General features: G+C 74.3%; 36 protein-coding genes and 1 pseudogene (2 of these 37 only partly in view). 18 read left to right on the top strand and 19 right to left on the bottom strand.

Annotation, left to right across the window (positions count from 1 at the left end; genetic code table 11):
- Positions 1–80, top strand: partial view of a DUF2000 domain-containing protein gene (locus BKA00_RS14765; RefSeq protein ID WP_185025458.1) — the final stretch only. 331 nt of this gene lie to the left of the window's left edge; 80 of the gene's 411 nt are visible here — the last part of the coding sequence; the start codon falls outside the window, past its left edge; it ends in the stop codon at positions 78–80.
- On the opposite strand, the gene BKA00_RS14760 is transcribed toward BKA00_RS14765, so the two are convergent.
- Positions 55–1,152 (bottom strand): acyl-CoA dehydrogenase family protein, encoded by a 1,098-nt coding sequence (locus tag BKA00_RS14760; protein ID WP_185025457.1) that lies wholly within the window; start codon positions 1,150–1,152, stop codon positions 55–57. The two genes, BKA00_RS14765 and BKA00_RS14760, sit on opposite strands and share 26 nt — an antisense overlap.
- A 92-nt stretch (positions 1,153–1,244) precedes the next feature.
- Positions 1,245–1,487, bottom strand: a complete 243-nt coding sequence (locus tag BKA00_RS14755) for a Rossmann-fold NAD(P)-binding domain-containing protein (protein ID WP_179836019.1) — start codon at positions 1,485–1,487, stop codon at positions 1,245–1,247.
- A gap of 146 nt (positions 1,488–1,633) precedes the next feature.
- Here BKA00_RS14755 and BKA00_RS14750 point away from each other — a divergent pair, with 146 nt between their 5' ends.
- Positions 1,634–2,227 carry a Uma2 family endonuclease gene (locus BKA00_RS14750; protein ID WP_221493158.1) on the top strand — a complete coding sequence of 198 codons (594 nt, stop codon included), beginning with the start codon at positions 1,634–1,636 and terminating at the stop codon, positions 2,225–2,227.
- 89 nt (positions 2,228–2,316) lie between these two features.
- Here the strand turns inward: BKA00_RS14750 and BKA00_RS14745 are convergent, their stop codons facing one another.
- The gene (locus BKA00_RS14745) at positions 2,317–2,784 is read right to left on the bottom strand and encodes a MarR family winged helix-turn-helix transcriptional regulator (protein WP_185025455.1); all 468 of its coding nucleotides are present in this window, start codon (positions 2,782–2,784) and stop codon (positions 2,317–2,319) included.
- 171 nt (positions 2,785–2,955) lie between these two features.
- On the opposite strand from BKA00_RS14745, the gene BKA00_RS14740 reads away from it, so the two are divergent.
- Complete coding sequence (locus tag BKA00_RS14740) at positions 2,956–4,215, top strand: MFS transporter (protein WP_185025453.1); 1,260 nt, start codon at positions 2,956–2,958, stop codon at positions 4,213–4,215.
- Positions 4,216–4,266: 51 nt separating this feature from the next.
- Here BKA00_RS14740 and BKA00_RS14735 read toward each other — a convergent pair whose 3' ends face one another.
- A complete protein-coding gene (locus BKA00_RS14735) occupies positions 4,267–4,572 on the bottom strand; it encodes a TetR/AcrR family transcriptional regulator C-terminal domain-containing protein (RefSeq protein WP_185025451.1) in 306 nt (101 codons plus the stop codon).
- 32 nt (positions 4,573–4,604) lie between these two features.
- Between BKA00_RS14735 and BKA00_RS14730 the strand changes: the two genes are divergently transcribed.
- Positions 4,605–5,054: an NmrA family NAD(P)-binding protein gene (locus tag BKA00_RS14730; RefSeq protein WP_185025450.1), complete on the top strand. Its 450-nt coding sequence runs from the start codon at positions 4,605–4,607 to the stop codon at positions 5,052–5,054.
- Positions 5,055–5,068: 14 nt separating this feature from the next.
- Here the strand turns inward: BKA00_RS14730 and sbnB are convergent, their stop codons facing one another.
- Together sbnB and sbnA are read right to left on the bottom strand one after the other, a co-directional pair.
- On the bottom strand, positions 5,069–6,094 hold the full coding sequence (gene sbnB, locus BKA00_RS14725; protein ID WP_185025448.1) for a 2,3-diaminopropionate biosynthesis protein SbnB: 1,026 nt from the start codon (positions 6,092–6,094) through the stop codon (positions 5,069–5,071).
- A gap of 28 nt (positions 6,095–6,122) precedes the next feature.
- On the bottom strand, positions 6,123–7,088 hold the full coding sequence (sbnA, locus tag BKA00_RS14720) for a 2,3-diaminopropionate biosynthesis protein SbnA (RefSeq protein ID WP_185025445.1): 966 nt from the start codon (positions 7,086–7,088) through the stop codon (positions 6,123–6,125).
- A gap of 236 nt (positions 7,089–7,324) precedes the next feature.
- On the opposite strand from sbnA, the gene BKA00_RS14715 reads away from it, so the two are divergent.
- From BKA00_RS14715 to BKA00_RS14685, 7 genes are all read left to right on the top strand, one after another.
- Positions 7,325–8,881 carry an amino acid adenylation domain-containing protein gene (locus tag BKA00_RS14715; protein ID WP_185025443.1) on the top strand — a complete coding sequence of 519 codons (1,557 nt, stop codon included), beginning with the start codon at positions 7,325–7,327 and terminating at the stop codon, positions 8,879–8,881.
- A 460-nt stretch (positions 8,882–9,341) separates the two neighbouring features.
- On the top strand, positions 9,342–18,836 hold the full coding sequence (locus tag BKA00_RS14710) for a non-ribosomal peptide synthetase (RefSeq protein WP_185025442.1): 9,495 nt from the start codon (positions 9,342–9,344) through the stop codon (positions 18,834–18,836).
- A complete protein-coding gene (locus BKA00_RS14705; protein WP_338072132.1) occupies positions 18,818–26,530 on the top strand; it encodes an amino acid adenylation domain-containing protein in 7,713 nt (2,570 codons plus the stop codon). Before BKA00_RS14710 ends, BKA00_RS14705 begins: the two co-directional genes overlap by 19 nt.
- Positions 26,527–30,480, top strand: coding sequence for a non-ribosomal peptide synthetase (locus BKA00_RS14700; protein ID WP_230299091.1), 3,954 nt, complete (start codon positions 26,527–26,529; stop codon positions 30,478–30,480). The genes BKA00_RS14705 and BKA00_RS14700 overlap by 4 nt, the downstream gene beginning before the upstream one ends.
- A 22-nt stretch (positions 30,481–30,502) precedes the next feature.
- Positions 30,503–30,712 (top strand): MbtH family protein, encoded by a 210-nt coding sequence (locus tag BKA00_RS14695; RefSeq protein WP_185025438.1) that lies wholly within the window; start codon positions 30,503–30,505, stop codon positions 30,710–30,712.
- Positions 30,705–31,361, top strand: coding sequence for a GNAT family N-acetyltransferase (locus BKA00_RS14690; protein WP_230299090.1), 657 nt, complete (start codon positions 30,705–30,707; stop codon positions 31,359–31,361). Before BKA00_RS14695 ends, BKA00_RS14690 begins: the two co-directional genes overlap by 8 nt.
- A complete protein-coding gene (locus BKA00_RS14685) occupies positions 31,358–32,092 on the top strand; it encodes a thioesterase II family protein (protein ID WP_185025436.1) in 735 nt (244 codons plus the stop codon). Before BKA00_RS14690 ends, BKA00_RS14685 begins: the two co-directional genes overlap by 4 nt.
- Positions 32,093–32,170: 78 nt before the next feature.
- Here BKA00_RS14685 and BKA00_RS14680 read toward each other — a convergent pair whose 3' ends face one another.
- Positions 32,171–33,226, bottom strand: a complete 1,056-nt coding sequence (locus BKA00_RS14680) for a S1 family peptidase (RefSeq protein ID WP_230299089.1) — start codon at positions 33,224–33,226, stop codon at positions 32,171–32,173.
- A gap of 346 nt (positions 33,227–33,572) precedes the next feature.
- Between BKA00_RS14680 and BKA00_RS14675 the strand changes: the two genes are divergently transcribed.
- Together BKA00_RS14675 and BKA00_RS14670 are read left to right on the top strand one after the other, a co-directional pair.
- Positions 33,573–34,526, top strand: a complete 954-nt coding sequence (locus BKA00_RS14675) for an ornithine cyclodeaminase family protein (protein ID WP_185025432.1) — start codon at positions 33,573–33,575, stop codon at positions 34,524–34,526.
- A 286-nt stretch (positions 34,527–34,812) separates the two neighbouring features.
- Positions 34,813–35,337, top strand: a pseudogene (locus BKA00_RS14670) (response regulator); the annotation flags it as partial.
- Here the strand turns inward: BKA00_RS14670 and BKA00_RS14665 are convergent.
- From BKA00_RS14665 to lanKC, 4 genes are all read right to left on the bottom strand, one after another.
- A complete protein-coding gene (locus BKA00_RS14665) occupies positions 35,269–37,113 on the bottom strand; it encodes an ATP-binding cassette domain-containing protein (RefSeq protein ID WP_230299088.1) in 1,845 nt (614 codons plus the stop codon). The pseudogene BKA00_RS14670 and the gene BKA00_RS14665 sit on opposite strands and share 69 nt — an antisense overlap.
- On the bottom strand, positions 37,110–38,795 hold the full coding sequence (locus BKA00_RS14660; RefSeq protein WP_185025428.1) for an ATP-binding cassette domain-containing protein: 1,686 nt from the start codon (positions 38,793–38,795) through the stop codon (positions 37,110–37,112). The genes BKA00_RS14665 and BKA00_RS14660 overlap by 4 nt, the downstream gene beginning before the upstream one ends.
- A gap of 61 nt (positions 38,796–38,856) precedes the next feature.
- Entirely contained in the window at positions 38,857–38,964 is a 108-nt protein-coding gene (locus tag BKA00_RS14655) for a SapB/AmfS family lanthipeptide (RefSeq protein ID WP_179847703.1), read from the bottom strand.
- Positions 38,965–38,969: 5 nt separating this feature from the next.
- Positions 38,970–41,543: a class III lanthionine synthetase LanKC gene (lanKC, locus tag BKA00_RS14650; protein ID WP_185025419.1), complete on the bottom strand. Its 2,574-nt coding sequence runs from the start codon at positions 41,541–41,543 to the stop codon at positions 38,970–38,972.
- 224 nt (positions 41,544–41,767) lie between these two features.
- Between lanKC and BKA00_RS14645 the strand changes: the two genes are divergently transcribed.
- Positions 41,768–42,559, top strand: coding sequence for an SDR family oxidoreductase (locus BKA00_RS14645; protein WP_185025418.1), 792 nt, complete (start codon positions 41,768–41,770; stop codon positions 42,557–42,559).
- Complete coding sequence (locus BKA00_RS38930) at positions 42,556–43,620, top strand: NAD(P)H-dependent amine dehydrogenase family protein (RefSeq protein WP_185025416.1); 1,065 nt, start codon at positions 42,556–42,558, stop codon at positions 43,618–43,620. Before BKA00_RS14645 ends, BKA00_RS38930 begins: the two co-directional genes overlap by 4 nt.
- A gap of 62 nt (positions 43,621–43,682) precedes the next feature.
- On the opposite strand, the gene BKA00_RS14635 is transcribed toward BKA00_RS38930, so the two are convergent.
- The 3 genes from BKA00_RS14635 to BKA00_RS14625 form a co-directional block, all read right to left on the bottom strand.
- Complete coding sequence (locus tag BKA00_RS14635) at positions 43,683–44,513, bottom strand: nitroreductase/quinone reductase family protein (RefSeq protein ID WP_221493157.1); 831 nt, start codon at positions 44,511–44,513, stop codon at positions 43,683–43,685.
- Between the two features lie 299 nt (positions 44,514–44,812).
- Positions 44,813–47,764, bottom strand: coding sequence for a helix-turn-helix transcriptional regulator (locus BKA00_RS39855; protein WP_185025413.1), 2,952 nt, complete (start codon positions 47,762–47,764; stop codon positions 44,813–44,815).
- 100 nt (positions 47,765–47,864) lie between these two features.
- The gene (locus tag BKA00_RS14625) at positions 47,865–49,121 is read right to left on the bottom strand and encodes a glycosyltransferase (protein WP_185025412.1); all 1,257 of its coding nucleotides are present in this window, start codon (positions 49,119–49,121) and stop codon (positions 47,865–47,867) included.
- A 224-nt stretch (positions 49,122–49,345) separates the two neighbouring features.
- On the opposite strand from BKA00_RS14625, the gene BKA00_RS14620 reads away from it, so the two are divergent.
- A complete protein-coding gene (locus tag BKA00_RS14620; protein ID WP_185025411.1) occupies positions 49,346–49,801 on the top strand; it encodes a peroxiredoxin in 456 nt (151 codons plus the stop codon).
- A 17-nt stretch (positions 49,802–49,818) separates the two neighbouring features.
- Here BKA00_RS14620 and BKA00_RS14615 read toward each other — a convergent pair whose 3' ends face one another.
- Positions 49,819–51,444, bottom strand: coding sequence for a CocE/NonD family hydrolase (locus BKA00_RS14615; protein WP_185034220.1), 1,626 nt, complete (start codon positions 51,442–51,444; stop codon positions 49,819–49,821).
- 182 nt (positions 51,445–51,626) lie between these two features.
- Here BKA00_RS14615 and BKA00_RS14610 point away from each other — a divergent pair, with 182 nt between their 5' ends.
- A complete protein-coding gene (locus BKA00_RS14610; RefSeq protein WP_185025410.1) occupies positions 51,627–52,688 on the top strand; it encodes a mechanosensitive ion channel family protein in 1,062 nt (353 codons plus the stop codon).
- Here the strand turns inward: BKA00_RS14610 and BKA00_RS14605 are convergent.
- The gene (locus tag BKA00_RS14605) at positions 52,678–53,919 is read right to left on the bottom strand and encodes an alpha/beta hydrolase family protein (protein WP_185025409.1); all 1,242 of its coding nucleotides are present in this window, start codon (positions 53,917–53,919) and stop codon (positions 52,678–52,680) included. The two genes, BKA00_RS14610 and BKA00_RS14605, sit on opposite strands and share 11 nt — an antisense overlap.
- 69 nt (positions 53,920–53,988) lie before the next feature.
- Positions 53,989–54,603, bottom strand: coding sequence for a TetR-like C-terminal domain-containing protein (locus tag BKA00_RS14600; protein WP_221493156.1), 615 nt, complete (start codon positions 54,601–54,603; stop codon positions 53,989–53,991).
- Between the two features lie 107 nt (positions 54,604–54,710).
- Between BKA00_RS14600 and BKA00_RS14595 the strand changes: the two genes are divergently transcribed.
- On the top strand, positions 54,711–56,141 hold the full coding sequence (locus BKA00_RS14595; RefSeq protein ID WP_230299087.1) for an MFS transporter: 1,431 nt from the start codon (positions 54,711–54,713) through the stop codon (positions 56,139–56,141).
- Positions 56,142–56,145: 4 nt separating this feature from the next.
- On the opposite strand, the gene BKA00_RS40430 is transcribed toward BKA00_RS14595, so the two are convergent.
- Positions 56,146–56,994 (bottom strand): ATP-binding protein, encoded by an 849-nt coding sequence (locus BKA00_RS40430; RefSeq protein ID WP_338072130.1) that lies wholly within the window; start codon positions 56,992–56,994, stop codon positions 56,146–56,148.
- Positions 56,995–57,057: 63 nt separating this feature from the next.
- Positions 57,058–57,671, bottom strand: the 3' portion of a protein-coding gene (locus BKA00_RS14580) for a lysophospholipid acyltransferase family protein (protein ID WP_221493155.1). It continues 76 nt past the right edge of the window; only the last 614 of its 690 coding nucleotides appear in the window; the start codon falls outside the window, past its right edge — the gene reads right to left on this strand; it ends in the stop codon at positions 57,058–57,060.

Genomic DNA, 57,671 nt, shown 5'->3' with positions numbered 1-57,671 from the left:
TGCCCCTGGTCGGGTTCGCCGTCCACGGCCCGAGGAACGGCGTGGACAAGGTGCTCAAGGGGCTGCGGCTGCACCCGTGAGCCCGGCGAGTGCGGCCAGGCGCTCGCGGTGCCGGTCCGGCGACCCGAACAGCTCGCGGGACGACTGCGCCCGCTTGAAGTACAGGTGCGCGTCGTGCTCCCACGTGAACCCGATGCCGCCGTGCAGCTGGATCGCCTCGCCCGCCGTGTGGAAGAAGGCCTCCGAGCAGTACGCCTGGGCGAGCGCGGCCGCGGCCGGCAGCTCGCCCGGGCTCTCGTCGGCGGCGGCCGCCGCGTTCAGCACGGCCGACCGCGCCGACTCCACCATCACGAACATGTCGGCGCACCGGTGCTTGACCGCCTGGAACGACCCGATCGGCCGCCCGAACTGGTGCCGCACCTTCGCGTACTCGACCGTCATGTCCAGGGTGCGCTGCGCACCGCCGAGCTGCTCGGCCGCCAGCGCCACCGCCGCGACGTCCAGGGCCCGCGCCAGCGCCTCCGGCCCGCCGACCCTGCGCGCGGCGGCCCCGTCCAGCTCGATCCGCGCCAGCCTCCGCGTCTGGTCGAGCGTCGGGAGGACCTGCCGGACGAGACCCGCCGCGTCCTCGACGGCGTACACCCCGACCCCGTCCCCGCCTCTGGCCGCCACGAGGACCAGGTCGGCGACGCGCCCGTCCAGGACGAAGTTCTTCGCCCCCCGCAGCACTCCGTCCTCGAACGTCGCCCGCACCGAGGCGGGGTCCCAGGACCCGCCGTCCTCGGCCACCGCGAGCGTCCCGATCACCGACCCGTCCGCGAGGCCGGCCAGCAGGTCGTGCCCGCCCTCCCCGGCCCCCAGCGCCGCCGCGGCCGTGATCGTCGCGAGGAAGGGGGAGCACACGACGGCCCGCCCCATCTCCTCGAACACCACGGCCAGCTCCCGCACGCCGAACCCGGCCCCGCCGTGCTCCTCGGCGATCGCGAGGCCCTGCAGCCCGAGCTGCTCCGCCATCAGCCGCCACACACCGGGGTCGTGGCCCTCGGCCGTCTCCATCAGCCGCCGCACCTCGGCGGCGGGGGACCGGTCGGCGAAGAAGCGCCGCAGCGCGTCCCGCAGCTCCCGCTGTTCCTCGGTGACGACGAGCTTCATCGGGCGTCCTCCCACACGTGTCCCAGGCCTACCGGGTCATCGTGCCGTGCGCCCGCCCCCCGCCTCGGGGCCCTTCCCATCCACCGGGACGGTCAGGGCGCCCAGTCGTGCGGCCCGAGCACGTAGCCCTTGCTCGTCGAGTGCAGATGGTTGATCGACACGAGGTGGCCGAGCGCGGCCCACAGATCCTCCTCGGGCGCGTCCACGAGCGCCCCGATCGTCTCGAAGTCCGCCGCCCCGCGCTCCTTGTCGATCTCCGCCACGGTCTCGTACACGACCAGCTCGAAGTCCGACAGCTCCTGCACGTCCCCACGCGGAACATCTCGCTCATCCATAGGCAGACCGTGCCCACTCGCGCCCGTTCTAAGTCCCGCGCGACGCGCGGCGCCGTACGCTGGGACTGTCGAGCTCGGCAACTACGATCTGTATGCGGAAGGTGGCGCTCTGCTCATAGACTCGTTCGCGAGGAAAGGAGCAGGGCATGACTGTGATGGTTCAAGAGCCTCTGTCGCACGAAGACGCGGACGTCGTCCTGGAAGGTTTCCTCGCCCTCGACACCCCGGAGGGCTTCCGAGCCGAGCTGATCGACGGAGAGATCGTCGTGACCCCACCCCCCCTTGGCGACCACGAGCGATGCATTGGCAAGATCATCCGCCAGGTCATCCGGTACAGCGCCATCGAGTTCGAGTGTTCCGGCAACAAGGGCCTCACGGTGCCCGGCGTTGAGGGGCAACCCGACAACCGCGTAATTCCGGACATCACATTCATATCCATAGAGAAGGACCCCTTTCAGGGGGCTGCCTCGTGGATGCCCGTGGAAGGTGACGACGCGATCGTCATGGTGGTCGAGGTGACGTCCAGTAAGCCGAAGCGGGACCGAGAGGCGAAGCGGATCGGCTACGCCCGGGCGGGAGTCCCGTTCTACCTGCTGGTAGACCGCGAGGAAGACAGGGTGAGCCTGTTCAGTGGGCCGGACGGCGGGGACTACGGGCACATGGACCAGGTGCCGTTCGGCAAGCCGCTGCCGCTGCCGGAGCCGTTCGAGATCGAGCTGGACACCTCCGAGTTCGGCTGAGTCGAGGGCGGCGGCGACCGCGGGCCACCCGGCCGCGGTCGCCGCGCCGTCTCTGCGCCTTCCGCGGCGCCGCCGCATGCGGCGGCAGGTCAGGCGGGCTGGACGCCGTCCTGCAGTTGCAGCACGGCATGGACCAGGGGCGCGAGCGCGGGCTCGGCGGCTGCCTGGTCGAGGGCCTCGCGCAGAGCCGTGTTGTGGGTGGGGCGGGCCTCCTCCAGCAGGCGCAGGCCGTCGTCGGTGACGTCGGTGTAGATGCCGCGGCGGTCGGTGGGGCACAGGTAGCGGGAGAGCAGCCCGCGGTCCTCCAACCGGGTCACCAGCCGCGTGGTGGCGCTCTGGCTGAGGACGACCGAGTCGGCGACCTGCCGCATCTGCAGGTGTCCGCCCTCGCCGTCGTGCTGGCGGCTCAGCACGTCCAGCAGTGAGTACTCGCGTGCGCTCAACCGGTGCCCGGCCTGGAGCGCGCGTTCGACCCTGCTCTCGATACGGCCGTGCAGCAGCGAGAGCGCCGACCAGCTGTGCGCCAGTGCGGTCATCGCCGGGTCGGTGGCGGTCATGAGCGGCTCCCTCGGTCGCGTCGTGCGGGCGGACGCGCCGGCAGGGCGCCCACCGCCGTGTCACGGACCTCACTATACCCGCGCTTGCCATTAGCCCGCGTATGCAATTATTGTCTACGCTCTTAGAGCGCTTGCACAACCTAGTCCGGAACCTCGGGAGGACCGCTCACCATGCCGCTCGCACTGCTGGCCCTGGCCATCGGGGCCTTCGGAATCGGCACCACGGAGTTCGTGATCATGGGGCTGCTGCCCCAGGTCGGCGCGGACCTCGGCGTGTCCGTGCCGACAGCCGGCCTCCTGGTCACCGGCTACGCCCTCGGCGTCGTGGCCGGCGCGCCGATCATGACCGTCCTCGGCACCAGGATCTCTCGCAAGAACATGCTCATGCTGCTCATGGGCCTGTTCATCCTCGGCAACCTCATCTCCGCCGCCGCCCCGGTCTTCGCCGTCATGCTGACCGGCCGGGTGGTGGCCTCGCTGGCCCACGGCGCCTTCTTCGGCATCGGCTCCGTCGTCGCCGCCGAACTCGTCGCGCCGGACAAGAAGGCCGGCGCCATCTCCATGATGTTCACCGGCCTGACCGTGGCCAACGTCGTCGGCGTGCCCCTGGGAACGTTCGTGGGCCAGAGCGCGGGCTGGCGCGTGACCTTCCTGATCGTCGCGGCCCTCGGCGTGCTCGGCCTGGCCGGCGTCGCCAGGCTCGTACCGGACGTGCCCAAGCCGGAAGGGGTACGGCTGCGGCACGAGGTGGCCGCCTTCAGGAACACCCAGGTCGTCCTGGCCATGGCCATGACGGTCCTCGGCTTCGGAGGCGTGTTCGCCGCGATCACCTACATCGCGCCGATGATGACCGAGGTCGGCGGCTTCGCGGAGTCCTCCGTCACCTGGCTGCTGGTGGTCTTCGGGCTGGGCATGGTGGCCGGGAACCTCATCGGCGGCCGTTTCGCGGACCGCAGGCTCATGCCGATGCTCTACACCGCCCTGGGCGGCCTGGCGGTGGTCCTGCTGCTGTTCACCTTCCTGGCCTCCGGCAAGGCCGCGTCGGTCGTGGCCGTCTTCCTCATCGGCCTTCTCGGCTTCGCCACCGTCCCGCCGCTGCAGAAGCGCGTCCTGGACCACGCCCACGGCGCGCCGACGCTCGCCTCCGCGGCCAACATCGGCGCCTTCAACCTGGGCAACGCCCTGGCCGCCTGGTTCGGCGGCCTGGTGATCTCCGCGGGCCTCGGCTACGCGGCGCCCAACGCCGTCGGGGCCGCCCTGGCCGCCGCCGCTCTGGTGCTGGCCGTCATCTCACACCGGCTCGAACTGCGCCAAGCCCGCACCGCCGCGGCCTCCGCCCCGGCGAACCCCGGCCCCGACGCGGCCTCCGACCGCGGCCCCACTCCCGCCGAAGGCTCCCCCCTGGGCGCCAGGGCCGACATCGGCCTCTGACCGCGTGCTTCGTCTCGCCGAAGACCTCGGCTCCGGCCGGACGGCCGGCGCCTAGCCTCCCCGCAGGGCCGCCGACGCCAGCCGGCGGAGCGCGGGAAGATCCACGGCCTCGGACAGGACCTCCTCGCCGGGGTCGTCCCTGCTCGGGGCCTCGACGTTGAGGAGCGTGCGGAACAGGCGCGGGAGCACCGTCCGGGCGAGCAGGTCCTCGGCGAGGGCCGCGGCGTCCGGGACGTCGTGCTCTGCCAGGTAGCCGGTGAGGCGCTCCTGGGTGGTGGCGAAGATGGCGTCGAAGTAGGCGCTGGAGCTGCCGGGCAGGCGCTCGGCTTCGGCGATGCAGAGCCGGCACGCCCGCACCTACCTTCCGGGCGCTGGCCGCGGCCGGTTTCATGGACAACGTGCTCCGGCAGGCCGCGACGATCAAGGAGCGGGGCCTGTTCTTCGACGTGATCTCCCCCGACCGCGAGCTGCGCCTCGTCGCCACGCGGGACATCGCGGCCGTCGCCGCCCGCCTGCTGCTCGACCCCACGTGGACCGGCCAGGAGGAGATTCCCCTGCTGGGCCCCGAGAACCTGTCCTACGACGACATGGCCGCCGTCATCTCCGAGAGTCTCGGGACCTCTGTCCGGTACGAGCAGATCTCCGCCGAGGCCCTCGCGGACCGGCTCACCGCCCGAGGCATGTCCGGCGCCATGGTCCAGAGCATGCTCGACATGCTGGCGGCCAAGGAGAACGGCCTGGACGACGCGATCGTCCGCACGCCCCGGCACGCGGTCGACACCCCGACCACCTTCCGGCAGTGGTGCGACGAAGTCCTCAACCCCGCGGTGCACGCCTGACGGGACCGCCGCCGTCAGCCGTAGCGCTTCATCTCGTGGAAGAAGCCGGGGACGGTGTTCAGCGCGCCCGACGACGCGACCTGGTCGTAGACGTACTTCGCCACGGCCAGGTCGAGGACGCCGAGGCCGAACGGGGAGAACACCACCGGCTTGTCGGCGGGCGGGGTCGTCGTGCCCGTCAGGACGTCGTACAGGGTCCCGGCGACGAAGTCGCGGTGGCCGACCCGCTGCTCGGCCAGGTGCGGGGACGTGTTCGCCTTCATGCAGTGCTCGACGTCGTCCACGACGTTGTACGACGACAGGATGATCTCAGAGGAGAGGTCGCGCAGCGACACGTGCAGGACGAGGGGGTTGTGCGCGAACCAGCCCGGGTCGGTGACGTGCGGCTCGCCCGCGACGGTCGCGAAGACGACCAGGTCGGACGAGCGGATCAGCGACTCGGCCGAGTCGTGGATCGTGGTCTCGCCCTTGTCGGCGCGCTCCAGGTAGCCCTGGAAGCCCTCGGCGTGCTCGCGCGACAGGTCGTGGACGCCGAGCTCGTCGAAGTCGAAGCCGTTGCCCGCCAGATAGGTGTGGATGTAGCGGGCGATGAGGCCGGCGCCGACGAAGCCGACCCGGCGGGGGCGCGGGCCGCGGCGGTCGGCGAGGGCCGCGGCGGCCAGCGCGGCGGACGCGGCGGTGCGGGCGGCGGAGATGATGGAGCTCTCCAGGCACGCGAACGGGTAGCCCGTCTCGGCGTCGTTGAGGATCAGCACGGCCGACGCGCGCGGGATGCCGTCCGCGACGTTGCCGGGGAAGCTGGAGATCCACTTGATTCCGTGCACGCCGACGGAGCCCTTGACCGAGGCGGGCAGGGCGATGATCCGGTCGGACGGGCGGTCGGGGAAGCGCAGGAAGTAGGAGTCGGGGTTGACCGTCAGGCCCTCGCCGTGCAGCCGGTAGGCCGCCTCGACCATCCGCGTGACCTCCGCCTCGCGTCCGGCGACGGCCTCGTGGACCTGGGCGCCGGAGACCACGGCGAACGTTGGGGCCTGCGTCATGGGCGGAACTCCGTATTCCTGTAGATGATCAGTCGCCGAGGATAGCGGCGGGGTCGCCGAAGTGTTCGCGCAGCCAGTTCTCCTCGTAGATGGAATCGAGGTAGCGTTCGCCGAGGTCGGGGGCGATGGCCACGGCCACGGGGTCCTCGCCGGGGTACTTGGCCTCCAGCCAGCGGGCGGCGCCCGACACGACGGTGCCGGTGGAGCCGCCGAACAGGAACCCTCGCGAGGCCAGCGCGTGGACGGTCCGGATCGTGTCGGTCTCGGGGACGTGCACGACGTCGTCGATGAACGACTCGTCCACCATGTCCGGCTTGCTGCTGGTGCCGAGGCCCGGCACCATCCGGCGCTCGGGGAGGCCGCCGAAGGTGACCGAGCCGACCGCGTCCACCGCCACGACCGTGACGGGCCGGCGGTGCTCGCGGAAGTAGCGGGCGCAGCCCATCAACGTGCCGGTCGTCCCGGCGCCGACGAACAGCACCTCCAGGTCGGGGAACTCGCGGTCGATCGCCGGGGCGGTCCCGCGGTAGTGCGCCAGCCAGTTGTTGCGGTTGGCGTACTGGTTCAGCCACACGTACCCGTCACCGGACGCGCACAGGTTCCGGACGTAGTCGATGCGCCCGCCGAGGTAGCCGCCGTTGGCGTCCCGGTCGGACACCACGCGCACCTCCGCGCCGAGGGCCCGCATGACCCGCATCGACGCCGGGTTGCAGCGCGGGTCGGTGACGCACACGAACCGCAGGCCGCGGCTCGCGGCGATCAGGCTGAGCGCGATCCCGAGGTTGCCCGACGACGACTCCACGATGATCGAGTCGGGGGTGAGCGCGCCGTCGCGCTCGGCCGCCTCCACCATCGCCGCGGCCGCCTTCAGCTTTACCGAACCGGCGAAGTTGAAACCCTCGCATTTGAGGTAGAGCGGGCTTTCGATGACATGCCGAAGATCGACGTAAAGGTCGTCGACGTTGAATTCCTGCGGCGAGGTTATTATCGGCACGCTGCCATCCTGAAATGAAGAAGCAATTCCCTCGTCTTCCCCCGAAGTTCGCCGCGGGCTTCACGCCAGAGCCATGGCGAGGCATCACGGTACCTGCGGGCATCTTGCCGCCGCAACCCCCTGATTACCCACCGGTAGGACAGAATGCGTGGTGCTTCTGCCGAGCCGGACTTAGGCTATGGCGGCCGCTTGTTTTTCTGTTACAGCGGAGAAGTCCTACAACACGGAGAGTAAAGATGAGTGCTCGCGGACCCGCCGTGGACCGGCTGCTGCCCCTGGCCGGGCTGCCCGCCCTGGACGTGCCCGCGGCGCAGGCGGAGCGCGCCCGCGAGCTGGCCGCGCGGCTCGGGATGCTCCGCGAGCGGGACGTCGACCTCGCCGCCCCGGTCATCGCGCGGGTGGAGTGGATCGCCGCCGAACGCGACCGCCCCGCCGTCGCCGACGAGCACCGGACGCTCTCCTACGCCGGGCTGGCCGCCGAGGCGCGCCGGCTCGCCGCGCTGCTGGAGGACGAGGGCGTCCGCCCCGGCGAGGTCGTCGGCGTGGGCGGCGGCCGCTGCGCGGGCGTCATCGCCGCGTTCCTCGCGATCGAGCTGGTCGGCGCCCTGTACGTCCCGGCCGACGAGACCTGGCCCGCCGCCCGCGTCCGCGACGTCCTCGACCGGGCCGGCGCGGCGCTGCTGATCACGGTGGGCTCGCACCGCGAACCGGCGCCGGCGCTGCTGGAGGGGGCGGCGGAGGCGGGCTGCCGCGTCGTCGCCGCCTCCCGGGCGGACGGCCTGGCCCCGTGGGCGGGGGAGCCGCGCCTGCGCGCGCTCGACCAGCCCCGGTACGTGCTGTTCACCTCGGGCTCGACGGGCCGCCCCAAGGGCGCGGTCGTCGAGCACCAGGGCATGCTCAACCACCTCTGGGCGAAGATCATCGACTTGGAGCTGACCGGCGGCGACGTGGTCGCCTTCACCGCCCCGCTGGGGTTCGACATCTCGATCTGGCAGATGCTCTGCCCGCTGCTGCTGGGCGGCCGGGTGGACGTGGTCGGCGACGAGGTGGGCCACGACCCGGTCGCGTTCGCCCGCGCGGTGGACGCGCAGGGCATCACGGTCGTCGAGCTCGTCCCGACCATGGTCAGGCACCTGCTGGACGATCTGGCGGTGTCCGGCGCGGCCCCGGCCGCGGGGGCCGGGGCCCGCCCGCTGGCGGGCCTGCGCTGGATGATCGCCACCGGCGAGGAGCTTCCGGCCGAGCTGTCCCGCCGCTGGCTGGAGGCGGTGCCGCACGCCCGGCTGCTGAACGCCTACGGCCCGACCGAGTGCTCCGACGACGTCACGCACCACACCGTGACGGCCGGCGACCTGGGCCTTCTCCGCCTGCCGATCGGCACTCCGATCGTCAACGCGCGCCTGTACGTGCTGCGGCAGGACGGTGAGGGCGGCGCGGCCGGCGGCACCTGGACGGCGTGCGACGTCGGCGAGACAGGGGAGCTGTTCGTCGGCGGCGTGGTGGTCGGCCGCGGCTATCTCGGTGACGCCGAGCGCACCCGCGAGGCGTTCTACCGGGACCCCTTCGGCGCGTCCCCGACCGGGCGCCTGTACCGGACGGGCGACGCGGTGCGGGTGCTGCCGCCCGGCGCGGGCGGGGAGGACCGCCCCACCCTGCAGTACCTGGGGCGCGTCGACCGCCAGGTCAAGATCGCCGGGGTGCGGATGGAGTTGGGCGAGATCGAGGCGGTGCTGCAGCGCCACCCGGCGGTGCGGGCCGCCGCGGTGGTGGTGCACGAGTACCCGGGCAGGTAGCGGGCCCGCCGTTCACCGAGCGTGACCGGCCTGGCCGGATCCGGTTGTCAACCTTTGTCACCCGGCGAGCGTCCGGCGGGTCCGGAACGGACCTGGCGGCCGATGATTTTGTCACTCCTGTTAGCAATGGGGCCCGGCAACTTCTGCTTTTGAGGGGATTGCGAGGCATGTGACCGGCTGGTTGACTGTGACCTCGCTACTCCTGAGTAGATCGTGGGACGAGGGCGGAAGACGGGCGAGGGCGGAAAGCGGCGGCGCTCCGTATTGGCCGGAACACAGGGCGTTGGCTCCGGGATCGCGCGGGCGATGTGCGTCCCCCGGAGGGAACCCGGGGTGAAAGGGGACGGGGAAACCCGATCATTTCTGTGGTCATTCTCTTTGGATTTCCGCCCGCCGGCGTCCTGCCGGACCCGAAACCGGGCGTGAAGCAAACCCCCTGCGACCGGGAAAGCACCGCTTGATGTCCACCGAGTACGTTCCCCTTTCGGCCGCTCAGCAGAGCGTCTGGTACGCGCAGCAGTTGGCGCCGCGGACACCGATCCACATCGCGCAGTACATCGAGATCGAGGGCCCGGTCGACCACGGGTTGTTCGACCGGGTGGCGCGCATCGCGGCCCACGAGGCGCTGGCGATGAACATCCGGATCGCCGAGCGGGACGGCCTGCCGCACCAGGTGCTCGACCCGGACGCGACGGCGACGATCCCGCTCGTGGACCTGTCCGCCGAGCCCGACCCGGACACGGCCGCGCGGGCGTGGATGCGGGCGGCGATGGCGGAGCCGCTGCCGCTGGACGCCGCGCGCCTGTACTCCACGGCCCTGCTGCGGCTCTCCCCCCGCCTGCACCGCTGGTTCATCCGCGCGCACCACATCATCCAGGACGGCTACTGCGGCCCGCTGATCGCCCATCGCGCCGCGGAGATCTACACGTCGCTGGCGGCGGGGGGCGAGTACGTCCCCGCGGAGGCCGGCGACTACCGCAGGGTCCTCGCCGAGGAGGAGGCCTACCGGGCGTCGGAGAAGTTCGAGCGGGACCGCGCCTACTGGACCGAGCGGTTCGCCGACCGGCCCGTCGCGGTGTCGCTGTCGGAGGAGACGGCCGAGCCGACCGCCGACTACCTGAGCCTGACCTCCGTGGTCCCGCCGGAGCGGACCGCCGAACTGGCGGCCGGCGCGCGCCGGCTCCGCACCGCGACGCCGGGCCTGGCGATCGCGGCGATGGCCGCGTACGTGGCGCGGATGGCCGGCACCGGGGACGTCGTCCTCGGCCTCGCCGTCACCGGCCGCACCACGCAGATCGCGCTGGACACCCCGGCGATGCTGGCGACGGTGCTGCCGCTGCGCGTGTCGGTCCGGGCCGACATGACGGTGGAGGAGCTGGTCCGCGCGGCGACGCGGGCGAGCGCCCGGGCGCTGCGCCATCAGCACTACCGGCGCGAGGACCTGCTGCGGGACCTGAAGCTGCTCGGCGAGCGCCCCCGCCTCTACGGGCCGGTCATCAACATCATGGCGTTCGACTACCGGCTGGACTTCGCGGGCCTCCCGGCGCGCATGCACGCGATCACCACGGGGCCGATCGACGACCTCTCGATCAACATCTACGACAACTTCGACGGGGCGGGCCTGCGCGTCGACTTCGAGGCGCACCCGGACCTGTACGCCGAGGACCGGGTCGCCAAGCACCTGGACCGGTACATCCGGTTCCTGGGCGCGCTCGCCGACGTCGACCCGGCCACGCCGCTGCGCGAGATCGGCCTGCTCGACGACGCGGAGCGGGCCCTCGTGCTGGAGGAGTGGAACGACACGGCGGTCCCCGCCCCGCCCGCCGTCGCCCCTGAGCTGTTCGAGGCGCAGGCCGCGCGCACCCCGGACGCCCCGGCCGTCACCCGCGGCGGCACGACCCTCACCTACCGGGAGCTGAACGAGCGCGCCAACCGCCTCGCGCGCCACCTGATCGCGCGCGGGGCCGGCGCGGAGGACCTCGTCGCCCTGGCGCTGCCGCGCGACGAGAACCTGGTCGTCGCGGCGCTGGCCGTGCTGAAGGCGGGCGCCGCCTACCAGCCGGTCGACCCGGCCTACCCCGCCGACCGCGTCGCCTACATGCTGGAGGACGCCGCCCCCGCCTGCGTCGTCACCACGCGGGACGTGGACCTGCCGCCCGGCGCCGCCCGCGTCGAGCTCGACGCGCTCGCGCTGGACGGGCTCCGCGGCGACGACGTCACCGACGCCGACCGCGTCCGGCCGCTGCGGCCCGGGAACCCGGCGTACGTCATCTACACCTCCGGGTCGACGGGGCGCCCGAAAGGCGTCGTCATCTCCCACGCCAACGTCGTGGACCTGTGCGTCAAGTCGATGGCGAGCTACGGGCCCGCCTCGACGATGGCGCGCGTGCTGTTCTCCACGTCGCTGAACTTCGACGTGTCGGTGTTCGAGTGGCTGCTGCCGCTCACCGTCGGCGGCGAGATCGAGGTCATGCGGGACCTGCTGGAGGTCGCCGAGCGCGGCGGCTGGTCCGGGACGCTGGTCAGCGGCGTGCCGTCGGCCGTGTCGGCGCTGCTGGCGCGCGGCGGCCCGCGGCTGGAGGCGGGGGACGTGGCGCTCGGCGGCGAGGCGCTGCCGCCGCGGCTCCTGCGGGACGTCCGGGCGCTGCTGCCGGAGGCCCGCATCTCCAACATCTACGGTCCCACCGAAGCGACGGTCTTCTCCACCTGGTGGGTCGACGACGGCAACCCCGACGGGGTGGCGCCGATCGGCGGCCCGATGGCCAACACCCGCGCCTACGTGCTGGACGACAGGCTGGCCCCGGTCCCGGTCGGCGTGCCCGGCGAGCTGTATCTCGCGGGTGCGGGGCTGGCTCGCGGATACCTGCGCCGCCCCGGCCTGACCGCGGACCGGTTCGTCGCGTGCCCGTTCGGCGGGCCGGGGGAGCGGATGTACCGGACGGGCGATCTCGTCCGCTGGAACGACGCCGGACACATCGAGTATCTCGGCCGCCTCGACCACCAGGTGAAGGTCCGCGGGTTCCGCATCGAGCCGGGCGAGATCGAGGCGGCGCTGTCCGCGCACCCGGCGGTGACGCAGAGCGTCGTGGTCGCGCGCCGCGACGCGGTCGGCGACACCGTCCTCGCCGGGTACGTCGTCGGCTCCGCGAGCCCGGCCGAGCTGCGGGCGTTCGTCGCCAGGACGCTGCCGGACCACATGGTGCCGTCCGCCGTCGTCGTGCTGGAGGAGATGCCGCTCACCCCGAACGGCAAGCTCGACCGCGCGGCGCTCCCGGAACCGGACTTCGCCGCGTCCCTCACCTCCCGCGGCCCCCGCGACGCCCGCGAGGAGATCCTCTGCGGGATCTTCGCCGGTGTCCTCGGCCTGGAGCGCATCGGTGTCGACGACGGGTTCTTCGACCACGGCGGCGACTCCCTCAAGGCGACCCGCGTCGTGGCCCGCGCCCGCGCCGCACTGGACGTGGAACTGCCCGTGCGGGCCCTGTTCGAGGCCCCGACCGTGGCGGGGCTCGCCGAGTACATCGCCTCCGCCGGGAACGCCGAACGCCCCGCGCTGCGGGCGATGGAGAAGCGTCCCGTCCCGCTGCCGGTGTCCTACGCGCAGGAGCGCCTCTGGTTCCTGAACCGGCTCGAAGGGCTCACCGCCACCTACAACCTGCCGATTCCGCTGCGCCTCACCGGCGCGGTCGATCCCGCGGCGATGCGGGAGGCGCTGCGCGACGTCGTCGCCCGCCACGAGCCGCTGCGCACGCTGTTCGCCGACCCCGAAGGCGAGCCGCACCAGGTGGTCCTCGCGCCGGAGGAGGCCGATCCGCGTCTGACGGTCACCGAGCCGGCGGACCTGCGCGCCGCCCTCTTCGCCGACGCCACCCGCGGCTTCGACCTGGCGAACGAGCCGCCGCTGCGCGCCCACCTGTACCGGCTCGGCGAGGACGAGCACCTGCTCCTCATCGTCCTGCACCACATCGCCGGCGACGGCTGGTCGCTGGCGCCGCTCGCCCGCGACGTCATCACCGCCTACCTGGCCCGCCGCGACGGCGGCGCCCCCGGCTGGGCGCCGCTGCCCGTCCAGTACGCCGACTACGCGCTCTGGCAGCGCGCGCTGCTCGGCGACGAGCGGGACCCGGCGAGCCTCGCCGCCCGCCAGATCGCCTACTGGAAGGACGCCCTCGCCGGGCTGCCCGACCAGATCAGGCTGCCGCACGACCGCCCCCGCCCGGAGCGCGCGTCCTACCGGGGCGGGCAGGTCGCCTTCGAGGTCCCGGCGGAGCTGGCGGACGGGCTGCGCGCCCTCGCCCGCGACCACCAGGTCAGCGTGTTCATGGTGCTGCGGGCCGGGCTCGCCGCGCTGCTCACCCGGCTCGGCGCCGGGACGGACGTGCCGATCGGCTCGCCCGTCGCGGGCCGCACGGACGAGGCGCTGGACGACCTGGTCGGCGTCTTCGTCAACACTCTGGTGCTGCGGACCGACACCTCCGGCGACCCGTCGATGGCCGAGCTGCTCGCCCGCGTCCGGGAGACCGACCTCGCCGCCCACGCCCACCAGGACGTCCCGTTCGAGCGGCTCGTCGAGGTGCTCAACCCGGCGCGGTCGCTGGCGCGGCACCCGCTGTTCCAGGTCATGCTGACCCTGCAGAACAACCCCGAGGCGTCGGTCGAGCTGCCGGGCCTGAACGTCGCCGTCGAGCCGCTGGACGCCGGGGTCGCCAAGTTCGACCTGGAGTTCCTCCTGGAGGACGCACGCGACGGCGCGGGCGGGTACGCGGGGACCCTCGAATACGCCCTCGACCTGTTCGACCGCGAGACGGCCGAGCGCCTCGCCGGCTGGTACCGGCGGACCCTGGAGGCGGCCGTCGCCTCCGGCGGCGCCGTCACCGTCGGCGCCCTCGACCTGCCCGGCGCCCCGCGGGACCTCCCGCGGGCCCCGGAGGCCGCGGCGGGGCCGGGCGAGAAGCGCCTCGTCGCGTACGTCGTCGCCGCGCCCGGCCAGACCCTCGACCCCGAGGAGCTGCGCGCCCACATCCGCGAGAGCCTGCCGGAGTCGATGGTGCCGGCCGCCGTCGTCGTCCTGGAGGAGATGCCGCTCACCCCGAACGGCAAGGTCGACACCGGGGCGCTGCCGAGGCCGGAGCTGACGATCACTCCGGCGACCGCGTACCGCGCCCCGTCGGGCGAGGCGGAGGAGGCCGTCGCCGCGGTCTTCGCCGACCTGCTCGGCGTGGAGCGGGTCGGCGCCGACGACGACTTCTTCGCGCTCGGGGGCAACTCCCTCATCGCGATGCGGGTGGTCAGCCGGGTCCGCCGCGCCCTCGACGCGGAGCTGCCCGTCCGGGCGCTGTTCGAGGCGCCGACCGTCGCCGGCCTCGCCGCCCTGCTCGGGCGCGGCGCCGCCCCCGCGCGTCCCGCGCTGGAGCCGCGCGAACGCCCCGCCGTGGTCCCGCCGTCCCCCGGCCAGCAGCGGCTCTGGTTCCTGAACCGGTTCGAGGGGCCGTCCGCCACCTACAACATGCCGGTGGCGCTGCGCATCCGCGGCCCCCTGGACGTGGACGCGCTCCGCGCCGCCGTCGGCGACCTCGTCGAGCGGCACGAGTCGCTCCGCACGGTCCTGCCCGACAGCGGGGGAGTGCCGCGCCAGCTCGTCCTGGACGCGGCCGCGGCGCGGCCCGAACTGGAGATCGCCGACACCACGGAGGCGGAGCTGCCCGCGCGGCTCGCCATGGCCGCCGGGTACGCCTTCGACATCTCCGCCGAGCCGCCGCTTCGCACCCACCTGTTCCGGGTCGGGCCGCGCGAGCACGTCGTGCTGCTGCTCATGCACCACGTCGGCGGCGACGGCTGGTCGATGGCGCCGCTGGCCCGCGACGTGGTCGTCGCCTATGCGGCGCGGGCGGAGGGCCGTGAGCCGGAGTGGTCGCCGTTGCCCGTGCAGTACGCGGACTACACGCTTTGGCAGCGTGAGTTGTTCGGTTCCGAGGATGATCCGGACAGTTTGATCTCGCGGCAGATCGCGTACTGGCGTGAGGCGCTGGCGGGGCTGCCCGAGGAGTTGCCGCTGCCCGCAGACCGGCCGCGCCCGGCGCAGGCGTCCTACCGGGGCGGGACGGCCCGGTTCCGGCTCGGCGCCGGGGTCCGCGCGGGCCTGCAGAAGATCGCGCAGGAGACCGGCGCCAGCCCGTTCATGGTCGCCCAGGCCGCGTTCGCGGCGCTGCTCACGCGGCTCGGCGCGGGGACGGACGTGCCGGTCGGCTCGCCGATCGCGGGCCGGACCGACGAGGCGCTGGACGACCTGGTCGGCATGTTCGTCAACATGCTCGTCTTCCGCACCGACACCTCGGGGGACCCGTCGTTCCGGGAGCTGGTGGGACGGGTGAAGGAGACCGGCCTCGCCGCCTACGCGCACCAGGACGTCCCGTTCGAGCGCCTCGTGGAGGTGCTGAACCCGCCCCGCCACCTGGCCCGCCACCCGCTGTTCCAGGTCGGGCTGACGTTCCAGAACAACCCGGAGGCGCGGCTGGAGATGCCCGGCTTCAGCGCCGAGCTCGAACCGCTCACCGCCGGGGTGTCCCGCTTCGACCTGCTGATGATCCTCACCGAGCGGGAGGACGGGCTCGACGGCGAGCTGGAGTACGCGCTCGACCTCTACGACCCGGCCACCGCGCGCGGTCTCGTCGAGAGGTTCGAGCGGTACCTGGAGTCGCTGCTCGCCGACCCCGACGCCCCCATCGGCGCCGCCGGCGTCCTGTCGTCGCGGGAGCGCTCGCTCGTCCTCGGCGACTGGGCGGGCGGAACGGCGCGCCCCGCGGAACGGGCCACGATTCCCGCGCTGTTCGAGGCGCAGGCCGCGGTCCGTCCGGACGCGGTGGCGGTGTCGTTCGAGGGTGTGTCGTGGACGTACGGGGAGGTGAACGCGCGGGCGAACCGTCTGGCCCGGCGGCTGGTCGAGCAGGGTGTGGGGCCTGAGCAGTTCGTGGCTTTGGCTCTGCCGCGTTCGGCGGAGCTGGTCGTGGCGATCCTCGCGGTGCTCAAGGCCGGGGCCGCCTATGTCCCGATCGACCCGGACTACCCGGAAGACCGCATCGCCTACATGGTCCAGGACGCCTACCCGGTCCTGACCCTGCGTCCAGAAGACCTCACCGATCTGGACACGGCCGGGTACGACGGCACCGACCTCGGGATCGAGATCTCTCCGGATCACCCCGCGTACGTCATCTACACGTCGGGTTCGACGGGGCGTCCGAAGGGTGTGGTGGTTCCGCATCAGAACGTGGTGCGGTTGCTGCGTTCGACCGAGGAGTGGTTCGAGTTCGGTCCGGGCGATGTGTGGACGCTGTTCCACTCCTACGCCTTCGACTTCTCGGTCTGGGAGCTGTGGGGCTCGCTGCTGTACGGCGGCAGGCTGGTCGTCGTCCCCTACCTGACGTCGCGTTCGCCGGACGACTTCCTCGATCTTCTGGAGAGGGAGCGGGTGACGGTCCTCAACCAGACGCCGTCGGCCTTCTACCAGTTGATGGCGGCCGACAAGCAGAGCCCGGGCAGGGATCTGGCCCTGCGCTACGTCGTCTTCGGCGGCGAGGCACTCGACCTGGGCCGCTTGGAGGACTGGTACTCCCGCCACGACGAGAACGCGCCGGTCCTCGTCAACATGTACGGGATCACCGAGACCACGGTTCACGTCTCGTACGTGGCACTGGACCGCGCCTACGCGGCGACCGCGCCCGGCAGTGTCATCGGCGTCGGTATCCCTGACCTGCGCGTCTATGTTCTGGACGGTCGTCTCCAGCCGGTCCCGCCGGGTGTCGCCGGGGAGCTGTACGTCGCGGGGCCCGGTCTGGCGCGCGGTTATCTGAACCGTCCCGGCCTGTCGGCGGAGCGTTTCGTCGCCGACCCGCACGGCGAGCCCGGCACCCGCATGTACCGGACGGGCGACGTGGGCCGGTGGCTGGCCGGCGGCCGTCTCGAATACCTCGGGCGCGGCGACCGGCAGGTGCAGCTGCGCGGCTTCCGGATCGAGCCGGGCGAGATCGAGTCGGCCCTGGTCCGGCACGAGGCGGTCTCGGACGCCGCTGTGATCGTCCGGGACGACCGGCTCGTCGCCTACGTGGCGGGCAGCGGCGCCGACGCCGCCGAGCTGCGCCGGTTCGTCGGCAGGGAGCTGCCGGACCACATGGTCCCGGCGGCCGTGGTGGAGCTGGACGCGCTGCCGCTGACCTCCAACGGCAAGCTCGACCGCAAGGCGCTGCCCGCCCCCGACTTCGCCGCGAAGGTGTCGTCGCGGGCGCCGCGCACGGAGCAGGAGGAGACGCTCGCGCGCCTGTTCGCCGAGGTCCTCGGGCTGGAGAGGGTCGGGATCGACGACGGGTTCTTCGATCTGGGCGGCGACTCCATCATCGCGATCCAGCTCGTCTCCCGCGCCCGCCAGTCCGGCCTGGTCATCACCCCCCGCGAGGTCTTCCAGCACCAGACCGTCGAAGAACTCGCCGCCGCCGCCCAACCGGTCGGCGAAGGCAAGGAGATCGAGGCCGAGGCGCCGGGCGCCGGGGTCGGACCCGTCCCCCTCACACCGATCATCGCCTGGCTGCGCGACCGGGTGGGCGGCGACGCGTCGCTGATCAGCGGCTTCCACCAGCCGATGCTGCTGCGCACCCCGCCGGGCCTAGGCGCGGAACGGCTGACCGCCGCGCTCCGGACGCTCCTGGACCACCACGACGTCCTGCGCCTCCGCCTGGACGCCGCCGGCGGCCGCTGGCAGCCGGTCGTCCGCCCGCCGGGCTCGGTCGACGCCGCCGACCTCGTCACCCGCGTCGACGTCGCGGGCCTGGACGGCGACAAGGTCCAGGCGGTCATCGCCGAGCAGGCCGCCGCCGCCCGCGACCGCCTCGACCCGGCCGCCGGGACGGTCGCGCAGCTCGTCTGGTTCGACGCGGACCGCGAGCAGGGGCGCCTCCTCGTCGTCCTGCACCACCTGGTCGTGGACGGCGTGACCTGGCGGATCCTGCTGCCCGACCTCGTCACCGCCTGGGCCGGGGGGGAGCTCCAGCCGGTCGGGACGTCCTTCCGCCGCTGGGCGCAGAAGCTCACCGCCGCCGAGCGGGGCGAACGGGACGTGGAGGACTGGCTCGACATCGTCGACGGCCCGCCGCAGAAGCTCGGGGACCGCCCGCTCGACCCGCGCGCGGACATCGCGGCCCGTGCCCGCTCGCTCACCCTCGACCTGCCCGCCGACGTGACCGGGCCGCTGCTCACCGACGTGCCCGCCGCGTTCCACGGGCGCGCCAACGACGTGCTGCTCACCGGCCTCGCCGTCGCCGTCGCCCAGTGGCGCAGGCGCCGCGGCGGGCGCGGCACCGGCGTGCTGGTCGACCTGGAAGGCCACGGCCGCGAGGACTCCGTGCCGGGCGTGGACGTCTCGCGCACCGCCGGCTGGTTCACCTCGATCCACCCCGTCCGGCTGGACGCGGGCGGCGCGACCGGCGGCGCGGCCGTCAAGAAGGTGAAGGAGCAGCTGCGCGCGGTCCCGGACGTCCTCGGCTACGGGCTGCTGCGCCACGTGGACGGCGACGCCGAGCTCGCCGAGGTCCCGCGGGCCCAGATCGCGTTCAACTACCTCGGCCGGGTCGCGGACGGCGGCGACGGCGGCGACTGGACGCTCGCGCCGGAGGAGCTGCCCGCCGGGGAGGACCCCCGCATGCCGATGGCGCACGCCCTGGAGGTCAACTCCGTCACCCGGGACCTGCCGGCGGGCCCGGTGCTGTCGGCCACCTGGACCTGGCCGGGCGGGCTGCTGGACTCCGCCGACGTCCGGGAGCTGGCCGAGGGCTGGTTCGCGGCGCTGCGCGGCCTCGTCGCGGACGTCGCCGGCGGCGCGGACGGCGGGTTCACCCCGTCCGACCTGCTGGTGGAGCTGGACCAGGGCGAGATCGACAAGCTGCAGACCGCGTGGAGGCAGAAGAAGTGAACCGGGGCGACCTCGAGGACATCCTGCCGCTGTCGCCGCTGCAGCAGGGCTTCTTCTTCCACGCCCTCTTCGACGCCGGCGACGGCGACGTCTACACGGCCCAGCTCGTCCTGGACCTGGAGGGCCCTCTCGACACCGCCGCGCTGCGGACCGCCGCGGCGAACCTGCTGCGCCGCCACCCCAACCTGCGCGCCGCGTTCTGGCACGAGGACCTGTCGCGGCCCGTGCAGGTCGTGCCGCGCACCGTCGAGCTGCCATGGGAGGAGGTCACCGCCGCCTCCGGCGCGGAGGCCGACGCCGTCGTGCTGCGGGAGCGGGCGCGCGGCTTCGACATGACCGCGCCGCCGCTGCTGCGGTTCGTCCTCGTCCGCACGGGCCCCGAGCGGCACCGGCTGATCTTCACCAACCACCACATCCTGCTGGACGGCTGGTCCACACCGATCATGGTGACGGAGCTGTTCCTGCTGTACATGCAGGGCGGCCACGACACGGGGATGCCGCGCGTCACCCCCTACAAGAACTACCTGGCCTGGCTCTCCCGGCAGGACCGCGCCGCCGCCGAGGACGCCTGGCGCCGCGCCCTCGACGGCGTGGAGGAGCCCACGCTCGTCGCTCCCGCGGCCGCCGCCCGCGCGCCCGAACGCCCCGAGCGCACGGTCACCGGGCTGGACGAGCGCACCACCCGCCGCCTCACCCGCGCCGCCCGCCGCCACGGCGTCACGCTCAGCACCGTCCTCCAGGGCGCCTGGGGGCTCGTCCTCGGACGGCTCCTCGGCACGGACGACGTGGTGTTCGGCGCGACCGTGTCCGGCCGTCCCCCCGAGCTGCCCGGCATCGAGCAGATGATCGGGCTGTTCATCAACACGCTGCCGGTCCGTGTCCGGTACCGGCTGGACGAGCCGCTCGGCGCGCTGATGGAGCGGCTCCAGGACGAGCAGACCGAACTGCTCGCCCACCACCACCTCGGCCTCACCGACATCCAGCGGGCCGCGGGCCACGGCGGCGCGCTGTTCGACACGATGACGGTGCTGGAGAACTACCCGTTCGACCCGTCCTCGATGGACGCCTCCCTCAACGGCGTCCGCATCGCCGCGGCCGACTCCTACGACGCCACCCACTTCCCCCTGTCGTTCGTCGCCGTCCCGGGCGAGAGCCTCTCGCTCCGCCTGCACTACCGGCCCGACGTCTTCGAGGCGCCCGCCGTCGAGGCGCTGCTCGCGCGCGTCCGCCGCTTCCTGGAGGCGTTCGCCGAGGACGCGGACCAGGCGATCGGCGCGGTGGACCTCGCGGACGACGCCGAACGGGCGGACCTCACCGCGTGGAACGACACCGCCGCCGCCGCTCCCTCCGGCACCCTCCCGGCCCTGTTCGAGGCCCAGGCCGCCCGCACCCCGGACGGGACCGCCCTCGTCTGCGGAGGCGCCCGGCTGACCTACGCCGACCTGAACGCGCGCGCCAACCGCCTCGCCCACGAGCTGATCGCCCGGGGCGTCGGCCCCGAGGACCGCGTCGCGCTCGTCCTGCCGCGCACCCCCGAGATCGTCGTCGCGATCCTCGGCGTCCTGAAGGCGGGCGCCGCGTACGTGCCCGTCGACCCCGAGTACCCGGCCGACCGCGTCGCCTCCACGCTGGACGACTGCCGCCCGGCGCTGACCATCACCGCCGGCGACCTCCCGGACGCCGCCGGGCGGCCCTCCCACGACCCCGCCGACGGGGAGCGGGTCCGCGGCCTCCGGGCGGACAACGCCGCCTACGTCATCTACACCTCGGGCTCCACCGGTCGCCCCAAGGGCGTGACCGTCCCGCACGCGGGCGTGCTCAACTACTTCGAGGCCCACCGCGACGCGTTCATCGACCCGGTGGTCGAGGCCGCGGGCGGCCGCCGGATGCGGTTCGCCCACCTGGCGTCGTTCTCGTTCGACACGTCCTGGATGGGCCTGCTGTGGATGATGTACGGCCACGAGCTGCACCTCATCGACGACGAGACCCGCCGCGACGTGGAGGCCTACACCGCTTACGTGGCGCGCGCGCGAATCGACCTGGTGAACACCACCCCGTCGCACTTCGCCTCGCTCCGCGAGGCGGGCCTGCTGGACGCCGACGGCCGTCACGTGCCCTCGCAGCTCCTGCTCGGCGGCGAGGCGATCAGTGAGAGCCTGTGGACGGAGCTGCGCTCCGTCCCCGGCCTCACCGCGCGCAACTTCTACGGGCCCACCGAGTCGACCGTCGACACCATGAACGCGGTGGTCGCCGCCGGCGACCGCCCGACCGTCGGCGCCCCGCAGAGGGGCACCCGGGCCTACGTGCTCGACCGCGCGCTCCAGCCGGTCCCGGCCGGCCTCCCCGGCGAGCTGTACCTCGCGGGCGCCCAGCTCGCGCGCGGCTACCACGACCGGCCCGGCCTGTCCGCCGAGCGGTTCGTCGCCGACCCGTTCGGCGCGCCCGGCGAGCGCATGTACCGCACCGGAGACCTCGCCCGGTGGCGGCCGGACGGGACGGTCGAGTACGTCGGCCGCGCCGACGACCAGGTGAAGATCCGCGGCTTCCGGGTGGAGCCCGGCGAGATCGAGAACGTCCTCGCCGGATGCCCCGGCGTCGCGCGGGCCGCCGTCGTCGTGCGCGAGGACCGTCCGGGCGACCGGCGCCTCGCCGCCTACCTCGTCGGGTCCGGCGTCGACTCCGCCGCCGTCCGGCGGTACGCCGCCGAGCGGCTGCCCGACCACATGGTCCCCTCGTTCACCGTCCTGGACGCGCTGCCGCTCACCGTGAACGGCAAGCTCGACCGGGCCGCGCTGCCCGCGCCCGACGCGGGCGCCGCCGCGGGCCGCGCGCCGCGCACCCCGCGGGAGGAGATCCTCTGCGGCCTGTTCGCCGAGATCCTCGGCGTGCCGAGGGTCGGCGCGGACGACGGCTTCTTCGACCTCGGCGGCGACTCGCTCACCGCGACGCGCCTCGTCAGCCGGATCCGCTCCGCGCTCGGCGCCGAACTGCCCGTCCGCGCGCTGTTCGAGGCGCCGACTCCGGCGGGCCTGGCCGAACGGCTCGCCGAGGCGGAGGGGGACCCGCGCCCGCCTCTGGCACGGTCCGAGCGTCCGGACGTCGTCCCGCTGTCGTACGCGCAGCAGCGGCTCTGGTTCCTCAACCGGTTCGAGGGCGCCCCCGCGACGTTCAACATGCCGATCGCGCTGCGCCTGGACGGGGACCTCGACCTCGCCGCGCTGCGCGCCGCGCTGGCCGACGTCGCGGCGCGCCACGAGCCGCTCCGCACGATCTTCCCCGACGGGTCGGGGACCGCCCGGCAGCTCGTCCTCGACCCCGCCGACGCCCGCCCCCGCCTCGACGCCGCGGAGGTGGAGGAGAGCGCGCTGCCGGCGGCACTGGCCGCGACGGTCGGGCAGGGCTTCGACCTGTCGGTGGAGCCGCCGCTGCGCGCCCGCCTGTTCGCGCTCGGCGGCGGCACGCACGTCCTCATGCTCGTCCTGCACCACATCGCGGCGGACGGCTGGTCGATGGCGCCGCTGGCCCGCGACGTGGTCGTCGCCTATGCGGCGCGGGCGGAGGGCCGTGAGCCGGAGTGGTCGCCGTTGCCCGTGCAGTACGCGGACTACACGCTTTGGCAGCGTGAGTTGTTCGGTTCCGAGGATGATCCGGACAGTTTGATCTCGCGGCAGATCGCGTACTGGCGTGAGGCGCTGGCGGGGCTGCCCGAGGAGTTGCCGCTGCCCGCAGACCGGCCGCGCCCGGCGCAGGCGTCCTACCGGGGCGGCACGCACGCCTTCGAGCTGGACGCCGAACTCCACGCCGACCTCCTGGCCCTCGCCCGGCAGAGCGGCGCGACCCTCTTCATGGTCATGCAGGCCGCGTTCGCGGCGCTGCTCACGCGGCTCGGCGCGGGGACGGACGTGCCGGTCGGCTCGCCGATCGCGGGCCGGACCGACGAGGCGCTGGACGACCTGGTCGGCATGTTCGTCAACATGCTCGTCTTCCGCACCGACACCTCGGGGGACCCGTCGTTCCGGGAGCTGGTGGGACGGGTGAAGGACACCGACCTCGCCGCCTACGCCCACCAGGACCTGCCCTTCGAGCGGCTCGTCGAGGTGCTCAACCCGCCCCGGTCGATGGCGCGGCATCCGCTGTTCCAGGTCGTCCTGTCGTTCCAGAACAACCCCGAGGCGCGGCTCGAACTGGACGGCCTGACCGGCGGCGCCGAGCCCCTGGCGGCGGGCGCCGCAAAGTACGACCTGTCCCTCTACCTGGAGGAGCGGCACGCCGGCGACGGCGCGCCCGGCGGCATCGAGGCCGGTCTCGAATACGCCCTCGACCTCTTCGACCCCGCCACCGCCGAGGCGATCGCCCGCCGGTTCGAGCGCCTCGTCCGCGAACTGGCCGCCGACCCCGACGCGCCCATCACCACCGCCGAGATCCTCGACCGCGGCGAGCGGCGCACGCTGCTGCGCCGCTGGGCGGGCGGCAAGGACGGCGACGTTCCGCGCACGACGATCCCCGCGCTGTTCGAGGCGCAGGCCGCGGTCCGTCCGGACGCGGTGGCGGTGTCGTTCGAGGGTGTGTCGTGGACGTACGGGGAGGTGAACGCGCGGGCGAACGGTCTGGCCCGGCGGCTGGTCGAGCAGGGTGTGGGGCCTGAGCAGTTCGTGGCTTTGGCTCTGCCGCGCTCGGCCGACCTGGTCGTGGCGATCCTCGCGGTGCTCAAGGCCGGGGCGGCTTACGTTCCGATCGACCCGGACTACCCGGAAGACCGCATCGCCTACATGGTCGAAGACGCCCGTCCTGTCGTGACCCTGCGTCCGGAGGACCTGGAGGGGCTGGACGACCCGGACCTTCCCGCGACCGACCTCGGCGTCGCCATCGACCCCGGCCATCCGGCCTATGTCATCTACACGTCGGGTTCGACGGGGCGTCCGAAGGGTGTGGTGGTTCCGCATCAGAACGTGGTGCGGTTGCTGCGTTCGACCGAGGAGTGGTTCGAGTTCGGTCCGGGCGATGTGTGGACGCTGTTCCACTCCTACGCCTTCGACTTCTCGGTCTGGGAGCTGTGGGGCTCGCTGCTGTACGGCGGCAGGCTGGTCGTCGTCCCCTATCTGACGTCGCGTTCGCCCGAGGACTTCCTCGACCTGCTCGCCGCCGAGAAGGTCACCGTCCTCAACCAGACGCCGTCGGCCTTCTACCAGTTGATGGCGGCCGACAAGCAGAGCCCGGGCAGGGACCTGGCCCTGCGCTACATCGTCTTCGGCGGCGAGGCACTCGACCTGGGCCGTCTGGAGGACTGGTACTCCCGCCACGACGAGAACGCGCCGGTCCTCGTCAACATGTACGGGATCACCGAGACGACCGTGCACGTCTCCCACCTCGCCCTCGACCCCGTGCACGCGGCCACGGCGGCGGGGAGCCTCATCGGCGTCGGTATCCCTGACCTGCGCGTCTATGTTCTGGACGGTCGTCTCCAGCCGGTCCCGCCGGGTGTCGCCGGGGAGCTGTACGTCGCGGGGCCCGGTCTGGCGCGCGGTTATCTGAACCGTCCCGGCCTGTCGGCGGAGCGTTTCGTCGCCGACCCGCACGGCGAGCCCGGCACCCGCATGTACCGGACGGGCGACCTCGGCCGCTGGCGCCCCGACGGGACCCTCGACTACCTCGGCCGGGGCGACCAGCAGGTGCAGCTGCGCGGCTTCCGGATCGAGCCGGGCGAGATCCAGGCCGTCCTGACCAGGCACGAGGACGTCAGCGACGCCGCCGTCGTGGTCCGCGACGACCGCCTCATCGCCTACGTCGTCGCGTCCGGCGCCGACACCGCCGAACTGCGCCGCTTCGCCGCGAGGTTCCTGCCGGACCACATGGTCCCGGCGGCCGTGGTGGAACTGGACGCGCTGCCGCTGACCTCCAACGGCAAGCTCGACCGCAAGGCGCTGCCCGCCCCCGACTTCGCCGCGAAGGTGTCGTCGCGGGCGCCGCGCACGGAGCAGGAGGAGACGCTCGCGCGCCTGTTCGCCGAGGTCCTCGGGCTGGAGAGGGTCGGGATCGACGACGGGTTCTTCGATCTGGGCGGCGACTCCATCATCGCGATCCAGCTCGTCTCCCGCGCCCGCCAGTCCGGCCTGGTCATCACCCCCCGCGAGGTCTTCCAGCACCAGACCGTCGAAGAACTCGCCGCCGCCGCCCAACCGGTCGGCGAGGGCGGAAGGACCGAAGCGGAGGCGCCGGGCGCGGGCATCGGCCGCGTCCCCGCCACCCCGATCATGCGCTGGTTCCAGGAGCTGCACGGCCCCGTCGGCGGCTACAGCCAGCGCATGCTGCTCCAGGTCCCGCCGGGCCTCGGCACGGAGCGGCTGACCGCCGCGCTCCAGACGCTCCTGGACCACCACGACATGCTCCGGCTGCGCGTGACCGGCGACGAGTTCGAGGTCACCGAGCCCGGCACCGTCGACGCCGCGCCCCTCGTCCGCCGCGTGGACGTCGCCGGCCTCGATGCCGCGGACCTGCGCGCCGTGCTCGCCGCCGAGGCCGAGGCCGCCCGCCGCGCCCTCGACCCGGCCGCCGGGACCATGGCGCGGCTCGTCTGGTTCGACGCAGGCCCCGCCGCGTCCGGGCGCCTCCTGCTCACCGTCCACCACCTGGCCGTGGACGGCGTCTCGTGGCGGATCCTGCTGCCCGACCTCGTCACCGCCTGGGCCGGGGGAGGCCTCGACCCCGTCCCGACCTCGTTCCGCCGCTGGGCGCAGCGCCTCGCCGCCGAGGCGTCCGACCCCGCCCGCACGGCGGAGCTGCCGCTCTGGGAGGACGTCCTCGCCACCCCCGACCCCGTTCTCGGCGCCCGCCCGCCGGACCCGGCCGCCGACACCTTCGGGACCGCCCGGCACCTCACCCTCGACCTGCCCGCCGACGTGACCGGGCCGCTGCTCACCGACGTGCCCGCCGCGTTCCACGGGCGCGCCAACGACGTGCTGCTCACCGGCCTCGCCCTCGCCGTCGCCGAATGGCGGCGCGACCGCGGCACGTCCGAGGACACGGCGGTCCTCATCGACCTTGAGGGGCACGGCCGCGAGGAGATCGTCCCCGGCGTCGACCTGTCCCGCACCGCCGGCTGGTTCACCTCGATCTACCCGGTGCGCCTGGACGCCGGCCTGGTCGAGCCCGCCGACGTCCGCGAGGGCGGCCAGGCCGTGGGCACCGCCCTCAAGCGGGTCAAGGAGCAGCTCCGCGAGATCCCCGACAACGGCATCGGGTACGGGCTGCTCCGCCACCTCAACCCCGCGACCGGCGAGCGGCTGCGCGGCCGCCCGCAGATCGCGTTCAACTACCTCGGGCGCTCCGCCGCGCCCGAGGCCACCGACTGGGGACCGGCCTGCCAGGCCGACGGCGACGCCCTCGGCGGCGGCCAGGACGCCGCGCTCGGCCTCGTCCACGCCGTCGAGGTCAACGCGCACACCCGCGACCTGCCCGGCGGCCCCGAGCTGTCCGCGACGTGGACATGGGCCGGCGCCCTGTTCGACGACGCCGCGATCGAGGACCTCGCCGGCCGCTGGTACGCGGCGCTGCGCGGTCTCGTCGCGCACGTCGGCGGCGCCGCCGAAGGCCCCGTCGGCGGGTTCACCCCGTCGGACCTTTCCCTGGTCGACGTCAGCCAGGACGAGATCGACGAGCTCGCCGCCGAGCTCGACGGCGAATGGGAGACGGAGTGAGCAGGTCGCAGCTCGAGGACATCCTCCCGCTCTCCCCGCTGCAGGAGGGGCTGTTCTTCCACGCCCTCTACGACTCGGGCCACGACGTCTACACCGCGCAGATCGTGTTCGACCTGCGCGGCCCGCTGGACGCGGACGCGCTGAAGGCCGCCGCGGCGACCCTGCTGCGCAGGCACGCGAACCTGCGGGCCGGGTTCCGGCAGCGCAAGGAGGGCTCCCCGGTCCAGGTCGTCCACCGCACGGTGCGGCTGCCGTGGCAGGACGAGGACCTGTCCGCCCTCCCCGAACCCGAACGCGAGGCCAGGGCCCGCGAACTGGCCGCCGCCGAACGCGCCCGCCCGTTCGACATGGCGAGGCCGCCGCTGCTGCGCTTCATGCTCATCAGGCTGGCGGACGGCCTGCACCGCATGGTCTTCACCAACCACCACATCCTGCTGGACGGCTGGTCCACGCCCGTCCTGCAGACCGAGCTGTTCGCGCTGTACCTCGCCGGGGGCGACGACGCCGGCATGCCGCGCGTCGCCCCGTACAAGAACTATCTGGCCTGGCTCGCCGCGCAGGACCGCCCCGCCGCCGAGGACGCCTGGCGCCGCGCCCTCGACGGCGTCCACGAGCCCACGCTCGTCGCGCCCGGCGCGCCCGAGCCGGACCTCGGCGGCGGCACGCCCGGACGCGTCCGGACCCTCCTCACCGAGGACCTCACCTCCGCGCTCAACACGCGCGCCCGCGCCCAGGGCGTCACCCTGAACACGGTCGTGCAGCTCGCCTGGGCGGCGCTGATCGGCGGCCTCACCGGCTCGGACGACGTCGTGTTCGGCGCCGCCGTGTCGGGCCGCCCGCCCGAGCTCCCCGGCGTCGAGCAGATGATCGGCCTGTTCATCAACACGCTGCCGATCCGCGTCCGCGTCCGCCCCGCCGACACCGTCGCCGAGGCGCTCACCCGCCTCCAGGACGAGCAGGCCGCGCTGATGCCGCACCACCACCTCGGCCTGGCCGACATCCAGCGCCTCACCGGCACCGGGACGCTGTTCGACACGATGACCGTCCTGGAGAACTACCCGTTCGACCCGGACGCCGCCGGCGCCGACCTCGGCGGGCTGACCCTCCGCGACGTGGACGGGTACGACGCCACCCACTACCCGCTGACGTTCGCCGCCGTCCCCGGCCGCCGCCTGTCCCTGCGCATCGACCACCGCCCCGACCTGTTCGGCCGGGACGACGCCGAGCGGCTGATGCGGCGCCTCCTGCGCATCCTGGACGCCGTCGCGCACCGGCCGAACCTGCCGCTCGGCCGCGTCCGCGTCCTGGACGACGAGGAATGCGCCGACGTCCTGCGGAACTGGCAGGGCGCCGGGACGGGCCGCGCCCCCGGCACCCTCACCGGCGGGTTCGCCGCGCAGTGCGCGAAGACCCCGGACGCGACCGCCCTCCGCGCCGCCGGCGAGTCGACCACCTACGCCGAACTGGACGCGCGCGCGAACCGGCTGGCGCACCGGCTGGTCGAGCTGGGCGTCCGACCGGAGACGTGCGTCGCCCTCCTGCTCGAACGGTCCGCCGACGTCGCCGTCGCGTCCCTGGCGGTCCTCAAGGCGGGCGGCGCCTACGCGCCCGTCCACCCCGGGCAGCCGCCGGAGCGGATCGCGTGGGCGATCGGCGAGGTCGGCGCGCCCGTCCTGGTCGTCGACGGCGCCATGCGCGACCGCGCCGCCGCCCTCGGCACCGCCGCGCGGATCGTCGCCGTGGACGCCCCGGACCTCGCCGGCGCCCCGGACACCGACCCGGGCGTTCCGTGCCTGCCGGACCAGCTCGCCTTCGTCTTCTTCACCTCCGGCTCCACCGGCCTGCCGAAGGGCGTCATGGTGACGCACCGCGACGCCGTCGCCCTCGCCACCGACGGCCGGCTCCGGGGCGGCGCCCACGACCGGGTCCTCGTCCACTCCTCGCACGCGTTCGACGCGTCGACCTACGAGCTGTGGACGCCGCTGCTGAACGGCGGCACGGCCGTCATCGCGCCCCCCGGCCACCTGGACGCCGCCGCGCTGCAGGAGGTCATCGAGACCGAGGACGTCACCGCCGCCTTCCTCACCACCACCCTGTTCAACCTCGTCGGCGAGGAGCGCCCGCACACCTTCGCCCGGCTCCGCGAGGTGCTGACCGGCGGGGAGGCCGGGTCGCCCGCCGCGATGCGCAAGGTCCTCGCCGCCTGCCCGGACACCGAGGTCGTCCACGTGTACGGGCCCACCGAGGCCACCACGTACACGACCGCCGCGCCGCTGCGCGGGCCCCTCTCCGACCCGGCGGAGCGCACGCCGGTCCTCGGCCGGCCCTGCGACGACATGCGCGTCTACGTGCTCGACCAGGGCCTGCGCCCCGTCCCGCCCGGCGTCGTCGGCGAGGCCTACCTCGCGGGCGCCGGCGTCGCCCGCGGCTACCTGCGGCGGCCCGCGCTCACCGCCGGGCGGTTCGTCGCCGACCCGTTCGGCGCGCCCGGGGACCGCATGTACCGGACCGGCGACCTCATGCGGTGGCGGCCCGACGGGAACCTGGAGTACGTCGACCGCGCCGACCTCCAGGTCAAGATCCGCGGATTCCGGATCGAGCTGGGCGAGGTCGAGGCGGCGATCGCCGCGCACCCGGACGTCGCCAACGTCGCCGTCGTCGCCCGGGAGGAGGCGCCCGGCGCCAAGGCCCTCGTCGCCTACGTCATCGCGCCGGCCCTGGCCGCCCGGGAGGACGCGGCCCCCGGAACCGCCGGCGAGGGGCGTCCGGTGGACGGCCTGCGCGAGTTCGTCCGGGCGAGGCTGCCGGAGTACATGGTGCCCGCCGCGTTCGTCCGGCTGGACACGTTCCCCGTCGGCCCGACCGGCAAGCTCGACCGGCGCGCCCTGCCCGCCCCCGACTACGCCGCCGCCGGCGGCCGCGACCCGCGCACCCCGGAGGAGGAGCGGCTGTGCGGGATCGTCGCCGACGTCCTCGGCCTCGACCGGGTCGCCGCCGACGTCAGCTTCTTCGACCTCGGCGGCGACAGCATCGCCGCGCTGAAGCTCGCCAACCGCGCCCGGCAGGCCGGCGTCGAGTTGACGCCCCGCGACGTGTTCACCCACCAGACCGTCGAGGCGCTCGCCAGGGCCGGCGACCCGGGCGACCGCATCGGCTTCGAGGTGCTGCTCGCGATCCGGACGTCCGGGTCCCGCCCGCCGGTGTTCTTCGTCCACCCGGCCGGCGGCCTCGCCTGGCCCTACCTGCAGTTCCAGCGGCACCTCGGGCCCGACCAGCCGGTCTACGGGCTGCAGGCCCGCGCGTTCACGCGGTCCGACCTGCCGGAGTCCGTGGCGGAGATGGCCGGCGACTACCTGGAGCAGATCAGGTCGGTGCGGCCGTCCGGGCCCTACCACCTCGTGGGCTGGTCGCTCGGCGGGCTCGTCGCCTACGAGATGGCCGTACGGCTCCAGGCCGAGGGCGAGACCGTCGGGCTGCTCGCGCTCATCGACTCCTACCACGGCCAGGACCTCGCGGGGGACGAGCGGGAGATCCTGCCCGAGCTGCTGCAGGGCATCGGCGTCGACGCCAGGGCGATCGCCCCGGACGGCAACCCCGACATGGAGCAGATCATGGGGATCCTCGCCGCCCGCGACGACGCCCTCGCCACCCTCGGCGAGGACGACCTCGTCAACGTCTACCGCAACTACGAGAACGGGCTCCGGCAGGCCGGGGAGTACCGGCCGGGACGGTTCCGCGGCGACGTGGTGTTCTTCACCGCCCTGCGGGGCCGCACCGGGGAGGCGCCCACCGGGCGGTCCAACTGGGGCCCGCTCGTGGAGGGCGAGATCGAGGACTACCCGGTCGACGCCGAGCACCACCTGCTCCTGGACCCCGGCCCGGCCGCCGAGATGGGCGCCGTCCTGGCGGTCAAGCTCGACAAACTTCACAGCGGAACGCGCGACCACTGAAGCCGGCACGGAAAGGAACACCATGACGAACCCCTTCGAGGACCCGGACGGCACCTACCTCGTGCTCGTCAACGACGAGGGCCAGCACTCGCTGTGGCCGTCCTTCGCCGAGGTCCCCGCCGGCTGGACGGTGGCCAAGGACGAGGACACCCGCCAGGCGTGCCTCGACTACGTCGACGAGAACTGGACGGACATGCGGCCGAAGAGCCTCGTCGAGGCCATGGGTGAGTGAGGCGGGCTGGAGGCCGCCGGAGACCGCGCGTCTGCGGATCCCCTCGGTCACCGAGTGGGAGATGGAGATGCTGGACTCCGCCGACCTGCGTCCCGCGCCGCTGCCCGGCGTCGAGATGACGTTCACCCTCGCCGGGCTGCCGTCCCCGGACGTCAGCCGCGCCCTCTACGCGACCGTCGGCGCCCGCGTCTGCTGGACCGACCGCTTCCCGTGGACGTACGAGCAGTGGCGGGCCTGGGTGGAGCGCCCGGAGCTGGCCACGTGGATCGCGATGGCCGAGGGCACCATCGCCGGCTTCTTCGAGATCGAGGCGCAGCCCGGCGGCGACACCGAGATCCACCTGGTCGGGCTCACCCCCGCGTTCGTCGGGCGCGGCTACGGCGGCCACCTCGTCGAGCAGTGCACCCGCCGCGCCTGGCAGCGCGGCGAGCTGTGGGCCGTGTCCAGCGGACCCGCGACGCGGGTGTGGCTGCGCACCAGCAGCCTCGACCACCCGAACGCCATCGCCAACTACCGGCGGCGGGGCTTTAAGGTGGCGGCGGAGAGCACCGCGCCGAAGCTCGTGCCGGACCCGCGGGTCGCGCCGTGGCCGCTGCCGCGCGACCCCCGCGCGGTGTCCCGCCGGTACGAGGAGGAGTTGATCACGTGACCTGGTTCCGCTGCCCCGAACCGCGCCCCTGGGCGCCGACGCGGCTGTTCTGCCTGCCGCACGCGGGCGGGTCGGCGGTGTTCTACCGGGCGTGGGCCAAGGAGGCCGGCCCGGCCGTCGAGGTGCAGGCCGTCCAGTACCCGGGGCGCGCCGACCGGATGGCGGACGCGTTCGTCACCGACGCGCGGCAGCTCGCCCGGCTCATCGCCGGGGCGATGGCGCCGCTGATGGACCGCCCCGCCGCGCTGTTCGGGCACAGCATGGGCGCCGTCCTCGCCTACGAGGTGGCCCGGCTGCTGGAGGAGCGGGGCACCGCCCCGGTGCACGTGTTCGCCTCCGGGGCCCGCCCGCCCGACGACCGGGGCGGCGAGAGCGTCCGCGACAAGGACGACGACGGCCTCGTCGCCGAGCTGGTGAAGCTCGGCGGCACCGACGCCGAGCTGCTCGCGGAGCCGGAGCTGCGCGAGCTCGTCCTGCCGTACGTCCGCAACGACTTCGCGCTGATCGAGCGGTACGCGCACCGGCCCGAGCCGCCGCTGACCGTCCCGGTCACCGCGATCGTCGGGGACGCCGACCCGCACGTGGACCCGGAGCTCGCGCGCGGCTGGGAGCGCGCCACCCGCGGCCGGTTCGCGCTCCGGGTGCTGCCCGGCGGGCACTTCTACCTGGCCGACCAGCGGCCCGCCGTGATCGCCGAGGTCCTGCGGACCCTGGAGGTCCCCGCCCTCTGACGCGCGGACGGGCCGCCCCCACGGGAGTCCGTGGCGGGGGCGGCCCGTCGCTGAAGGGGGAGCCTCCCGGGGAGCCGTCTAGTAGACGGACGCCCCGTACACCGACAGCGGCTCGGTGATGGGCTGGAAGAACGTCGTCCCGCCCGAGGAGCAGTTGCCGCTGCCGCCCGAGGTCAGGCCGAGCGCGGTGTTCCCGGCGAACAGGGAGCCGCCGCTGTCGCCCGGCTCGGCGCACACCGTGGTGCGGATGAGGCCGCTGACGCTGCCCTCCTGGTAGTTGACCGTCTGGTTGAGGGCGGTGACCCGGCCGCTGTGCAGGCCGGTGGTGCTGCCGCTGCGGTACACGGTCTGGTTGACCGCGGCGTTCCCGGCGCTGGTGATGTCGCGGGTGCCGCTGTACAGGCTGACCGTGCCCTGCGTGTCGGTGGGCGTCGAGGAGTAGGTGACGATGCCGTAGTCGTTGCCGGGGAAGCTGCTGCCGGCGGTGCGGCCCAGCGTCCGGCCGGAGCTGTCGGTCCAGGTCGAGCCGATGTTGGTGCAGTGCCCGGCCGTGATGAAGGCGTAGCCGCCTCCCCTCCTGACGTTGAAGCCCAGCGAGCAGCGGGCGCCGCCGGTGTAGATGGCCTCGCCGCCCCGGGTGAGCGTCTGGAACTTCCCGGCGACGCTCTCGGTGCGGACCGCGGCGCCCTGCCTGCTCGCGGCGGCGCGCACCTTCTTCAGCCCGGCGCCCTTGACCGTGCTGTCCACGCTGAGGACGACCTGGTTGCTCGCCGGGTCCACGGCCCAGGCGGTGCCCGGGACGGTCGCGTCGCGCTTGAGCGCGGCCTCGACCTTCTTCAGGTCCGCGCCGCTGCGCGCGACGGTCCGCGGGACGGCGCCCGCGGCGCGGACGGCCTGGGCGGCCTGCGCGTCGGTGACCGTGACGACCAGCTTGCCGTCCTTGAGGTAGGAGCCCGCGCTGCGGGTTCCGAGCTGGTGCGCCAGGGACGTCGCGACGTCACCGGGAGCGGCGGGGGCGGCGGGGGCGGCGGGGGACGCGGACGCGCTGGGAGCGGTGGCCAGGGTGGCGGCCACCAGGCCGGCGGCGGCCGTGGTGACGGCCGCGGCACGGACGCGCCTGTGACGGATCTTCACTTGTGCCTCCACGGGGGATGGGGCGCACCCGAGTGGTGCGCCGGAGGTCATCGACATGGTGTAAGAACGGTCAAGGTGGACGTAAGACGCAGAAGGTGACCAATTCGGCACGTTCCCGTTGGCACTCTCGGGGCGGCGTGCGTGGTCAGTCCGGCAATACCAACCGCCGCCCGCCGGGTGAGAACGAGGTTCGGCCCGGGCTCCCGCGCCAGAACGGCCAGAAAGATCAGGGCCGAAACCCGCGCGGCCTCCCGGCGCCCGGGAGCTCCGGCGGGCCCCCGAGGGGCCGGCCGGCAGGCGGCCCCCGGGGGTGACGCGGGCCCTCGGGGGACGGGAGGATGGTCCGGTGACGCTCCTGTTGGCCCGTTCCATCCTTGAGTCGCTGCTCGACCCGGCCTCCTGCCTGGACGCCCTGCGCCGCGGCTTCACGGCCGGGGACGGCGGGGCCGCCGCCCGCCGGGTGATCGTCGAGCTGCCCGGGCAGGGCACCGCGACGGCGCTGATGCCGGGCGTGATCGAGGGGATCCCCGCCTACACGGTGAAGGTGAACGCCAAGTTCCCCGGCAGCCGCCCCGCGCTGCGCGGCGTCGTCTGCCTGCACGACCTCGCGACCGGTGAGCTGCTGGCCCTGCTGGACTCGGCGACCGTGACCGCCTGGCGCACCGGCCTGGCCGCCGCGCTCGGAACCCACGCCCTGGCGCGCCCCGCGGCCGGCTCGGTCGCGGTGATCGGGGCGGGCGCGCAGGCCGAGCTGGTCATGCGGGGCCTGGGGGAGCTGCGCCGGGTGCGCGACCTCACCGTGTTCGACCTGGACTCCGGCCGCGCCGCGGACTTCGCCGCGCGGCACGGCGCCCGGCTGGACGTGACCGCGACCGTCGCGCCGGACCCGCGGGCCGCCGCCCGGGACGCCGGGATCGTCGTCCTGGCGACCTGGGCGCGCCGCCCCCTGCTGCACGCCGCCGACGTGGCCCCCGGGACGCACCTCACCTCGCTCGGCGCGGACCAGCCCGGCAAGGCCGAACTGGGGGCCGACCTGCTGGAGGGCGCCCGCGTCGTCGTCGACGACGTCGCCCTGGCCGTCGAGATGGGCGTGCTGGCGGGCGCGGGCCTGGACGTCGAGCACGCCGCCGGGACGCTGCGCGACCTGATGCGCGGCCAGGTGCCCGGACGGGTGAGGGACGGCGAGGTCACCGTGTACGCGCCCGTCGGGCTGCCCTGGCAGGACCTCGCGCTGAGCTGGACGGCCTATACCGCGGCGCGCGCCGCGGGCTCCGGCGCGGTGTTCGATTTCCTTGCCTGAACCGGTTCCGGCCCATCAGGTGTACAACCGCTAATTGGCGGAATACCCATCGCTGGATTCCTGGTTTCCCCGGTGTCTTTGCATTGACTCCGTGAATAGTGTTGGCTCCGTCCGGTAAGACTTCAGTAGTCGCGAGGCCCGTCGAAGGTGACCTCTTGAAAATTCGATTTCGCGCTGACCGAATCCCCGTCACCCCTTCTCGGCCCCCTCCGTGACTTGACTTCGAAGCGCGTTCGGTGTTTGTCCTTTCTCAGATCGCGGACGGGTGGCCGTGTTGGAGACGAAAATGATTCGGATTATGCTCGCCGAGGGGGCTCCCCTCCTGCGCGGCGGGCTGGTCGCGCTGTTCGACCGGGTGAAGGATCTCGACGTGGTGGCGGCGGTCGGCTCGGGCGATCAGGTGCTCCGCACGGCGCGCAGACGCCGGCCCGACGTCGCGCTGATCGACGTCGGGCTCCCGGGCCTGGACGGGTTCACGGCGGCCCGGGCCTTACGCGAGGCCGTCCCGGAGTGCCGCACCGTCCTGATGGCGGGCCGCTGCCGGACCGGCGACCTGCGGCGCGCGGTGGCCGCGCGGGCGGCCGGGCTCGTCCTGAAGGACACATCCCCGGGCGAGCTCGTGGACGCGATCAGGCGGGCGGCCGAGGGCGCGCGCGTCATCGACCCCGACATGGCCTTCACCGAACTGGGCTCGGCTCAGAGCCCGCTCACCGAGCGGGAGATCGAGGTCCTCACCCTGGCCTCACGCGGCGCCTCCGCTGCGCAGATCGCCGAGGACCTCGTCCTGACGATCGGCACCGTCCGCAACCACCTCTCCCGCATCAACCGCAAGATCGGCGCGGAGAACCGGGTCCAGGCCATCCGGATCGCCGAGGACGCCGGGTGGCTGTGAGCCGTCCTCCCAGCGCCCGATCAGGTCCCGGTACAGCGGGCACACCGCGGGCAGGTCCGCGTGCCGCCCGAGGTGGGCGCGGGTCCCGTCCAGCACCAGGACGCGGCGGGCGCGCATCGCCGAGCTGATCCGGTGCGCGATGACGACCAGCGTGCCGGACCGCCGCGCGAACGCCTCCTCGATCCGCGCCTCGGCGGCCGGGTCGAGCCGGTACGCGGCCTCGTCCAGGACGACGACGGGCTGCGGCGCGAGGTAGGCCCGGCACAGCGCCACGCACTGCCGCTGCGCCTCGGTCAGCGCGCCGGGCTCCAGCCGCGCCCCGTACCCGCCGAGGTCGCGGACGAGCGGCGCCAGCCCCAGCGCGTCCACCGCCCGGCCCGCCTCCCGCGGGCCGGCGTCCGGCGCGTAGTAGGTGAGGTTGTCGAGCAGGGTGCCGCTGAAGACGTACGCCTCCTGCGGCACGAGCACCCGGCGGCCCGGGTCGCCCGCCGGCCGCCCGTCCACCAGTACCTCGCCCGCGCCGGGCGCGGCCAGCCCCGCGATGAGCGCCGCGAGCGTGGACTTGCCGATCCCGCTCGGCCCCACCACGGCCAGGTGGTCGCCGTGCGGGACGACCAGGTCCAGGTTCTCGATCACCGGCCGCGCGCCGTCCCCGTAGGCGAAGCTCACGCCGCGCAGCTCCACCGCCGGCGCCCCCGGCACGGGGTCCGCGGGTTCGGGCGGGGCGGGCGCGTCCGGCGCGCCCGTCTCCAGGATCCGGCCGAGCGTCACCGCCAGCCGCAGGCCGCTGCCGCCCATCCCGTGCACGAGCGTGCGCAGCGCGGGCTGCAACCCGTGCAGGACGTAGGCCAGCGCGCCGATCACCGTCCCCGCCGTGGCGCCGCGCCGCATCAGCCACGGCGCCGCCGCGAGGACCAGCAGCAGCGGCACCCAGCCGCTCACCGCCAGCGCGACGGCGCGCACCGCCGCGAGCCGCGCCACCGCGCGCCCGGCCGCCGCCTGCGCCTCCACGGCGGCGCCCAGCTCCTCCCGCAGCGGCTCCTCGCCGCCGCACCCGACGGCGTCCCGCAGCCCGGCGGCCAGGGCGGTGGTCCGCTCGGCGATCTCCTCCTCGCCGACGACGAGCTCCCGCTGCCGCGCGGCCGCCCTCCCGAACACCGCCCCGAACAGCACCAGCCCGAGCACCAGCGGCGGCAGAACCAGGGCGACGAGCTCCGGCGCCATCGCCGCCAGCCCGAGCAGCGCCGCCCCGGCCGTGAACACGAACCCGCGCGCGACGACGAGCAGCCCGCCGAAGGTGTCCCGGACGATCTCCACCTGGTGGGTGAGCCGCGCGACGGCGCCCGTGTCGGGCCGCCCCCGCAGCGACCGGTGCAGCGCCCCCGTCGCGACCCGCCGCACGAGGTCGTCCCGGAACGGCTCCACGATCGCGGCCAGCGCCGGATACAGCCGGCGGCTCCCGGCCGCACCCACCAGCGCCGACGCGGCGAGCACGCCGAGCCAGACGACGGCCACGGTCGCGCGTCCCGTCCGGAACGCGTCGGTGGCCTCCCCGACGGCCCTCCCGAACACCGCCGCGGGCACCGCCTCCACCGCCGACCACCCGGCGGCCCGCGCCACCGCCCGAGGGCGCGCCCGGACGGCGTCCCCGGCGCCGCGCCACAGGACCCGCGCCGCCTCCCGCCGCCCGATCACGCCGGGCCCCCGAACACCGCGCGGTAGTCGGGGTCGGGCCAGAGGGCCGCGTGGGGGGCCACCCGGCGGACTCGCCCCCCGTCGAGCCAGACGACCAGGTCGGCGCGGGCGGCGGTGGAGGCCCGGTGGGCCACGATCAGGCGGGTCCGGCCGGCGAGGCGGTCGAGCAGCGCGTCGGTGATCCGCAGTTCGGTGACGGTGTCGAGGCTGGAGGTCGCGTCGTCCAGGACGAGGACGCGCCCGGCGTGGGCGAACGCGCGGGCCAGGCCCACCCGCTGCAGTTCCCCGCCCGACAGCGGCGCCTCCGCGAGCGGGGTGCCGTAGCCCCGGGGGAGGCGGCGGATGAACTCGTCGGCGCGGGCGGCCCGCGCCGCCTCGCGCAGCCGGGCCTCCGGCGGGCGGGAGGGGCCGAACGCGATGGCGTCGCGGACGGTCGCGCCGAACAGCGCGGGCCGGGCGAAGGCGTAGCCGATCTCGCGGCGCAGCGCCGTCCGGCCGAGGAGGGGGAGGGGCGTGCCGTCCAGCAGCACCTCGCCGCGGTCGGGGTCGGCGAGCCGGCCCGCGAGCGCGGCGAGGGCCGAGGCGCCGGAGCCGGAGCGCCCCACGACGGCGACGGCGCGCCCGCCCGGGACGGTGAGGTCGAGGCCGTCCAGCGCGCCGCGGACGGCGACACCGCGGAACTCCAGGCGGCCCGGGCCCGGCGGCGCGGCGCCGGTGCCGTGCCGCGGCGCGGGCCACGCCAGCACCTCCGCGGCGCGGCGGGCGCCCGCGCGGGCGCGGCCGAGGCGGAGCAGCTGGGTGAGGACGGGCCCGAACCCGGCGGCGAGCCCCGCGTACTGGACGGTCGCGACCAGCTCGCCCGGCGAGACCCGGCCCGCCGCCAGCTCGGCGCCGGCGATCCCGACGGCCGCGACCTGCAGGAGCAGCAGCGCCAGCAGGCCGCGCGCCGCGATGCCGCCCTGCACCCGCCACATCTCCTCGCCCTCCGCGCGCAGGCCGGGCAGGGGGCGCAGGATGCGCGCCGCCTCGCGTCCGGCCGTGCCGGCGGCCGCGATCGTCCTGGTCCCGGCGAGGGCCTCGGCGAGACGGCCCGCGATCGTGCCCTGGACGGCGAGGTAGCGGTGCGCGGACGCGGTGATGTCGCGGACGAACGCCCGCATCAGCAGCGCCACCGCCGGCAGCGCGGCCGCGATCGCCGCCGCGGTCCGCCAGTCGATGAGCCACAGGGCCGCGAGCGCCCCGGCGGCCGGCAGCAGCCCGGCCGCGGCCTCGGTCGCGGCGGCGGGCGCCGTGCCGGCCTCGGCCGCGCCGCCCACCATGCGCCCGGCCACGTCCCCCGGCGGGACGCGCACCGCGGGGCCCGCCGCGAGCAGGTGCCGGACGAGCGTGTGCCGCAGCCACGCCGTCGCCCGCGCGGCCGCGCAGCCGGTCGCGAGCTCCGACAGCACCTCCGCCGCTGCGGCCGCCGCGACCAGCGCGGCGCAGGGCCACAGCGCGGCGGCGGCCGGGGTTCCGCCCGGCGGGACCGCGTCGATCGCGCGGGCCAGCGCGAACGGGAGCAGGAGGGCCGCCGCCGCGTCCGCCAGCGCCGTGGCCGCGACGAGCGCCGTCCAGCCGCGTGCGCGCCCGGCGGCGCGCAGCAGCAGCCGGTCCGCGCCGACCGCCGGGGGAGGGGAGGTCATGGGGTCTCCAAACACGGTGACGGCCATGGCCCCGGCACGGGGGCCATGGCCGCCGGCGTCATCACAGGCAGATCGTGATGCTGTGGGAGCTGTGGCAGAGCAGGCTGAGGCTGCTGTTGCCGCCGCCGCCGTTCTCGCTCACCATCCCCTGAAGGTCGAGAAGCGCCATGTTCTTCACCTCCTTTCGGGCTGGATAGAGGTGGCCGCCGTGGGGGTCCCCACGGGGGGTCGGTGCGCCGTCCCGAGGAACGGCAGTCCGGGGGCCGGGTCGTGGAGGGCCGCGCCGAGCGCGAGCAGCACCCCGGCGGTGCCGGTCGCGAGGTCCATCGACAGCCGGTACATGTGCTCGCCCGGCATCGCCAGCCCGCCCGCGTACGGCAGGGCGTGCCAGGCGAGGTCGCGGACGTGCCCCGCCACGCGCGCCCCGTCCTGGGGGTTGAGGCCCGACCGGGCGTGCCGCGCCAGGTAGAGCAGCATCCCGGCGCGCCCGCTGAACAGGCTCGGCTGCGCGTAGTACCGGGACGCCGCGGCCACGCGGACGGCGTCGCGCGCCGCCTCGAACCGCTCGTCCGGGCGGTGGGCCAGGTACTCGTCCAGGACGAGGCCGATGCCGACGCTGCCGCGGCCGAGGTAGGGCAGCACCCGGCTGCCCTGGTCGACGTGCAGGGCGCCGTTGTGGTCGGTGACGCAGGCGGCGAGGTCGCGGCGCAGCGCGGAGGCGGCCAGGTCGAGCAGCTCGGGGTTCCCGTCGCGCTCGTAGGCGCGCACGAACATCAGCGCCGCGCCGGCGCCGCCGTACATGAGGCCGGGACGCCCGCCGCCCCCTCCGCCGGACCGTTCGGCCACGATCTCCACGCAGCGGCGGGCCGCCTCGTGCAGGAACACGTCGCCGGTCGCGCCGGCGAGGTGGTCCAGGCCGAGCGCGAATCCGGGCAGGCCGCCGTAGAGGTCGTCGCCGAGCCGCTCCCACCGTTCGCCCAGGCAGTGCCGGACGGCGGCGAGCGCGGCGTCGCGGTGGCCGAGGCGCGACAGCACGTACGCGGCGCCCATCAGGCCGTCGTACAGCCCGATCCCCGTCCCGCGCCGCGGGTTCGACGCCCGTTCCGCCAGCCACTCCTCGTGGGCGGGGAACCGGCCTGCGCCCGTCGCGTCCAGCGCGTACAGGACGCCGGCGGCGCCGTGCGCGAGCCCGAGCGACGCGCCGGAGAACTGCTCCACGTCGCCGGGGAAGAGCCGGTCGGCGCGCTCGGGGGTGGCGCTTTCGAGGATCGCCCGCGAGAGGGCGTCCCTGGCGCGCTCCCATCCGGAGGCGTCCGGAGCGAACGCGGGCGCGGGGGCGGGCGCGGCGTCCCGGGCGATCTGCGCGACCGCCTCGTCGAGGAACGCCCGGGGGACGGGGAAGTTCTCGGCGATCAGGTCGGCGAGCTGCCGGGCCTTGCCCCGGTCGATCACGAACAGCGTGGTCAGCGGGACGAACAGGGCGAGCCGCAGGCAGGCGAGGCTGTAGCGGTCCACGTCGGCGCCGCGCCGGTCGGGCGGGGCGAGGAACGCGGGGTTGGCGAGGGTCTGCCGGCCGCCGTCCGCCGCGGGCGCGGCCGTCTCGAAGTCGATCAGCGCGACCGAGTCGTCCGGGCGCACCATCACGTTGAACATGTGCAGGTCGTTGAAGACCACGCCGCGCTCGTGGACGGCGGCGACGACGCGTTCCACGCCCTCGTGGACGCGCAGCGCCCACTTCGTGTACTCGGCGGCCTTCGCGGGATCGGGCTCGGGATCGAGCATCGGGTGCCGTTCGGCGAAGAACGTGTTGAGCGTGCGCCCCTCGATGAACTCCTGGACCAGGAAATGGTGCTCGCCGAGCGCGAACCAGTCGAGAACGGCGGGCACCCCCTCGATTCCGTCGAGCTTTTCCAGTACATCCCGCTCGCGCCGGAGCCGGGTCACCGCGTCCGCGCCGTCGGCGGCCAGTCCCGCGTAGGGGCGGCCTTCTTTCAGTACCACCTTCGCGCCGCTGCGGGTGTCGGTCGCCGCGTAGACGCCGCCCCCGTTGGAGAAATGAAGGGCCTTTTCGATCCGGTAGGGAATATCGGTCGTCGTCGTGGCGCCGCGTGCCTTGAAATGCGATTCCAGGCAGGAGGGGAGGGTCACCCAGCCGGGGACGGAGAAGACGGGGTCGCGCCGGTCCGGCACCAGTTCCCCGGAGCCGTCGCGCAGCGCGGGCACCAGCCGGCCCTGCTCGTCCAGGCACCGGCGCTCGGCGAAGCCGCCGTACCGGACGTGCAGCGGGCCCTCGCCGATGCGCAGGTCGCTGAGGATGTAGGGGCCGGGAAGGCCGTCCAGCCGCGCGCCGAGCCCGGCGAGCACCTCCGCCAGCTCGGCCTCGTCCGCGGGGTAGATCGTGACGAGCTTCCCGCTCGCCCCGCGCGGCGCGTACTTGGCATTGCGCCTGCGGAGCGTTCCCGGGCCGCGCAGGTGCTTGAACTCGATTCCCCGGGCGACGCAGTACTCCCACGCTCCGGCGAGCGCCTCGCCGGCGCTTTCTGGGCATCCGGAGACGTGCACTTTCCAGCCCTGCTCGGGAGCGCGCTGAACCGGCGGGACATAGACGACCCACTCGTCGCCGAAGACCTTTTCCCAGCCCTCGGGGAGTTCTCTCCGCGTGATGTCGAAGTCGGTGCCGCGGGTCACCGGCGGAGCATCGTAGAAGAGCTCGTCTGCGAGGCAGTAGAGCTCGTACGCCTTGTCCACGCCGGTTTCCCCTTCCTTTCGCCCCGGTTGCCGGAACGCACATGGAAGAGAATTGCAGTCATGTCGGAAATGGACTAGTGGCGGACATCACGAATGACCCGTGAAGATGTACCGTCCGCCGGTGTGCGCCCGTCACGCGCCGCCCGTCCCGCTGGTATTGAAACAGGTTCTAGTTCCTGCGTAGGCTGTGCGGGCGGTGAGGCGACGGACCGGAGGTGACGCCGGTGATCTCGGAGCGGTTCCGAATCGACGGCAGGGTGGCGGTGGTGACCGGCGCGGGCCGGGGGATCGGGGCGGCCACCGCGGTGGCGCTCGCCCAGGCGGGCGCCGACGTGGTGATCTCCTCCCGGACGCGCGAGCAGCTCGACGAGGTCGCCGCCGCCGGGATCGAGGCGGCCGGGCGGCGGGCCATGGTCGTCCCCTCCGACCTCGCCGACCCCGAGACCGCCGCCGAGCTGGCCGACCTCGCCGCGGGCGAGTTCGGGCGCCTGGACATCGTGGTGAACAACATGGGCGGCGCCATGCCCGTCGCCTTCCTGGACACCTCGCCCCGGCACATGGAGAAGGCGTTCCGGTTCAACGTCGGCACCGCGCACGCGCTGACCCGCGCGGCCGTCCCGCACCTGCTGAAGGCCGGCGGCGGCAGCGTCGTCAACATCTCCTCGGCCATGGGGCGGATCGCGGGCCGCGGCTACCTGGCCTACGGCAGCGCCAAGGCGGCCCTCGCCCACTACACCCGGCTCGCGGCGTTCGACCTGGCCCCGCGCGTGCGCGTCAACGCCGTCGCCGTCGGCTCCGTCGCGACGTCCGCGCTCGACGTCGTCATGACCAGCGACGAGTTGCGCACCGAGATGGAGAGCAGGACGCCGCTGCGCCGCGTCGGCGAGCCCGAGGACGTGGCCGCCGCCGTCCTCTACCTCGCCTCGCCCGCCTCCGCCTACGTCACCGGCAGCCTGCTGCGCGTGGACGGCGGCATCGAGGCCCCCAACCTCGACCTCGGCCTGGAGGACCTGTGACCTACCGCGTCGTCCAGTGGAGCACCGGCAACGTCGGGCGGCACGCGATCGCCGGCATCGACGCCCGGCCCGACCTCGAGCTCGCCGGGGTGTGGGTCTCCAACCCGGCCAAGGTCGGCCGGGACGCCGGCGAGCTGGCGGGCCTCGGCCGCGACCTCGGCGTCACCGCCACCGGCGACGCCGAGGCGCTGCTCGCCCTGCGGCCCGACTGCGTCGTCTACACCTCGATGGCCGACGTCCGGCTGATGGAGGCGATCGACGACCTGTGCCGCATCCTGCGCGCCGGGGTGAACGTCGTCTCCAGCAGCCCGGTGTTCCTGCAGTTCCCGGACGGCGTCGTCCCGCCGGAGATGTCCGACCCGGTGCGCGAGGCGGCGGCGGCCGGCGGCGCGTCCGTGTTCGTCAACGGCATCGACCCCGGCTTCGCCAACGACGTGCTCCCGCTCGCCGTCACGGGCATCAGCGAGCGCATCGACCAGGTCCGCTGCATGGAGATCCTCAACTACAACACCTACGACCAGGCCACGGTCCTGTTCGACATCATGGGCTTCGGCCGCCCGCTGGACGACGTGCCGATGCTGCTGCGACCCGGCGTGCTCACCATGGCGTGGGGGAGCGTCGTCCGGCAGATCGCCGCCGGCCTCGGCGTGGAGCTGGACGAGATCGCCGAACGGCACACCCGCCTCCCCGCGCCCGACACCTTCGCCGTCTCCGCCGGGACCATCGGGAAGGGCACGGCCGCCGCCCTGCGGTTCGAGGTGCGGGGGATGCGCGGCGGCGAGGCCGTCGTCGTCCTGGAGCACGTCACCCGGCTCCGCGACGACCTCGCCCCCGACTGGCCGCAGCCCGCCGGCGCGGGCTGCTACCGCGTCGAGGTCCGCGGCGAGCCGAACTACACGGTGGACCTGCGGCTCCTCGGAACCGACGGCGACCACAACACCGCGGGCCTGAAGGCCACAGCGATGCGCCTGGTGAACGCAGTCCCCGCAGTGGTAAAAGCGCCCCCAGGCCTGCGAACAGCCCTAGACCTCCCCCTGACGCCAGGAAGAGGCCTCCTCTAGAAGACGTCGACTTGCGGCGTGTTGCCCTTCTGCGAGCCCTCATAAGGGCAACACGCCGCAAGTCAACGTCGGTCCAGGGCGTCGAGGAGCGGGAGGAGGCGATCCTCCTCGCGGTCCAGGTGCGCCCCCAGCGCTGCGGTCAGGCGGTCTACCTCGGTTCGCAGTGAGTCGGGGTCGCCGCCGTCCAGGACGCGGCGCAGCTCCTCCAGCAGCGCGCTGATCGTCTCGTGCTCGTCCCTCAGTTCCGCCAGCACCGGCCCGAGCTCGGGGTGGTGCCGCTCCAGCACGGGGAACAACTGCTGGTCCTCGCCCATGTGGTGGTGGCCGAGCCCCTGGCACATCGTCAGGCAGTTGACCCGCAGCTGGGCGCCCACGGCGGCCCCGGACGCGGCCACCTCCTTCCGGATCAGCTCCAGCTCCCTGCGGAACGCGTCGTGCACCGCGACCAGCATGGCGCCGGGCGACTCCGGCCCGGCGGGCGGTCCGGCGGCGACCTGGACCAGCGCGACGACGGGGAGCGTCCGCCCCGACTTCTCCTCGTACGCGGCCCAGCCGGGATCGGCCTCTGCGGCCCGCCCGAAGGCGCGGTCGCGCTCGTCGCCCTCCAGGACGACCGCGTCGGCCTCGTAGGCGAAGACGCCGCTCTCGACCGTGACGCGCGGGTTCGCCACCAGGTTGTGGAACCAGGCGGGGTGCCTCGGCGAGCCCCCGGCCGAGGCGATGACCAGGACGCGCCCGACGCCGTCGGGCAGGTAGCCGAGCGGCGTCGTGTGCGGGGCGCCGGAGCGCGCCCCGGTGGTGGTCAGCAGGAGCAGCCGCCCGCCCTCGAACGGGCCGCCGACCCGCCCGCCGTTCGCGCGGAACTCCTCGATGACCTGCTTGTTGAAATCCATTCTTCTCCTGTTTTCGGGCATGGCGAACAAGCCGCGGAGAGAACACGCGGCCGCGGCCTGGGAAAGGGTGGTGAAAGGGCATGCCGGAAGCGCGGGCATGCCTGATGACGTCGCTTTGCGCGCAAAACAAAGGCGCGCGGCGCGCACGGAAGGTGAAGAGAGAAGGGGGAGTGGAAGAGGCGGGCCTCGCGCCCGCTCCGGCCTCACTCGGAGGCCGGGAACCTCACTCGCTCGTGGCCCATGGCCGACCCGGCAGTCACGAAATGCACATTACCGGCGCCCGGCCCGCCATTGCAAGATCAGATTCCCTCGCGGTGGGCGACGGCGGCGGCCTGGGTGCGGCTGGAGACGTTCAGCTTGCCGAGGATGTTCGACACGTGCACGCTCGCCGTCTTGGGGGAGATGAACAGTGCCGCCGCGATCTCCCGGTTGTTGCGGCCCTCCGCGACGAGCTTCAGCACCTCCCGCTCGCGCCCGGTGAGCGCGGCGAGCGGACCGGACGGCCCGGTCCGGGGCGCCGCGCCCGCGCGGCCGGTCCCGAGCCGGGCGCGGGCGCCGAGGTCGCGCAGCGCGCCCAGCAGCGGCCCGGCGCCGAGCCGCTCGGCGGCCCGCACGGCCGCCCGCCACTGCACGGCGGCCTCGTCCCGCTCGCCGTTCTCGGCCAGCGCCTCCGCCAGCCGCCACCGCGACCGCGCCACCTCGTAGACGAACCCGCCGTCGGCGTCGCCGTAGGTGAACAGCTCGGCCGCCCGGCGCCACAGCTCGACGTCGTGGACGCCGTCCAGGCGGCGGCGCTCGGCCTCGGCGCGCGCCAGCCAGCCCTGCCCCTCCCAGCCGAGCCAGGCGCGCGGCTCCCCGTCGACGTTGACCGCGACGACGCTGCGCGCGATCCGCAGGAGCATGTCGCCGGTCTCCCGCGCCGCCCGCAGCGCCCCGTCGTCGCCGGCGGCGCGGGCGCGGGCCGCCCGCTCGGCCTCCGCCCAGAGCCCGGTCGCCGCGATGCGGATGGCCCCGACCGTCTCGATGTAGACGGTGTCGAGGACGTCGCGGATGTGCTCGGCGGCCGTGTCCGGATCGCCGCGCCACAGCGCGTGCTCGGCGGCGAGCCCGCGGGCGAGGTAGTTGACGAACCCGTCCTGCCCCCACAGCGGAGCGATCCAGCGCAGCCGCTCCTCGACCGTCGGCGCGCCCTGCGCGACCTCCAGGAACAGGGCGTACGCCGACACCTGCGCCTCGGGCGTGCGGACGACCTGCACCGCGAACTCGTCGGCGAGCCGGCCCGCCTCCGCCCAGTTCCCCGACGTGTAGTGGACGAGGTAGCGCAGCGACCGCAGCACGATGCCGAACGTGCTCCACACGATCCCGTTGTCGACGGCGTACTTCACGCCCGCGTCGGCGGCGCGCACCGCGCCCGCGAGGTCGCCGCGGTCGAACTTCGTCCGGGCGTGGTGGAACGCCGCCCGCATCGCGATCATGGAGCTGTCGCCGGCCGCCGCGGCCAGTTCGTGGGCGCGGGCGAACACCTCCGCGACGCCGGTGTCGGCCTCCCGCGACTCGCGGTACAGGCCGAGCGTGACCAGCAGGCTGGCCTCGGCGCCGGTGGCGCCCGCCTCGCGCGCCGTCTCGATCGCGCGCTCGGCGTACCCGGGCATCTCCCCGGCCGCGTCCCGGTACATCAGCGTCCGCGCGTAGGTGGCGAGGGCGTCGGCGTGCTCCACGGTCGGCGGGTCGGCGGGCAGCATCGCCACCGCCTCCCGCGCCACCGCCTGCGACTCGACGTCCTCGTCGATGTCGCCGAGGTAGGCGGCCAGGTGCTCGCGCAGCAGGCAGCCGAGCAGCACGTCGGCGGGGTCGGCGGCGGCCAGCACCCGGCGCAGCCGGTGCACCGCCCGGCGCAGCTCGCCGGCCCGCGCGGACGCCCGGGCGGCCGCGAGCGACAGGCGCATCCGGTCCGTGCCGGCGGCGGCCTCCGGGTCGGCGACGGCGTCCCACAGCTCCAGCGCCCGGTCGTAGTGCTCGTAGGCCTCGGCGGGCGCGGCGAGGCGGTCGGCCTCCCGGCCCGCCCGGACGGACGCGGCGAACGCGGCGGGCAGGTCGTGCGCGGCGAGGCTGTGGTGCGCCAGCTCGGCGGCCGACCCGCGCGTGCCGTCGGGAAGGCCGGACAGGAGCCGGGCGAAGTCGGCGTGCAGCCGGGTCCGCTCGCCGGGCAGCAGGTCGGCGTAGACGGCCTCGCGCAGCAGCGCGTGCCGGAACGTGTACCCGCTGCCGGACGGGACGAGCAGCTGGTGCGACACCACCTCGCGCAGCGCCTCGCCGACCGTCGCCTCGTCCAGCCCCGCCACGACGCGGACCAGCTCGTCGTCGACGCGGCGCCCCGCCACGGCGGCGACCCGCACCACCCGCTGTCCCGCGTCCGACAGCCGCTCGATCCGCGACAGCAGCAGGTCGGCGAGCGCGGACGGCAGCCCGGCCGCCCCGTCGTCGCCGACGTCCAGGCCGGAGGAGTACAGCTCGGCGGCGTAGAAGGGGTTGCCCTCCGACCGGCGGTGCACCCGCTCGACGGTCCGCGCCGTGACCGGGGCGGACCCGCGCGCCAGTTCGGCGAGGTACCGGGCCGTCTCGCCGCGCCCGAACGGGCGGACCTCGACGCCCGTCACGTTCGGGAGCCGCAGCAGTTCGGCGACGACGGGCCGCAGGGGATGCCGCCGGTGCAGGTCGTCGGACCGGTACGTCCCGACGAGGCAGATCCGTTCGCGCTGCAGGACGCGGCTCAGGAACGTCAGCAGGTGCCGCGTCGATCGGTCGGCCCAGTGCAGGTCCTCCAGGACGAGCAGGACGGGCCGCTCGTCGCCCAGTTCCCCGAGCAGGCCGAGCACCGCGCCGAACAGCTGCTGCTGGCCGAGCTCGGATCCCGCGCCGGGGCCGCCCTCGCCGTCGGGCAGCAGGCGCGCGAGCGCGGGACGGGCGTCGAGCGCGGCGCGGACCTCCTCCGCCTCCGGCGTTCCGGCGTGCGCGGCGGCCCAGAGGGCGTCCGTGAGCGGCAGGTAGGGCATGCTCTCGCCCAGCTCGGCGCACTGCCCGACGAGCACGGCGCAGCCGCGGTCGGCGGCGGCGGCGGTGAGCGCGGACACCAGGTGCGTCTTGCCGACGCCCGCGTCCCCGCTGACCAGCACGACGCCCGCGGAGCCCGCGGCGGCGCGCTCCAGCGCTGCGGTCAGCTCCGCGAGCTCCGCCGCCCTGCCGATCAGCACGAACTGCCCTTTCTGGTCATCTCACTCGAGTATTCCATCCGGGGGGACGTGGACGGGCCCCGGACCTGGAGGGTCCGGGGCCCGTGGCCGCAGGTGCGCGTCAGCCGACCAGGGCGGGGGCCTTGCCGGTCTCGCGCTCGGCCCCGTCCTCCTCCGCCGCCGGCTCGGGCTCCGGGACGGGCAGCACCTTCAGGTAGGCGCGCAGGGTCTCGGCGGCGATCCGCTCCAGGGAGTAGCGGGAGCGGGCGCGGTCGCCGGCGGCGATCGAGTAGCCGTGCAGGGTGGTGTCCTCCGACAGCAGCTGCCGGACCGCCCGCCCGATCACGACGGGCCGGCCCGCCGGGACGTGGATGCCGGTGATGTGGTCGAGGACCTCGTCGGCGTTGCCGCCGACCGGGGTCGCCGCCACGGGGACGCCGCAGGCCATGGCCTCCAGCGGCGCCGTCGGGGACGGCTGGTGCGGGGCCAGGCAGAGCGCGAGGCTCGCGGTCCGCAGCAGCTTCGGAAGGGTCTTGCGGGGCAGCCGCCCGAGGAAGATGACCCGGTCGGCGACGTGCAGCTCCTTGGCCAGCAGCCGCAGCCGGTGGACGGCCGAGTCGTGCTCCAGCTCCTCGCGCTCCGGGCCGCCGGCGACGGCCAGCTCGGCGTCGGGGACGTGCACCAGGGCGCGCAGCGCGGTCTCGGCGTCGGCGCCGAGGTCTTCGCTGACGATGACGAGGCGGGGCCGGCCGCCGTGCGGCATCGCCGGGCCGACCTGCGAGAAGTGCTCGGAGTCCACGCCGTAGGGGACCACCGCGACCGACGGCCGCGGGACGCCCGTCCGCACGACCGCGGTGGCCTCCTCGGCGTGCCCGGCCAGCACCAGGTCGGCGTCGCGCCCGATGGCCTTCTCCAGGCGGTCGCGGTGCGGGTGGACCTGGCGTCCGGCCTGCCGCTCGACGGCGGCCACGCCGTGGTAGCTCTGCACGAAGGGGATGCCGAGCTCGCGGGCGACGGCGCAGGCGGCCAGGCCGCCGATCCAGCCGTGCGCGTGCACGATGTCGGGGCGCGCCGAGCCGGACCAGCGGCGGCGCAGCCCGTCGGCGAAGTCGCGGAGGTGCTGGAGCAGCTCGTCGTCCGACAGCGGGCGGGCGGGCCCGGCGTCCAGGTTCACCAGGGCGGCGCCGGGCGCGAGCCGGACGCGGCCGCGGGCGGACCGGTCCTGGCGGCGCGTGTAGACCGTCACCTGGTTCGGCTCACCGTCGGCGGCCAGCGGACGGGTGAGGGAGCGGGCGAGATCCCGGACGTGGACTGACTGCAGGTGCTCGCCGTCAAGGTCGGAGGCGGACACCAGAGCAATGTGAAGCGGGCGATGCATGACGGATCCTCCGGGACTACACAGGGGAAGCTCGGAGGTATCTGCGTCGTAGACACCTGCTCGGTCAGTTTCCTATCCCTCCCCCCTCTCCGTCAAACCTGGCGAATCGGAATACCTGCCCCCGAGGTCGTCCGCGATGCGCTCACCAGCGGCGATGTTTTCGCGACGGATACCGAGAACGCACCGCGCGGAGCCCCATCCCTGGCCTCGGCTAGGTTCGACCCATGAGACCCGGTGATGTCGTGGACGACTTCGAGCTCCCGGACGAGACGGGGGAACCGCGCACCCTGACCGGCCTGCTGGCCGATGGCCCGGTGGTCCTGTTCTTCTACCCGGCCGCCATGACCCCCGGCTGCACCGCCGAGGCCTGCCACTTCCGCGACGTGGTCGCCGAGCTCGCCGAGGCGGGCGCCCGCCCGGTGGGCGTGAGCGCGGACCCGGTCGGGAAGCAGAAGGAGTTCGCCGACAAGCACTCGCTCGGCTACCCGCTGCTGTCCGACCCGTCCGGCGAGGTGCGGGCGCGCTTCGGCGTCAAGCGCTCGGTGGCCCTCCTGCCGACCAGGCGCCAGACCTTCGTCATCGACACCGACCGCCGCGTCCTTGCGGTCGTCAAGAGCGAGGTCCGCATGAACACCCACGCCGACAAGGCGCTGGAGGCCCTCAGGGCCCGCCGCGGCTGACCCCGCCGCCCCGCCGGTCAGCGGACGATCGGCAGGGTGATCGAGGACGGGTGGCCGGGCGCGTGGAAGATCTCCTGGTCGGCGGTGAGCATCTCGGTGGCGGTCCCGATCGGCGCGCCGGTCCCGGGGTTGCGGGCGACGCGGGGGTAGGCGCCGCTGGCGACCTGCACGCGGACGCGGTGCCCGCGGCGGAAGCGGTGGCCGACCGGCCAGAGCTCGACGGCGACGCGCCGGACCCCGTCGGGCCCGGGCTCGGGGGTGCCGGGGACGAGGCGGCGCATGCCCTCGCACAGGTTGAGGGACTCGCCCTCGGGGGTGACGTCGCAGAGCCGCACGACGAAGTCGGTGTGCCCGCGGTTCGAGCGGACGTGCAGGTCGGCGGTGACCGGGCCGATGACCTCCATGTCCTCGTCCAGGACGCCCGAGGTGTAGGTCAGCACGTCCCGGCGGCGCTCCAGGCGCTTCTGGTCGGTGGACGGGTGCGTCTCGCCGAGCAGGGTGGGGCCGCCGAGGAACGGCGTGGGGTGGTTCGGGTCGTAGCGGTAGGCGTCGGGCTCGGACTCCGGCGGCCCGTCGGGGGCCAGGGCGCCCGCCGGGTGCAGGTGCCAGCGCTCCTCCCGCATGCCGGGGACGGGCCAGTCGGGGAACTCGCGCCACTCCTCCGCACCGGTGACGAACAGCCGGACGGGCTGTGTCCGCAGGCCGGACGGGTCGTCCAGCAGGTGGGCGCGGAACCACGCGATCGCGTCGGCGACCGAGCCGCGCATCATGCGCTGGTCGGCGTGGAACCAGGGGCCGATCGTCAGGTAGGGGCGCCGGCCGGCGGCGCGCAGGGCCGCGTAGTCCTTCATCTGCCAGGGCAGGAAGATGTCGTACCACCCGCCCGTCATGTTCACCGGCGCGGTGACCTGTGACACGGTGGTGCTGAAGTCGCGCTTGTCCCAGAACGGGGTGTCGGGGCCGTTGACGAGCAGGTCCTGGAAGAAGCGCTGCTGCTCGCCGGTCGCGAGCCGGTCCAGTTCGGCCAGCGGGCGCCCCGACAGGGTGGCGCGGCGGGCGCGGCGCGGCGACATGATGCCGGTCGTGATGCCCGACAGCGAGTTCTTCATCCGCGCGGTCAGGTCGACCCAGATGAGCGCCGACTCCAGCGCGAAGGTGCCCCCGACGTTGACGGCGTCCCGGAAGGTGGACGCCGTGACCTGCATCGACAGCGCCTTCAGTTCGGGTCCGGCCTCGGCGGCGACGGCCCACTGGACGTAGCCGAGGTAGCTCGGGCCGTGCATGGCGAACGTGCCGCCGAACCACGGCTGCGACGTCAGCCACTCGATGGTGGCGAGGCCGTCCTCCCGCTCGTCCAGCGCCTCGAAGACGCCGCCGGACCCGAAACCCCCGCGCACGCTCTGCACGACGGCCTGGAACCCGTGCGAGGCGAAGCCCTGCCCGCACATGAGACCGAACGGCCCGCGCCGGCCGTAGGGCGAGCGGACCAGCACCGTCGGCGCCTTCTCGACGTCGGCGGGCGAGTACCGGTCGGCCAGCAGCGTCACGCCGTCGGCCGCCGGAACCTCCAGGTCGCGTTCGACCGTCACCCGGTGGGGGCCGTTCCGCAATCCCAGCGCCGTGACCCCGAGCCGTCGCATCATTCCCACGCCTACCACTCGATCGATCGTAACCGGCAGGTCGCCGGTCCCCGGAGCCAGATGTGCCGTGATGTGCCTCGCAGTGCCTCCGGTCTTCACTACGATCAGGGACTCGTAACACGCAAAACGGATATTTCAGCGGGCGGCGCCGTGCCTCCCCGGACAGAGGAGGAATCTTCAGCGTCATGGCTGACCTGGGCGATCTGAGCTGGCATCGAATAGTGGGCGCCGCCGCCGTGCTGGTGCTCGCGGTGGGGATCGCGGTGGTGCTGCGGCTGCTCACCGGCCGGCTGTTCAAGCGGGCGGGCGACACGCGGTGGACGTGGGACGACCTGGCCGCCCGCCTGATCAAGGACCTGGCGGTGCCCGTCTCGGTGCTGCTCGGCCTGTGGGGCGCGGCAAGGGCGCTGGAACTGCCGGGCGGCACGCTCGCCGTGATCGCCAAGGCGCTCACGGCCGCCGCCATCCTCATCGTCTCGCTGGCGCTGGCCCGCCTGATCGCGGGCTCGGTCACCTCGATCGCGATGGTCCGGCAGGGTGTCGCCGGAAATGTGACGATCTTCGCGAACATCACCCGGGTCCTCGTGATCGGTGTCGGCGTCCTGGTGATGCTGCAGAGCCTCGGGATCTCGATCTCGCCGCTGCTCGGCGCGCTCGGCGTCGGCGGTCTCGCGGTCGCCCTCGCCCTCCAGGACACGCTGGCCAACCTCTTCGCGGGCGTGCACGTCCTGGCGTCCAAGACGATCGAGCCCGGCGACTACATCAAGCTCAGCAGCGGCCAGGAGGGGTACGTCGTCGACATCAACTGGCGCAACACCTCCATCCGGACGCTGTCGGACAACATCGAGGTCATCCCGAACCAGCGGTTCTCCGACACGATACTCACCAACTACCACCGCCCCGCCGAGGACATGTCGCTGCTGATCCAGGCGCGCGTGGCCTACGAGAGCGATCTGGAGCGCGTGGAGAACGTGGTCGTGGAGGTCGGCCAGGAGGTCATGAACGAGGTCCAGGGCGGGGTGAAGGACAGCGAGACGCTGGTGCGGTTCCACACCTTCGGCGACTCCTCGATCGGCTTCACCGTGATCCTGCGGACCGACGAGTTCGGCGACCAGTTCCGCCTGAAGCACGAGTTCGTCAAGCGGCTGCACCGCCGCTTCGCCAAGGAGGGCATCGAGATGCCCTACCCCCGCCGCCAGCTCATCCTGCCCGACGGCGAGGGCGCGCACGGCCTGGTCAGCGGATGAACCGCACGTCCGGGTGGCGGGGCGAGGGCCGGTCGAGGACCGGGCGGTGCCGCCCGAGCAGCGCCCGGTCGAAGAACGCGGTGACGTAGGCCCGCACCGACGCCGTCATCCGTTCGGGGTCGACCGTCCCTATGAGGGCGGTGCGGTGCTCGGCGGGGACGTCGAGCGCGCCGTCCAGCGCCGGGAGGATCGCCTGGACGTCGGTGTAGGAGTAGTGGCTCGCGGCGGGCACGTTCAGGTCGCGCTTCCACCCGGTCGAGCGGTTCCAGAACGATCCCCAGGACGGGGTCGTCAGGTGCGTCTGCGGAGAGCCGCCCGAAGCGGCGCCCATCAGCATGAACGGGCGGTCGAGCCCGGTTTCGGCGACCCGCACGAAGTCGTTCTCCGCGTACTGCATGGTGCCGTCCATGTCGATGCCCGCGTCCACCCGCCGGTCGGTGCGCATGGCCTCGGCCGCCTCGATGCCGCCCGCGGAGTGCCCGAACATGCCGACCCGGGACAGGTCGAGCGACCGTCCGAGCCCGCTCGGCAGGGTCCGCCCCTCGGCGTCGGGGTTGCGGCCGGCCCGCAGCGCGGCGAGCCGGTCGAGGACGAGGCGGGTGTCCTTCACGCGCGCGTCCAGCCCGGTCTTCAGCCGCTGCGGCCCCTGCGGGGGGAGGCGCTGGAGCTCGACCCGCCCGCCGGGGAACTCGACGGGGGCCGTCTCGTAGGTGTGGTCCACGGTCACCACCACGTACCCGCGGCTGGCCAGCTCCTCGGCGATCGTGGTGCCGAGCGCGCGCGGGACGCCGAACCCGGGGGAGTACAGGACGACGGGCCGCGCGCGCCGCGCGTCCGCGGGGGCGCCCTCGGCGGCGTGGGTCCGGGCGCCGGCCCAGTCGACGGTCCCGGCCTTGAACACGCCGAGCGCGTCGACCTTCGAGAGCTCCTCGGCCACGCCGGGACGCAGGTAGGGCGCCTTCGGCCCGGAGGCCCGGGTGGCCGGATACCAGACGCTGACCATGAGCTCGCGTGTCCGGCCGGGCACCCACGGGTCGGCGCGCCCGGCGTCCACCAGGTGCAGTTCGGTCGTCCCGACGGCCTGGTGGGGGCCCGTGGGGCGGGGCAGTTCGAACGCGGCGGGCGCGGCGGCGGCGGTCTTCGTCGCGTGGGCGGAGGTGCCGCACGCGGACAGGGCGAGGGGCAGCACGGCCGCGGCCGCGAGGAGGCGGCGGGGTACGGATGATCGCATGGCCCCAGCCTCCCGGCGGCGGGCCACTTCCGATCATGGTCGAACGGCCGCCGCGCACCCCGACTTTCGTCAGGGGCGCACGATCGGCATGAGCACCTCGTCGACGATCGAGGCCAGGTCGTCGTCGGCGATCGGGCCGCCCTCGGTGAGGTTGCGGTACACGATCACGGCCGGGCCCACGTTCGCGATCTGCCGGGTCGCGGTCTCCGGCCGGATCTCCCCGCGCGCGGCGGCCTCGCGCAGCGCCTCGTAGAGCAGGTCGCGGACGGGCTTGGACAGCCGGTCGCGCACGACGTCGTGGACGAGCCCGACCCCCTCCTCGCTGTCCTCCTTCAGGACCCGGAACGCCGCGCCGCGGCAGGCGATCAGCGTGTCGCGCAGGCAGCGCAGGATCTGGATCATGTCCTCGCGCACCGAGCCGGTCTCCGGCGGGGTCGGCGGCTCGGGCAGGACGTGCTTGAGCGCGTCGCTGATCAGCTCGTTCTTGGAGCGCCAGCGCCGGTAGAGGGCGGCCTTGCCGGTACGGGCCGCGGCGGCGACGCCCTCCATCGTCAGCCCGGGGTAGCCGACGGCCTCCAGCTGGGCGAACACGGCGTCGAAGATCGCGGCCTCCAGTTCGCCGCCGCGGCGCCGGGTGGTCGCGGGCCCCGGGTCGGCGGGGGCGCCGGAGTCGGCACGGGTCACGGCACGATCCCGAAAATAGTGAACGCTAGCGTTCTCTTTAGCGTGCATCGGTGGTACGTTCCCCACATAGTGTACTTCGCCGTTCCTTATTTCTGGGAAGGTTCGCCTTGACCGCAACCAGCGGGCGGACGGCCGCGACCCGGGAGTCGACACCTCCCGGCGCGTCCGCGCCGCCCCTCCATCATCGTGCAGGAACCGTCCTCGCCGTCATCGTCGGCTGCCAGCTCATGATCGGCCTGGACACCTCCGTCGTCACCATCGCGCTCCCGGACGTCCGGGCGGGCCTCGGCCTGACCACCGGGGGCCTCGCCTGGATCCAGAACTCCTACATGCTCGCATTCGGCGGCCTGCTCCTGCTCGGCGGGCGAGCGGGAGACGTGTTCGGGCGCCGCCGCGCCTTCACCGCCGGCATCGTGCTGTTCACCGCCGCGTCGCTGGCGGGCGGGTTCGCGGACGCGGGCTGGTGGCTGCTGGCCGCCCGCGCCGCCCAGGGCGTCGCCGCCGCCGTCGCCGCGCCGAGCGCCATGGCTCTGATCGCCACGAACTTCGAGGGCGCCGCCCGGGTCCGCGCGCTCAGCGTCTTCTCCGCGGTGACCGGCGCGGGCGCCGCCGTCGGCATGATCGCCGGCGGGGTGCTGACCGAGGCCGGGTCGTGGCGGTGGGTGTTCTTCGTCAACGTCCCGGTCGGCGTGGTCCTGGCGCTGGCCGCGCCGCGCGTCCTCACCGAGACGCCGCGGCGCCCCGGCCGGTTCGACGCCCTCGGCGCCCTCGCCTCCACGACGGGCATGACCGCGCTCGTCTACGCGCTGATCCGGGTCGGGTCGGACGGCTGGGACGACCGCCGGGCGCTCGCGGCGTTCGGCGCGGCGGCCGCGCTGCTCGCCGCCTTCGTGGCCGTCGAGGCCCGCGCCCGCCGCCCGCTCATGCCGCTGTGGCTGCTGACCGGGCGCGACCGGGCCGCGTCCTACCTCACCCAGCTGTGCCTGGCTGCCGCCATGTTCGGCTCGTTCTTCTTCCTCACCCAGTACCTGCAGCAGGTCCTCGGCTACGGGCCGCTGCGCGCCGGGGCCGCGTTCCTGCCCATGGTGGGGATGCAGTTCGCCGTCGTGCGGACCGCGCCGCGCCTGCTGGCGCGCGTCGGCGCCCGCCCCCTGGTCGTCGCCGGAACCGCCCTCCTCACCGTCGGCCTGGTGTGGCTGTCCCGGCTCGCGCCGGGGGACGGCTACACCGCCGCGCTGCTGGCCCCGTTCCTCCTGATGGGTGCGGGCGGCGGACTGTCGATGCTGCCGCTCAACGCGACGATCCTGGGCAGCGTCGAACCGGAGCAGTCCGGCGCGGCCGCCGGGGTCGCCCAGGCCATGCTGTGGTCGGGCGGGTCGCTGGGGTCGGCCGTCATGGTGACGGCCTACGGGTCCGCGGTGTCCGGACACGGCCCCGCGGACGCCGTCGGCGGCATGGACGCGGCGTTCGCGACCGGCGCGGGGTTCGCCGCGGCGGCGCTGCTGGTGGCGGTGCTCGTGCTGCGCGTGCGGCGCTGAGCGCTCACGCGGGCGGGGGAGCGGTCCCCTCGAACCACGCGAGCAGCTCGGTGTCGCCGACCAGCCGCGCGGTGTCGGCGGCCGACGGCGACCCCGCCCGCGGGTCGGCCCCCGCCTCCAGCAGGACCCGCACGACCTCGGTCTCCCGCTTGAACACCGCGCCCGTCAGCGGACGGTGGCCGCGGTCGTCGGCCCGGTCCGGGTCGGCGCCCCGCAGTGTGAGCGCCCGGACGGTCTCCACGTGCCCGTGGCAGGCCGCGTGCATCAGCAGGGTCTCGCCCCGGTGGTCGGACAGGTTCACCGGCACCCCGTCGTTCACGTGCGAGAGGAGCCCCTGGGTGTCGCCGGCCCGGGCCATCTCGAACAGCCGGGCGGCGAGCTCGTCCGAACCGAGCCGGAAGCCGTCCCCGACGGTGGCCTCGCTCTCGGCGGTGAGGAGCCCGCCCAGGCTGTCCTCGCCGTAGGCCAGGCGCTTCTCCAGTGCGACCAGTGCCCCGTCCTCGGGGAACGAGGCGAACCGGACGTCGTCGGCCAGCGCCCTCATGATCATCAGACCGCGCCCCTGCTCGGCGGACGGATCGGGGGCCGGGACGCGCGCCGCGTCGAAGCCCGTGCCCGAGTCGATCACCTTGATCACGCAGCGCAGGTCCTGGATCATCGCCCGTACGGTGTAGTCCGCCCCGTGCTCGGCGTGCTTGATCACGTTGGTGCACGCCTCGGTCAGCATCATCTCGATGTCGTCGCGGATGTGGCCCTCGACACCGAGCGCGGCCAGTGCCGCGTCCAGGAGCTTGCGCGTCGCCGGAACGCTCGCCACGTCGCGCGGAAGCACGAGGTCCATGGTGATTTCCACATCATCTCCATCCGTCCCCATGAATGGTGCCCAATCGGTCACGCCGAAACATGGGGCGGACGGTCAGCGCGGCTCGGCGGGCCTCGGCGCGTAGTCGTCCACGTACTCCTGGCCCGACAACCCCTGGATGGCCTCCATGATCTCGTCGGTGATCTCCCGGGCGGCCCGGCCGCGCGGGACGCCCCGGTCGCGTCCCCGGAAGTCCATCGGCGCGCCGATGCGCAGCCCGATCCGCCCCGGCCGCGGGACGGCCTGCCCCCGCGGCTGCACCTTGTCGGTGCCCTCGATCGCCACCGGGACGACCGGCGCCCCGGTCCGCATGGCCAGCCGCGCCACGCCCGTCCGGCCGCGGTAGAGGCGCCCGTCCGGCGACCGCGTGCCCTCGGGGTGGATGGCGAACACCCCGCCGCTCTCCAGCACCGCCGCCGAGGTGTCGAGCGCGTCGAACGCGGCCCGCCCCCCGGACCGGTCCACCGCGATCGCGCCGACGCTGCGGAAGAACGTCGCCGTGGCGCGGCCCTTCAGACCCGCCCCGGTGAAGTACTCGTGCTTGCCGAGGAAGTGGACCCGGCGCGGCACCATCAGCGGCAGCACGAACGAGTCCAGGAACCCCAGGTGGTTCGCCGCGAGGATCACCGGCCCCATCCGCGGGACGTGCCGCAGGCCGCTCACGCTCG

The sequence above is a fragment of the Actinomadura coerulea genome (assembly GCF_014208105.1).
Taxonomy (GTDB): Bacteria; Actinomycetota; Actinomycetes; order Streptosporangiales; family Streptosporangiaceae; genus Spirillospora; species Spirillospora coerulea.
Note: the sequence above shows the minus strand (reverse complement) of the source record. Positions and strands in the feature narration are given on the sequence as shown.

Excerpts from the sequence above, each read along its gene's own strand:
- BKA00_RS14760 (WP_185025457.1), bottom strand. The coding sequence starts at position 1,152 with ATGAAGCTCGTCGTCACCGAGGAACAGCGGGAGCTGCGGGACGCGCTG.
- BKA00_RS14755 (WP_179836019.1), bottom strand. The coding sequence starts at position 1,487 with ATGGATGAGCGAGATGTTCCGCGTGGGGACGTGCAGGAGCTGTCGGAC.
- BKA00_RS14750 (WP_221493158.1), top strand. The coding sequence starts at position 1,634 with ATGACTGTGATGGTTCAAGAGCCTCTGTCGCACGAAGACGCGGACGTC.
- BKA00_RS14745 (WP_185025455.1), bottom strand. The coding sequence starts at position 2,784 with ATGACCGCCACCGACCCGGCGATGACCGCACTGGCGCACAGCTGGTCG.
- BKA00_RS14740 (WP_185025453.1), top strand. The coding sequence starts at position 2,956 with ATGCCGCTCGCACTGCTGGCCCTGGCCATCGGGGCCTTCGGAATCGGC.
- BKA00_RS14730 (WP_185025450.1), top strand. The coding sequence starts at position 4,605 with ATGGACAACGTGCTCCGGCAGGCCGCGACGATCAAGGAGCGGGGCCTG.
- sbnB (WP_185025448.1), bottom strand. The coding sequence starts at position 6,094 with ATGACGCAGGCCCCAACGTTCGCCGTGGTCTCCGGCGCCCAGGTCCAC.
- BKA00_RS14715 (WP_185025443.1), top strand. The coding sequence starts at position 7,325 with ATGAGTGCTCGCGGACCCGCCGTGGACCGGCTGCTGCCCCTGGCCGGG.
- BKA00_RS14710 (WP_185025442.1), top strand. The coding sequence starts at position 9,342 with ATGTCCACCGAGTACGTTCCCCTTTCGGCCGCTCAGCAGAGCGTCTGG.
- BKA00_RS14695 (WP_185025438.1), top strand. The coding sequence starts at position 30,503 with ATGACGAACCCCTTCGAGGACCCGGACGGCACCTACCTCGTGCTCGTC.
- BKA00_RS14660 (WP_185025428.1), bottom strand. The coding sequence starts at position 38,795 with ATGACCTCCCCTCCCCCGGCGGTCGGCGCGGACCGGCTGCTGCTGCGC.
- BKA00_RS14655 (WP_179847703.1), bottom strand. The coding sequence starts at position 38,964 with ATGGCGCTTCTCGACCTTCAGGGGATGGTGAGCGAGAACGGCGGCGGC.
- BKA00_RS14635 (WP_221493157.1), bottom strand. The coding sequence starts at position 44,513 with ATGGATTTCAACAAGCAGGTCATCGAGGAGTTCCGCGCGAACGGCGGG.
- BKA00_RS14625 (WP_185025412.1), bottom strand. The coding sequence starts at position 49,121 with ATGCATCGCCCGCTTCACATTGCTCTGGTGTCCGCCTCCGACCTTGAC.
- BKA00_RS14620 (WP_185025411.1), top strand. The coding sequence starts at position 49,346 with ATGAGACCCGGTGATGTCGTGGACGACTTCGAGCTCCCGGACGAGACG.
- BKA00_RS14615 (WP_185034220.1), bottom strand. The coding sequence starts at position 51,444 with ATGATGCGACGGCTCGGGGTCACGGCGCTGGGATTGCGGAACGGCCCC.
- BKA00_RS14610 (WP_185025410.1), top strand. The coding sequence starts at position 51,627 with ATGGCTGACCTGGGCGATCTGAGCTGGCATCGAATAGTGGGCGCCGCC.
- BKA00_RS14605 (WP_185025409.1), bottom strand. The coding sequence starts at position 53,919 with ATGCGATCATCCGTACCCCGCCGCCTCCTCGCGGCCGCGGCCGTGCTG.